This is a genomic window from Zobellia nedashkovskayae (assembly GCF_015330125.1).
Taxonomy (GTDB): Bacteria; Bacteroidota; Bacteroidia; order Flavobacteriales; family Flavobacteriaceae; genus Zobellia; species Zobellia nedashkovskayae.
In genome coordinates this window covers 3287278-3344948 of the sequence record NZ_JADDXR010000002.1, presented here as the reverse complement: position 1 = coordinate 3344948, position 57671 = coordinate 3287278, and the positions used below count along the sequence as shown (strand labels likewise).

General features: G+C 37.6%; 51 protein-coding genes (1 of these 51 running past the window's edge). 27 read left to right on the top strand and 24 right to left on the bottom strand.

The genetic code is table 11. The features are described 5' to 3' along the window. Window positions 1-189, top strand: the 3' end of a protein-coding gene (locus IWB64_RS13775) for an FG-GAP-like repeat-containing protein (RefSeq protein ID WP_194534542.1). The gene continues 1338 nt to the left of window position 1, outside the view; 189 of the gene's 1527 nt are visible here — the last part of the coding sequence; the start codon falls outside the window, past its left edge; its stop codon occupies window positions 187-189. Window positions 190-238: 49 nt separating this feature from the next. On the opposite strand, the gene IWB64_RS13770 is transcribed toward IWB64_RS13775, so the two are convergent. Further along, window positions 239-955, bottom strand: a complete 717-nt coding sequence (locus tag IWB64_RS13770; protein WP_194534541.1) for a carboxylesterase family protein — start codon at window positions 953-955, stop codon at window positions 239-241. Window positions 956-1083: 128 nt separating this feature from the next. Continuing rightward, complete coding sequence (locus tag IWB64_RS13765; RefSeq protein ID WP_194534540.1) at window positions 1084-9861, bottom strand: T9SS type B sorting domain-containing protein; 8778 nt, start codon at window positions 9859-9861, stop codon at window positions 1084-1086. Window positions 9862-9997: 136 nt separating this feature from the next. Between IWB64_RS13765 and IWB64_RS13760 the strand changes: the two genes are divergently transcribed. Continuing rightward, window positions 9998-11119 carry a PQQ-dependent sugar dehydrogenase gene (locus tag IWB64_RS13760; RefSeq protein WP_194534539.1) on the top strand — a complete coding sequence of 374 codons (1122 nt, stop codon included), beginning with the start codon at window positions 9998-10000 and terminating at the stop codon, window positions 11117-11119. A gap of 51 nt (window positions 11120-11170) precedes the next feature. Then, a complete protein-coding gene (locus tag IWB64_RS13755) occupies window positions 11171-11599 on the top strand; it encodes a c-type cytochrome (protein ID WP_226975893.1) in 429 nt (142 codons plus the stop codon). Here IWB64_RS13755 and murQ read toward each other — a convergent pair. Both murQ and IWB64_RS13745 read right to left on the bottom strand, forming a co-directional pair. Then, window positions 11580-12389 carry an N-acetylmuramic acid 6-phosphate etherase gene (gene murQ, locus IWB64_RS13750; RefSeq protein ID WP_194534538.1) on the bottom strand — a complete coding sequence of 270 codons (810 nt, stop codon included), beginning with the start codon at window positions 12387-12389 and terminating at the stop codon, window positions 11580-11582. The two genes, IWB64_RS13755 and murQ, sit on opposite strands and share 20 nt — an antisense overlap. A gap of 5 nt (window positions 12390-12394) precedes the next feature. Beyond that, complete coding sequence (locus tag IWB64_RS13745) at window positions 12395-13144, bottom strand: DeoR/GlpR family DNA-binding transcription regulator (protein WP_194534537.1); 750 nt, start codon at window positions 13142-13144, stop codon at window positions 12395-12397. 193 nt (window positions 13145-13337) lie between these two features. On the opposite strand from IWB64_RS13745, the gene nagB reads away from it, so the two are divergent. The 5 genes from nagB to acs all read left to right on the top strand — a co-directional run bounded on the left by nagB (window position 13338) and on the right by acs (window position 21469). After that, window positions 13338-15266 (top strand): glucosamine-6-phosphate deaminase, encoded by a 1929-nt coding sequence (gene nagB, locus IWB64_RS13740; RefSeq protein ID WP_194534536.1) that lies wholly within the window; start codon window positions 13338-13340, stop codon window positions 15264-15266. A 193-nt stretch (window positions 15267-15459) separates the two neighbouring features. After that, window positions 15460-16734, top strand: a complete 1275-nt coding sequence (locus tag IWB64_RS13735) for an MFS transporter (protein WP_194534535.1) — start codon at window positions 15460-15462, stop codon at window positions 16732-16734. After that, window positions 16727-18301 carry a glycoside hydrolase family 3 protein gene (locus IWB64_RS13730; protein ID WP_194534534.1) on the top strand — a complete coding sequence of 525 codons (1575 nt, stop codon included), beginning with the start codon at window positions 16727-16729 and terminating at the stop codon, window positions 18299-18301. Before IWB64_RS13735 ends, IWB64_RS13730 begins: the two co-directional genes overlap by 8 nt. Window positions 18302-18305: 4 nt before the next feature. Further along, window positions 18306-19382 (top strand): anhydro-N-acetylmuramic acid kinase, encoded by a 1077-nt coding sequence (locus tag IWB64_RS13725; protein ID WP_194534533.1) that lies wholly within the window; start codon window positions 18306-18308, stop codon window positions 19380-19382. A 179-nt stretch (window positions 19383-19561) separates the two neighbouring features. After that, window positions 19562-21469, top strand: coding sequence for an acetate--CoA ligase (gene acs / locus IWB64_RS13720; protein WP_194534532.1), 1908 nt, complete (start codon window positions 19562-19564; stop codon window positions 21467-21469). Window positions 21470-21544: 75 nt separating this feature from the next. Here acs and IWB64_RS13715 read toward each other — a convergent pair whose 3' ends face one another. Continuing rightward, window positions 21545-22768, bottom strand: coding sequence for a multidrug effflux MFS transporter (locus tag IWB64_RS13715; RefSeq protein WP_194534531.1), 1224 nt, complete (start codon window positions 22766-22768; stop codon window positions 21545-21547). Window positions 22769-22877: 109 nt separating this feature from the next. On the opposite strand from IWB64_RS13715, the gene udk reads away from it, so the two are divergent. The 8 genes from udk to IWB64_RS13675 all read left to right on the top strand — a co-directional run bounded on the left by udk (window position 22878) and on the right by IWB64_RS13675 (window position 30299). Further along, on the top strand, window positions 22878-23486 hold the full coding sequence (gene udk / locus IWB64_RS13710) for a uridine kinase (RefSeq protein WP_194534530.1): 609 nt from the start codon (window positions 22878-22880) through the stop codon (window positions 23484-23486). Window positions 23487-23491: 5 nt separating this feature from the next. Continuing rightward, complete coding sequence (locus IWB64_RS13705; protein WP_194534529.1) at window positions 23492-23818, top strand: FtsB family cell division protein; 327 nt, start codon at window positions 23492-23494, stop codon at window positions 23816-23818. Window positions 23819-24235: 417 nt separating this feature from the next. Further along, on the top strand, window positions 24236-25009 hold the full coding sequence (locus IWB64_RS13700; protein ID WP_194534528.1) for a ParA family protein: 774 nt from the start codon (window positions 24236-24238) through the stop codon (window positions 25007-25009). Next, on the top strand, window positions 25009-25911 hold the full coding sequence (locus tag IWB64_RS13695) for a ParB/RepB/Spo0J family partition protein (protein ID WP_194534527.1): 903 nt from the start codon (window positions 25009-25011) through the stop codon (window positions 25909-25911). Before IWB64_RS13700 ends, IWB64_RS13695 begins: the two co-directional genes overlap by 1 nt. After that, complete coding sequence (locus IWB64_RS13690) at window positions 25904-26518, top strand: DUF5683 domain-containing protein (RefSeq protein ID WP_317171978.1); 615 nt, start codon at window positions 25904-25906, stop codon at window positions 26516-26518. Before IWB64_RS13695 ends, IWB64_RS13690 begins: the two co-directional genes overlap by 8 nt. Window positions 26519-26564: 46 nt before the next feature. Next, complete coding sequence (dapB, locus tag IWB64_RS13685; RefSeq protein ID WP_194534526.1) at window positions 26565-27266, top strand: 4-hydroxy-tetrahydrodipicolinate reductase; 702 nt, start codon at window positions 26565-26567, stop codon at window positions 27264-27266. Window positions 27267-27364: 98 nt separating this feature from the next. Next, complete coding sequence (lepB, locus tag IWB64_RS13680) at window positions 27365-29065, top strand: signal peptidase I (RefSeq protein ID WP_194534525.1); 1701 nt, start codon at window positions 27365-27367, stop codon at window positions 29063-29065. Between the two features lie 43 nt (window positions 29066-29108). Next, window positions 29109-30299, top strand: a complete 1191-nt coding sequence (locus IWB64_RS13675; protein WP_194534524.1) for a molybdopterin molybdotransferase MoeA — start codon at window positions 29109-29111, stop codon at window positions 30297-30299. 27 nt (window positions 30300-30326) lie between these two features. Here IWB64_RS13675 and IWB64_RS13670 read toward each other — a convergent pair whose 3' ends face one another. The 3 genes from IWB64_RS13670 to IWB64_RS13660 all read right to left on the bottom strand — a co-directional run bounded on the left by IWB64_RS13670 (window position 30327) and on the right by IWB64_RS13660 (window position 35876). After that, on the bottom strand, window positions 30327-31631 hold the full coding sequence (locus IWB64_RS13670) for an amidohydrolase family protein (RefSeq protein ID WP_194534523.1): 1305 nt from the start codon (window positions 31629-31631) through the stop codon (window positions 30327-30329). A 31-nt stretch (window positions 31632-31662) separates the two neighbouring features. Then, window positions 31663-34632, bottom strand: a complete 2970-nt coding sequence (locus IWB64_RS13665; RefSeq protein ID WP_194535901.1) for an amidohydrolase family protein — start codon at window positions 34630-34632, stop codon at window positions 31663-31665. 176 nt (window positions 34633-34808) lie between these two features. Beyond that, window positions 34809-35876, bottom strand: coding sequence for a DUF3810 domain-containing protein (locus IWB64_RS13660; protein WP_194534522.1), 1068 nt, complete (start codon window positions 35874-35876; stop codon window positions 34809-34811). 143 nt (window positions 35877-36019) lie between these two features. On the opposite strand from IWB64_RS13660, the gene IWB64_RS13655 reads away from it, so the two are divergent. Continuing rightward, window positions 36020-37480, top strand: a complete 1461-nt coding sequence (locus IWB64_RS13655) for an aminoacyl-histidine dipeptidase (RefSeq protein WP_194534521.1) — start codon at window positions 36020-36022, stop codon at window positions 37478-37480. Window positions 37481-37540: 60 nt separating this feature from the next. Here IWB64_RS13655 and IWB64_RS13650 read toward each other — a convergent pair whose 3' ends face one another. The 5 genes from IWB64_RS13650 to IWB64_RS13630 form a co-directional block, all read right to left on the bottom strand. Continuing rightward, window positions 37541-37897: a DUF805 domain-containing protein gene (locus tag IWB64_RS13650; protein WP_194534520.1), complete on the bottom strand. Its 357-nt coding sequence runs from the start codon at window positions 37895-37897 to the stop codon at window positions 37541-37543. A gap of 141 nt (window positions 37898-38038) precedes the next feature. Continuing rightward, window positions 38039-39085, bottom strand: a complete 1047-nt coding sequence (locus IWB64_RS13645) for a glycoside hydrolase family 5 protein (RefSeq protein WP_194534519.1) — start codon at window positions 39083-39085, stop codon at window positions 38039-38041. A 152-nt stretch (window positions 39086-39237) separates the two neighbouring features. After that, a complete protein-coding gene (locus IWB64_RS13640) occupies window positions 39238-40350 on the bottom strand; it encodes a peptidylprolyl isomerase (RefSeq protein ID WP_194534518.1) in 1113 nt (370 codons plus the stop codon). Window positions 40351-40399: 49 nt separating this feature from the next. Beyond that, the gene (gene gldI, locus IWB64_RS13635; protein WP_194534517.1) at window positions 40400-40945 is read right to left on the bottom strand and encodes a gliding motility-associated peptidyl-prolyl isomerase GldI; all 546 of its coding nucleotides are present in this window, start codon (window positions 40943-40945) and stop codon (window positions 40400-40402) included. Then, complete coding sequence (locus IWB64_RS13630) at window positions 40942-41958, bottom strand: DHH family phosphoesterase (RefSeq protein WP_194534516.1); 1017 nt, start codon at window positions 41956-41958, stop codon at window positions 40942-40944. Before IWB64_RS13630 ends, gldI begins: the two co-directional genes overlap by 4 nt. 78 nt (window positions 41959-42036) lie before the next feature. Here IWB64_RS13630 and IWB64_RS13625 point away from each other — a divergent pair, with 78 nt between their 5' ends. Then, the gene (locus tag IWB64_RS13625; protein ID WP_194534515.1) at window positions 42037-43086 is read left to right on the top strand and encodes an alkaline phosphatase D family protein; all 1050 of its coding nucleotides are present in this window, start codon (window positions 42037-42039) and stop codon (window positions 43084-43086) included. A gap of 48 nt (window positions 43087-43134) precedes the next feature. After that, window positions 43135-43554 carry a nucleoside-diphosphate kinase gene (locus IWB64_RS13620; protein WP_194534514.1) on the top strand — a complete coding sequence of 140 codons (420 nt, stop codon included), beginning with the start codon at window positions 43135-43137 and terminating at the stop codon, window positions 43552-43554. A 57-nt stretch (window positions 43555-43611) separates the two neighbouring features. Here IWB64_RS13620 and IWB64_RS13615 read toward each other — a convergent pair whose 3' ends face one another. Genes IWB64_RS13615 through recF form a run of 3 tightly spaced genes read right to left on the bottom strand, consistent with a single transcriptional unit; the run spans window position 43612 to window position 45425 of the window. Continuing rightward, window positions 43612-43908, bottom strand: coding sequence for a DUF721 domain-containing protein (locus IWB64_RS13615; protein ID WP_194534513.1), 297 nt, complete (start codon window positions 43906-43908; stop codon window positions 43612-43614). Continuing rightward, window positions 43889-44329: a hypothetical protein gene (locus IWB64_RS13610; protein WP_226975892.1), complete on the bottom strand. Its 441-nt coding sequence runs from the start codon at window positions 44327-44329 to the stop codon at window positions 43889-43891. Before IWB64_RS13610 ends, IWB64_RS13615 begins: the two co-directional genes overlap by 20 nt. A 16-nt stretch (window positions 44330-44345) precedes the next feature. Next, window positions 44346-45425 carry a DNA replication/repair protein RecF gene (gene recF / locus IWB64_RS13605; RefSeq protein ID WP_194534512.1) on the bottom strand — a complete coding sequence of 360 codons (1080 nt, stop codon included), beginning with the start codon at window positions 45423-45425 and terminating at the stop codon, window positions 44346-44348. A 115-nt stretch (window positions 45426-45540) separates the two neighbouring features. Between recF and IWB64_RS13600 the strand changes: the two genes are divergently transcribed. From IWB64_RS13600 to IWB64_RS13570, 7 genes are all read left to right on the top strand, one after another. Further along, window positions 45541-46308, top strand: a complete 768-nt coding sequence (locus IWB64_RS13600; protein WP_194534511.1) for a tetratricopeptide repeat protein — start codon at window positions 45541-45543, stop codon at window positions 46306-46308. Next, the gene (gene ribH, locus IWB64_RS13595) at window positions 46308-46790 is read left to right on the top strand and encodes a 6,7-dimethyl-8-ribityllumazine synthase (protein ID WP_194534510.1); all 483 of its coding nucleotides are present in this window, start codon (window positions 46308-46310) and stop codon (window positions 46788-46790) included. Before IWB64_RS13600 ends, ribH begins: the two co-directional genes overlap by 1 nt. 202 nt (window positions 46791-46992) lie before the next feature. Next, entirely contained in the window at window positions 46993-47292 is a 300-nt protein-coding gene (locus tag IWB64_RS13590; RefSeq protein ID WP_194534509.1) for a riboflavin synthase subunit beta, read from the top strand. Next, window positions 47292-49142: a DNA mismatch repair endonuclease MutL gene (mutL, locus tag IWB64_RS13585; RefSeq protein WP_194534508.1), complete on the top strand. Its 1851-nt coding sequence runs from the start codon at window positions 47292-47294 to the stop codon at window positions 49140-49142. Before IWB64_RS13590 ends, mutL begins: the two co-directional genes overlap by 1 nt. Beyond that, window positions 49143-49886 carry a rhomboid family intramembrane serine protease gene (locus tag IWB64_RS13580; RefSeq protein ID WP_194534507.1) on the top strand — a complete coding sequence of 248 codons (744 nt, stop codon included), beginning with the start codon at window positions 49143-49145 and terminating at the stop codon, window positions 49884-49886. Between the two features lies 1 nt (window position 49887). After that, the gene (locus IWB64_RS13575) at window positions 49888-50754 is read left to right on the top strand and encodes a rhomboid family intramembrane serine protease (protein ID WP_194534506.1); all 867 of its coding nucleotides are present in this window, start codon (window positions 49888-49890) and stop codon (window positions 50752-50754) included. Between the two features lie 3 nt (window positions 50755-50757). After that, complete coding sequence (locus IWB64_RS13570) at window positions 50758-51780, top strand: endonuclease/exonuclease/phosphatase family protein (RefSeq protein ID WP_194534505.1); 1023 nt, start codon at window positions 50758-50760, stop codon at window positions 51778-51780. Here IWB64_RS13570 and IWB64_RS13565 read toward each other — a convergent pair. Genes IWB64_RS13565 through IWB64_RS13530 form a run of 8 tightly spaced genes read right to left on the bottom strand, consistent with a single transcriptional unit; the run spans window position 51763 to window position 56763 of the window. Continuing rightward, window positions 51763-52083 (bottom strand): DUF6122 family protein, encoded by a 321-nt coding sequence (locus tag IWB64_RS13565; RefSeq protein ID WP_194534504.1) that lies wholly within the window; start codon window positions 52081-52083, stop codon window positions 51763-51765. The genes IWB64_RS13570 and IWB64_RS13565 overlap by 18 nt on opposite strands. Further along, on the bottom strand, window positions 52076-52705 hold the full coding sequence (locus tag IWB64_RS13560; protein WP_194534503.1) for a WbqC family protein: 630 nt from the start codon (window positions 52703-52705) through the stop codon (window positions 52076-52078). Before IWB64_RS13560 ends, IWB64_RS13565 begins: the two co-directional genes overlap by 8 nt. Before the next feature lie 26 nt (window positions 52706-52731). Further along, complete coding sequence (locus IWB64_RS13555; RefSeq protein WP_194534502.1) at window positions 52732-53508, bottom strand: sulfite exporter TauE/SafE family protein; 777 nt, start codon at window positions 53506-53508, stop codon at window positions 52732-52734. Then, window positions 53492-54565: a HesA/MoeB/ThiF family protein gene (gene moeB, locus IWB64_RS13550; RefSeq protein WP_194534501.1), complete on the bottom strand. Its 1074-nt coding sequence runs from the start codon at window positions 54563-54565 to the stop codon at window positions 53492-53494. Before moeB ends, IWB64_RS13555 begins: the two co-directional genes overlap by 17 nt. Continuing rightward, window positions 54562-55179 carry an NTP transferase domain-containing protein gene (locus IWB64_RS13545; protein ID WP_226975891.1) on the bottom strand — a complete coding sequence of 206 codons (618 nt, stop codon included), beginning with the start codon at window positions 55177-55179 and terminating at the stop codon, window positions 54562-54564. The genes moeB and IWB64_RS13545 overlap by 4 nt, the downstream gene beginning before the upstream one ends. Continuing rightward, a complete protein-coding gene (moaC, locus tag IWB64_RS13540) occupies window positions 55142-55615 on the bottom strand; it encodes a cyclic pyranopterin monophosphate synthase MoaC (protein ID WP_194534500.1) in 474 nt (157 codons plus the stop codon). The genes IWB64_RS13545 and moaC overlap by 38 nt, the downstream gene beginning before the upstream one ends. A 57-nt stretch (window positions 55616-55672) precedes the next feature. Further along, a complete protein-coding gene (locus tag IWB64_RS13535) occupies window positions 55673-55915 on the bottom strand; it encodes a MoaD/ThiS family protein (RefSeq protein ID WP_155596922.1) in 243 nt (80 codons plus the stop codon). Window positions 55916-55962: 47 nt separating this feature from the next. Further along, window positions 55963-56763: a DUF6503 family protein gene (locus IWB64_RS13530; RefSeq protein ID WP_194534499.1), complete on the bottom strand. Its 801-nt coding sequence runs from the start codon at window positions 56761-56763 to the stop codon at window positions 55963-55965. A 62-nt stretch (window positions 56764-56825) separates the two neighbouring features. On the opposite strand from IWB64_RS13530, the gene IWB64_RS13525 reads away from it, so the two are divergent. Next, entirely contained in the window at window positions 56826-57638 is an 813-nt protein-coding gene (locus tag IWB64_RS13525; protein ID WP_194534498.1) for a TrmH family RNA methyltransferase, read from the top strand. Window positions 57639-57671: the final 33 nt, after the last annotated feature.

Below are 57671 nucleotides of genomic sequence, written 5' to 3'. Positions count from 1 at the left end.
TTTACGTTTCCTGAGTCTAAACTAGGAAGATGGTTGTTAATGGACAAAGGTGATGTTGATGATGACGGTGATCAAGATATTATCCTAAGTTCATTTACATATAGCTTTACTCCTGTTCCAAAAAATATTTCTTCACTTTGGAAAGAATCTAAAGTTGATTTAATGGTGCTTGAAAACAAACTGAAATAGTCCTTTATTAGCTTTATTCCACTTAAAAAGTACTGCCCAGCATTTTATACTACGGCCGCTCCTGCTCCATAAACCATTCATACAACTCCTCGTTATCATAAGCTTGTATCCACGAATCGTGACCTACACCTGGGTATCTTGTAAAACGGATATCGTAATTCATACTTTTTAATTTTGCCACCATGGTTTCTGATTCTGAAATTGGAATAGACTCATCTTCTTCCCCATGAAAGACCCAAATAGGCATTTTTTTATCTATCCAAGAAGCATACGGCAATGGTGTCATACCACAGACCACAGCCATTGCGGCAAATTTTTCTGGATACTGGACGGCTATTTCCCAAGCTGCTCCTCCGCCTCTACTAAGTCCGGTTAGATAAATTCTGTTTTTATCAACTCGGTTATTCTCTACAATAGTGTCCAGTAACTGCATTACAGAGCGTGTATTCCACCACATTTTTTTCTGTGGATTTTGGGGAGCTAATATCAAGAAAGGGAATTTCTTTCCTCTTTGAATCAATTTTGGTGGGCCATTTCTTTTTACGTACACCAAACTATCGCCAGATTCTCCTCCTCCGTGAAGAAATAATAAAAGGGGGTACTTTTCTTCCGTGTTTTCTTCGTAACCTTCCGGATAATACAAGTAATAGCTATAGTTCTCTTTGATTACCGTTTCTTGCTCTGCATCAACCAATTTATATTTAGATTGGGCAGCACAACTTTGTAATACGAAACAAAGCAAAATGAAATATAATCTTTGAAGCATTTATGTATTCTTCTCCGTAAATAGATATAACGGAATTCAACGGTTAAAATACAATTTAAAAAACAGCGCAAAAAAGAAACGGATGCCTAAATAGGCATCCGTTTTTCATTTTATTATTTATTTAAGATTTAACGGTAAAGGGTAAAATGCCCAACATAACGTATATCTCTATCATCATTTTGATTCACTACATACCAGTAATCGCCAGTTGGTAGCTCCTTGCCTTCATAAAGACCGTCCCATTTATTTACTTGGTCCAGCTCAGCAACTACCCTACCATAACGGTCGTAGATAATTACTTCAATATTCGGGAAGAACTCTCGGTTGCCCGGTGCCCAGAAATCATTTTCATTATCACCATTAGGCGTAAAGAAATTTGGTATCTCTAGCATTCCAGTAAACTCAAACGGAATGACGGCAACTGCCACACAACCATTTTCATCAACTACGCGAATTTCAACTTCACCACTTTCTGTTGTTGTATACAATCCTTCGCTTCCGTAAGACTCTCCGTCAAAGAAGAACTCATAGCCACCAAAACCACCTTCAGCTGTTGCTGTAATCTCGTTTGGTCCAGTTTTTTCAGCTATTAGGGTTAATGGGTCATATGCCTCAATGGAAAACTCAACAAATTCTGTACAACCATTTTCATGATAGATGTATACCGTATGGTCTCCCGCTGGTAAATCACCCCAAGAACGTTCTGTCGTTGCTAAAGCAGTAATGGCATCAGTTGGGTCAATTGGATCTAATGCGAATAACAAGTCAGGAATTAAACTTTCCTCTTGCATCTGAACCGAAGCCGTACTATTAGGGAAAATACCCTCACAACCATACTGCACCAAAGGAGATGCTGTTAAATCAACTCCTATTTCTATAGGAATTAGAACATTGGTATCACATCCATTAGCATCTTGAACGAAAACTAAATAACCTTCTCCACCTATCAAATCATCAAAAGATAAATTATCGTTTCTCAAGAAAACCTCAGTTCCGTCTGAATTAGGACCAACTAAACGGGTCTCATAATATTCATCCATAGTTACAGGATCTACAAATGGCGTACCACCGGTTACTGTTATTTGCGCAGTACCATCTTCAAAACCTATACAGGTCTCTGGCGTCGTATCAAAATCTGTGATTTCTAGTTCTTCAGGTTCACTTACAATAATCTCAAAAGTTTGCGGACAACCTTCTGCATCTTGTGCCAATACCGTATATGATGGATTGCTAGGCGTATTAGCCTGTAAATCCGTAAACGTATACGTTGTTGGGTTATCTGGATCACTAAAGAACTCACTTAAATGAGGTTCAATAGCAAACTGCACCAATCCTCCCGTTGCACTGGTTACCTCCATTGTAATGGTACCATCCGTTTCACCAAAACAGGTAGTGGGTGTACTATTACCTATAATGTCTACTGGAATTGCCGGATCAATAACAAATGGACCCTGAACAACTCCACAATTAGCACGGCTAATAACCGATATCCAGTAACTACCTGCATCTAGGTTTTCGAACGTTCCGAAATCTTGAAATGCACGGTTTTCATAAGTCGGCATTGTCTCAGCAGCAAATGCATCTGTACCCGGGTCTGAGTTATAAACTCTAAACTCGTAAATACCGGTACCTCCATTAGCAATCGCTTCTATTCTACCATCTACTTCATAGGCACACGAAACATCAAAAGTAGGAGAGTTTATATCTATACTCAACGCTTCTGCATCTGTAATAGTAATACCGTTGGTCTTCACTGCCAAACAAGAACTTAAACTACCAACCTTACGAACTTCATAACGATATGAAGAACCAATGGTTCCCGGTATGTTTGCTGCTACTGGCAAACCATTTGCATCTGTTCCACTAATAAGAGTCCAAGGTCCACCTGATCCATTCACGCTATACTCATAAGTTCCGCCTTGTGGATTATTCACACGAATCATCATAGTTGCCGCATTACCACATGCAGGAACAGATGTTTGAATTAATGCCGGGTTAATTGGTGGTGGCGGAATTACCTGAATAGGTGCGGAAACCACACCACAATTTAATGTAGATACTACCTCAACAGCATACCAACCACCAGGAATAACTCCCGTTGTACCAGAAAACTCTGGACTGCTCTGGTAACCAGTCGTAGATACTATATTAGTATTATCATTATCTGCTAAGTGTAATAACCTGTACTGGTATCCAGCACCGGGCACGCCACCAATTGCTCCTGGTGTTGCACTATCTGTTGGATCAACGGCTAATATTATGGCATCATTACCTGTTGGGCATTCAAGTTCTCTAGTAATAATAGCTTCTACCTCAATTTGTGGCACTTCTACAAGCTCTCGCTCAAAAGTATCCGTACAGCCCTCAATATCTCTTACCGTTACTCTATAGTTTCCACTAGATAGCCCGGTAAAAGTATTATTACTTCCATTGGTTGCAAAATCAGCATAAGCGGGATTCGAATGTGGTGCAAAACCACTACCCACAGTAGCTTCATATTCTAACATGTATTCATAAGGGGAAGCATCCCATCCACCTTCCGTGGTGGCTACAATTTCACCTAAGTCATTACTACAACCTACTCTGCCAATTTCATCTAAAGTAGTGATAGCTAACGCAGTGCTGGGCGTACTTAATACCGTTACATTGCTGAACACTTTACATCCATCAACCGTTTTATTGCTTTCGCGAATTACAACACGGTGATTACCTCCTTCTAGTCCTGTAATGATAAAAGGATTTCCATCAGTAGCGATATCTACAATTCCATTTGAGTTACCATTAACAGGTGTACCAAAAGTTCCACCAGTAAAGCCTGGGTCAGTAGAATCGTAAACCCAATATTCATAGATTCCTGTAAAACTGCTTACATCAATACTTAATTCCCCATCAAGTGCTCCAAAGCAACCTACAGCTTCTGATTCTGTAATTACTACCGTTGGCAATACAGGTTCATCTACAACATAAGCAGCAATTGGATACGTACAACCTCCAATATCATTTACTCGTAAATTATATTCGCCAGCTACCATCGGAAGGTCAAATTCTATAAAACTACCGCTTGGTTGCGTCTCATCACCTACTGGTGATACTGAAAAACCTTGATCTTCAATAATAAAGTTGGTGCTGCCCGTAACGGTTACACGAACTCGTTCAGGATTTTCACAATCCATTGGAGACACCTGAGTAATTGTTGCTGTTACATTATTAGGAGGGTCAATGACCACATCTGCACTAATGTACTCACAGCCATTACTATCAATCGCATAGACGTTAAACGTTTGCTGCACCCCAGTATCCACTATTACAAAATCCATAGTGTTACTGCTCGTAGTTTGGTAACTATCTGTAGCATTAATCTTAAATCCGTAGTCCGCTCCATTACCTACACCATTAACGGTCGCAGTTAGTATTGTTGTGCTATATCTATTAGCTCCAACCTCACATAATAAGGTACCGGCAGAAGCATCAACCGTAAAAGCAGGTGGATCAATAATTACCACTTCTTCTCTATCAAAACAATTTCTATCGGTTACCACCTCCAATACATAAGTACCTGGATCTAGACCTGTAAAAGAACCTGAAATTTCTGTTCTAAAACGAGAAGTAACGTCATAGTTTCCTGGCATAGAAGCCAAATCACTTATATACAAGTTGTATTCTTTAATACCATCTACATCAGTACCTGCAACAATTGATGCAGAAATACTTCCGTCACCTAATCCATTACAACTTACATCTGTTTCTCCTGTTTCAAAAATCTCTGGAGATATTGGTGCTGATCGAATTATACTGTTCACCGAAGTAGAACATTGACCTACTCCATCACGGACAATTTGATCTTCAATTATTACATCATAAGTTCCCGGAGGTACACTTGTAAAATCAACAACATCATTAAATATAGCATCATCACCATCATCAAGAATGGTCATACTTACAGGGTTTCCATCAAAATCAGTTCCTGTTAGTGTATAATTAAAGTTACCACTACCACCGTCAGAAGTAATTGTTATAGTACCATCCTCTTCTTCACAATTAGGTTCTATGGTGAAGTCACCAGATGCAGTTAACACCTGATATACTTCGGCAACTCCATCAACTTCACAACCATTTGCGTCTATAATATTATAGGCATAAGATCCAACACTGTTTACTGTAAATGTAGCTGTTGTATTAATAGCTGGATCACCGGAATGTGCAACGGTCTGACTAATACCATTAAGTGTAAAAGTAGGTGTCTCAAAATCTCCTGGTAAACTTAATGTTATATCAAATCCACCTGCAGCAGTTGCTGTTACATCACATTGATTATCAACTACAGGGTCTAATAACGGCAAGTCAGGGTTTAATTGAATTATTGCCGCTGATGTACTTGCCGGACAACCACCTGCATCCCTTACCCAAATATCATAAGTAACACCCGTTAAAGAACCCGCCAATTCTTTGGTTGGCGAACTATCAAATTCTGATGGCGCTGGTGCAACACCAGGAGCTAATGTACCTTGTACTACAAAAGCAAACTCATAAGGCGCAGTTCCGCCATTAGCTCTAACTGTAATTTGTCCTAGAGCATTACAATTCGCATTTTGATTGTCAATAACATCTACACGTGGTAGGTTTAAAATTGCTTCGTCTTCAGCTCCTCCACTACAAAATGTGGTTGTATCCTCAACAGAAATGCCATAATGTCCAGCAGGTACCTGAATAAGATCATTCGTTACTACTGAATTTGACAGGTTAACCTCTTCAACCCCAGTATCAAGATCTGTAATGATTACATTGTATGGTCCAGTACCTGATGTAATCGTATATTCTAGTCCAACATTACCATTGTAGCACGTGGCGTTATCAATGGTCAAGGTTACATTTAAACCTGGTCCATCTGGTAAAGTAATGACTTCTTCATATGTACAATTTGTTACCGTATCCCTTACTTCTACAGTATAAGAAGCCCCCCAAAGTAGACCACTAAAACAATGCTGGTCTGGTAAAGCTGGTGCTCCATTTGGAGTTTCCCAAGCTAAAGCCGGATTTTCCAACAAACGAACTTCATAGCTACCGGAAGTACCTCCTGTAATATCAACACATACTGTAGTCCCACCAGGGCTACAGGTAGGTGGTGGTGTTGGATATATTGGGGTAATGTCTAAACTAGCCGAATCAATAATGAAAGGCTCAATATCATTACATCCTCTGGAATCTAAAACTATTACCTGGTAATTCCCAGGGATAAGGCTTGTGTCATTAATTGTAAGCGGAAAATCTGTATCTGTAACATCATTTTGCGTGTAGAAAGGATTTCCGAAATTATCTTCGATTACAACAGTATAGTTCTCAACTCCTGTTGTTGGAAGGTCAACTATTACGCCTCCTGACAAATCTCCTGTTGTACAAGTAGCATCAATAGGAGTTACCGTTGCGTCTGGTGCACCTATAGGATCTGTTACTACCGAAACTACAGTTACAGCAGTAACACAATTTCTTGCATCCCTAACTACATACTCGTAATCTCCTGCTGCCAATCCGGAATATACAGTTTGATCTGAATAATTATAGGTAATAGCATCACCTGTTGGACTATTTGGATCTAAAGGATTAGACTGTAACTCACCTACTGGAGCAAATACTACCTCAAATGGTGGCACTCCTGAAGATACTGTTGGGATTACCTCAACAAAACCGCTATTTGCATCACCACAACTTGGACCTACTACTCTTTCTGTAGCTGCTATATTAGTAGGTTCTGCGAACGTTAGAGGTTCGGATAAAATGCTACAACTATTATTATCAGATACCTCAACCGTATAATCTCCAAACTCCGTAAAAGTCATAGTATAGTCGAAAGTATTGGATGGGAGTGGAAGTGCCGTATGGGCAGGAACCGCAACTCCATCTCTGAAAATTGTATATGAGGTAGAAGCTAAATTAGAAATATCTCCACCAGAAACCGTAATCTGCATTTCTCCATCACCTCCACAATCTATCTCACGGTTCAAGTCAAGACTAACTTGAATTTGTGGCGGTATTCTTATTGCTGAGGTAGAAGCCGTACATCCGTTAGCATCAACCACTTCAATAGTATAGTTACCAGGAACTAAGCCTGTAAAAGTATGTGAGCCTGCTACACCAGGAACCAATGTTCCGCCATTGATTCTATATTCATGTGTTGTCAAGGCAGCTGTACCCGCAGTCGAAGAAACCGTAATTTCTCCATCATTTGTAGCTGAATAACAGTAATCTATTGCACCTGTTGTAATAGTTGGCGCATCAACACTAGTAAGAACAAAAGTTGTTGAAGCTGAACATCCTTCAGAATCGGTTACTGTTAAGGTATAGGTTCCTTCCTCTGTTAAATTACCGAATGTACGTCCTGTTTTTGGTCCTTGTACCGTAGTTGGAGTAGGCCATTGTAATTCATAGTTATATCCACCAAAACCACCAGTAGCGGTTCCGGTTACCCTACCAATATTATTATTCTGACAACTCATTGCGGTTTCTGCCGCAGTAATACTCAATGGAGTTGCCGCTTCTTCTACATCAAAAGAAGTTGTAGAAGTACAATTGGTTTCATTATCGGTTACCGTAATTTCATAGGTACCAGCACCTAAACCTGTAATAGGAATTTCTAAATCAGTACTCGTTCCTGTAGTAATAACCGCAGCAGTAGGAGCTGTTCTATTTACAGTATAATCATAATCAACACCATAACCATCTACTAAGAAAGCACCGGTACCATCTGTAGCTCCAGGACATACGCGTCTGTCTCCACCTGATTTTACACGTGCTCTAATGGTACTAAAGCCACCCGTTGTAAAACTTGCAGGATACGTACAGCCATTGGCATCAGTAATTTCAAACTGATAAGATGTATCCAAAGCTAAACCTGGAAAAACATTACTAGCCTGTGCAGCAGGAAGTGTTGTTGTAGGAGTAGAAGAAATAATTTCATATTGTGTAACCGCAAAAGTTGCTGGTAACACATCTATAGTAACTCTACTTGTTCCTGTAGAACAGTCAAGATCATCTTGGGCAAAAGTAATGGACGTTGGAGGTATTGGTTCCGAAATATCAATTGGTGTCAATGCTTGGAAACAACCGGCATCATCCTTAATATAAGGAATATAATTTCCTGGTGCCAACCCGGTAAAAGAGGTTCCTGGTTGATACGTGGTATTATTAATACTGTATTCGTAACCCGTTCCAGAACCGCCCGTAGCAACTGCAAAATCAATTATACCACCTGCATTTGCACAGGTGTAATCTTGTGTTAACGAAGCAGAACCGCTAAGACCACCAGCTGAAGTAACCGTAACGTCAGGTAATGCCAATACACAAGTAAAAGCACCTTGAGAATATTGAACTTCAACTCCCGTATACGTTCCATCTACAACAGGTATTGTAGAAGAACTTGTAAATGAGTCACCTACATTAACTCTATATTCTAAGTTAAAACCTTTGGGGTCGGTAACTGTAAATTCAACTTTTCCACCACCATTGGTACAGGTACCAACAATATCTGCTGCAGTAACATCCGGGGGAGTTAATTCAGCAACATATTCAGATTTCTCGGCTGTACAGCCTTGATCATCTGTAATGAAAAAAGTGTAGGTACCAGGGCTGGTAACCGTATAAGAACTAGTGCCCGTGAAATTACCGCCAGAATCTCCGCCATCACTAACCGTATAACTATATGTACCCGAACCTCCTGAAGGGGTTACATCTATATCTATACTAGATATGGTAGAACATCCAAAACTCATACCGTTGGTATCTGTAGCTACTGTAATTGGGCTTAAACCCGTACCTACCGTAATTGGGTCACCACTGGTATCTGAATATTCTATAGGAGCTGCAATACCATTAGGAATGTCTTCTTTACAATCATTGGTTTCTACCTTTACGGCATAAGTACCTTCACTTACCGCTCCAAAAGTATAGGTGTTACTAGAAATGGTAGAGGTAAACTCAATTTCTGCACCACTATCATCTAAAAGAGTATATACATAAGGACCAGGAACTTCAGGGTTAATCGAAACATCAATAGTACCTGTCTCTCCGCTACAAACGGGATTTGTAAAAGTTACATCAATGTCAATATCTACTTGTTCTATCTCTATAGGACCAATTAAATACTCACAAAGCTCTCCTGTAATGTTCAACCTTGCCTGAACTGTATAAGTACCAGCGTCTAAAGTAGAAAAAATAGAGGAAGATTGATAAGGTCTAACAATAGCTCCCCCTTCAAGAAGTTGAAATTGATAGCTATTAGGAAGTCCCGTAATTTCAATTCTACCTGGGTTATTACAAACATAATCTTTTGATGAAATACCATATGATATGGTACTTTTCTTAACCTTAAAGAAGTATTGTTGCCCATCTGCTACTACACGATATTCTGCACCTGTTGAAGCTGAGATTGCACTAGCATCTAATTGAAACGTGTCAGTGGTAGCAACCTCTGTATAACATGATATATTTGTATTGGGACAATCTTGGTTTATATTAGGACTACAACTACCACCTAAAACTTGCCATGAGACATCACTATATGAACCAGAAAGCGAAATAATCTGGTCATCAGAATCACCACAAAGATTAAATCGTGCCACCGTAGAACCATCTGCAGTACAACCTACTTCTTCATCCGCATTCTGAATGATGGTTGCAAACATTGGTGGAGCGGCAGCAACCTTTTTGGCTGTGCTACTCGTTAACGACGTGTTAGAAATTGTTTTTGCATTGTCAGTGGCTTTACTTTTTACAGTGACCACTTCCTTTACGGCAGAGGCTACTTCATCGTAAATTTTGAAAGCCGTCTTGCCTGCAATTGCAGAAGTACAGACTACTGAAAAGGTCATCAACAGTAGAGCGTACAGAATACGCTGTTTTTTTTTTGGGAGCATAGGTTAAGTCATTTTAAAAAGAAAATGAGCGATTTGGGTTGCATCACTTTCTCTCGGGTAATTCTTTTAAACTTGTAAATTCTCGCTATCTTTAACCATAACGAGACACCTTAATATTATCATTTAACGTCAAATTATGCGAAATAGTGTATTAACGATAGCGTTAGCTGCGATAACTCTCAGTTATTCTTGCGCACAAGACACTGAAAACAAAGTAGATACACCTACAAACCCTCCATTCACCGCCCAACTACTGATCGATGAAATGCAGTCTCCTTGGGGTCTAGTGTTTTTATCCGAAAAAGAACTGCTCATTACTGAAAAATTCGGGGAACTCATCCATTTTAAAAATGGAGAAAAAACGGTAGTCAAAAATACTCCGGAAGTTTACACCAGAGGACAAGGCGGATTGTTGGATATTGAACTACATCCTGATTATGAAAATACAGGATGGATTTACATCTCCTATGCTTCAGAAGAAGGCGAAGAAAAAGGTGGCCACACAGCATTAATGCGTTGTAAATTAAATGATAATACTCTAACAAGCAAAGAGTTACTATACAAAGCAACTCCAAACACAACCAAAGGCCAACATTTTGGTTCACGTATTGAATTTGACAATGACGGTTACCTCTATTTATCTATTGGTGAACGCGGGGCCAGAGATGAGAACCCACAGGATATTACACGAGATGGGGGTAAAATTTATCGGTTTTATGACGATGGAAGAATTCCGGAAGACAATCCGTTCGTAGGTAAGGAAGGTGCAAAAACCGCAATTTATAGCTACGGACACCGAAATCCACAGGGTTTAGCTAAACATCCAGAAACTGGTGAAATATGGGACAACGAACATGGACCCAAAGGTGGTGATGAAATTAATATTATTAAAGCAGGTGCCAATTACGGATGGCCCTTGGTTACTTATGGCGTTAATTATAGCGGCACACCAATTACAGACAAAACAGAGATGGAAGGCATGACCCAACCTATACATTATTGGGTGCCAAGTATAGCTCCAAGTGGTATGGCTTTTGTTACTACAGATAACTATAAAGGTTGGAAAGGGAGCATTCTAGTTGGTTCTTTAAAATTTCAATATATGGAGCGTCTCCAAATGGAAGGTACCAAAGTGGTAAAAAGAGAAAAGCTATTGACCGATTTAGGTAGAGTTCGCGATATAAAAGAAGGTCCTGATGGATTAATTTATGTTGCCATTGAAGGAAAAGGAATATATACGTTAGTACCCAAAGCCTAAATAACTACCATTGCCTTATAGATATTTGACTAGTTAAAAGAAACAATCCGCATGAAAAACTATTACAGTTCCCTTATTTTTTTAATTTTTACTGGTTGCTTTGCCCATGCACAAGAATCCGTACTCGCAGAAAGTATGATGCGAGGCAGTGAAATTTATGCTGATTTTTGTGTTACCTGTCACCTAGAGGAAGGTGAAGGAATAATAGGTTCTTTTCCTCCATTAGCCAAATCGGACTACTTAAGTCAAAACCGTAAAGCAAGTATACAGGGCGTTAAATACGGTTTACGAGGTGAGATAATCGTAAACGGGGTAACTTATAATAATATCATGACCCGAATGGGCCTTGACGATGAAGAAATAGCAGACGTTATGAATTACATTATGAATTCATGGGGCAATACCTCAGATGAAATAGTAACAGTCAAAGAAGTGGAAGCTATTGAAAAAAAAAGTAAATCTAAACGCCAGCGTCAATAGCCGCTTTTACAGAACCGTACTTTTTAAGCATTTTTTCAGCTTTATCATAATCAATACCCAAACCTTCGGCCACATAACGCGCTCCCCTATCTACAAGTTTGCTATTACTTAGCTGCATGTTAACCATCTTATTTCCTTTCACTCTGCCTATCTTTATCATTAAAGCAGTAGAAATCATATTAAGTGCCAGTTTTTGAGAAGTTCCGCTTTTCATACGTGTACTACCAGTTAAAAATTCCGGCCCTACATTCAATTCAATTGCAATATCTGCTGCAATAGCCAACGGAGATCCAGGGTTATTTGTAATCCCAGCGGTAAGTAGTCCTTTTTTCTTAGCCTCGGCAATACCTCCTAAAACATAAGGTGTAGTTCCAGAAGCTGCAATACCAACCACCACATCATTATCGGTAATGTTATGCTCCATCATATCTTTCCAAGCCTGTACACCGTCATCTTCAGCATTTTCAACTGCTTTTCGTATAGCAGTATCACCACCTGCGATCAAACCAATTACCCTAGTATGAGGCATTCCAAAAGTTGGGGGAATCTCAGAAGCGTCTAGAATCCCTAATCTTCCACTTGTACCCGCGCCAATGTAAAATAAGCGACCTCCTTTTTCAAAACGTTCCGCTAGGCCATCTACCAATTTGGTGATTTCTGGAATAGTTGCCGCTACGGCATCAGCTACCTTTTGGTCCTCTTCGTTCATTTTGTGAAGAAGGGACATTGTATCCATCTTCTCTAAATCATCATGATTAGATGATGTTTCGGTTATCTTAGTATAGTGCATAATGCTTATAAAATTCTAATGTCGTGGTTTCTAAATGAGCTTAAAAGATCGTCCTCTGGCTTTAACTCGGTAATAAGCGTATTAATTGCATTGATATCGCATGTTTTATAGCGATGCTGCGAATTCAATTTCTCAGAGATGGACAAAAGTACCGTTTTTTTCGAGCATTTAATTACTGCTTTTTTCACCTGTACAATATCCCAATCAAATTCTGTAAGCCCATAGTTGGAATCTACATATCCCGTACCTATAAAGCTGAAGTCTACCCTTATCTCTGCTAAATTATGAATTGCATTAGCCCCAATGGTCGTTTGCGAATCTGTAGAAACTTGTCCACCTACCATAATAACGGTTACATTTGGCTTTGTTAGCAGCGCCATAGCAACAGGAAGGCTATGGGTAAAACAGGTCAAATTTAAATTAGACGGTATTAAATGCGCCAGCTCCATACATGTAGTACCTCCATCTATGAAAATTACGCTTCCATCTTTTAAAAGCCCTAAAGCTTTTTCAGCAATTATTAACTTATCCTTTTGCCTATAAATATTACTATTCTTAGCACTATTGGTGGTAAAACCTAATGATATTGCTCCACCGTGTACACGGCGTAACTTATTCTCGGCATCCAGCTCCTTAACATCACGCCTTATGGTATCAATAGAAACATCTAGATTTTCGGCTACATCAGTTAATAAAATCCGGTTGTGTATCTCAACTTGACTTAGAATTGTCTGATGCCGTTCTTCTTTTAACATTGCATTTTAAATTATATTCTCAACAAAGATAGCAAAAATTGAGAATTGCCGTTTTATACTAACTTAAAGTTAAACAATCATTAAAAATGCATAAAACAGCATTATAAAAAAGCAAAAAACAGCAAATACATTTTGTTTTGCATATATTTGCATGGTTATTACGACACACAACAAACACAAAAGAGCAGCTTCTATGAAAACAATTTTAGAAAAAAATGGTGCAAATATCAGGTACAAACCTGTTGGACAATTTGAAGAAACCCGTTTTGAAAAAATTCATAATGTAATTTTTGCCGATTCAAATCAAGCTTCTATAAAAGTGGCCGAAGAAATTGCGGCGCTTATTAGAAAAAAACAAGATGCCAATAAAAATTGTGTTTTAGGTCTTGCCACAGGTTCTTCGCCTATTAGAGTTTACGAAGAATTGGTAAGAATGCATAAAGAAGAAGAACTAAGTTTTCACAACGTAGTTACCTTTAACTTAGATGAGTACCTTCCTATGGAAAAGGATAATCGTCAGAGTTACTGGTATTTTATGCACGAGCACCTTTTTAATCATGTGGACATAGCTCCTGAAAATATTCATGTTCCTGACGGGACGATTTCAAGTGACAAAGTAATTGATTACTGCATTGCTTATGATGAAAAAATCAAGAAAAACGGAGGTTTAGACTTTCAACTACTAGGTATTGGACGTACAGGCCACGTTGGTTTTAACGAACCTGGATCGCACTACAATTCTGGTACACGGGTTATCACCCTAGACCACATTACCTTGGTTGATGCAGCGCCTGCATTTTTAGGGATTGATAATGTGCCTAGAAAAGCAATAACCATGGGTATTGCAACAGTTATGAGCGCTAAGAGAATAGTGCTTTTAGGATGGGGGGAGAACAAGGCCAACATTATTAAAAAGACGATTGAAGGCGAGATATCCCCACAAGTTCCCGCAACCTATTTACAGAACCATAAAAACTGTACGTTCGTTTTGGATACTGGCGCAGGTAGCCAACTTACCCGAAATAAAACGCCATGGTTAGTAGATGAATCATTAGAATGGACGGAGAGCTTAACTTCTAAAGCTATTGTTTGGCTTTGTGATGAAACTAAAAAATCTATCCTTAGCCTAACAGACAAAGATTATAATGATAATGGTATGTCCGGTTTATTGACAACGGAAGACTCTTACGACTTAAACATAAAAATGTTTAATAAGTTACAGCATACGATTACCGGATGGCCTGGTGGAAAACCAAATGCCGATGATTCTAGCCGCCCTGAGCGTGCAGAACCAGCTAGAAAACGAGTTATTATTTTTAGCCCACATCCAGATGATGACGTAATTTCAATGGGTGGGACTTTTGATAGATTGATAGAGCAAGGCCATGAAGTTCACGTCGTATACCAAACCTCCGGAAATATTGCCGTGTCGGATACCGATGCACTTCGCTATGCAGAAATATCAAAACGAATAGGACCATCAGATGAGTCTCAGAAAATAATAGATTCCATTGAGGATAAAAGCGATAGTAGTTTTGATTCTCTTGAAGTAAGAAAGTTGAAAGGAAATATTAGACGAGGAGAATCCTATGCAGCAGTACGTTACTTAGGGTTAGAAGATTCTCATGTCCACTTTTTAGATCTTCCTTTTTATGAAACGGGAACCATTAAGAAAAATAATCTTTCGGAAAAAGATATTGAAATTGTACAATCTATAATTACAGAGATAAAACCTCACCAAATATATGCTGCAGGAGATTTAGCGGATCCTCATGGAACACACAAAGTATGTCTTGATGCTATTTTTGAGTCACTAGATAGATTAAAAGCAGAACCTTATATGGATGATTGTTGGGTTTGGCTTTATAGAGGTGCTTGGCACGAATGGGATGTAGATGAAATTGAAATGGCCGTACCTATGAGCCCTAGTCAGGTTCTTAAAAAACGTTACGCCATTTTCTGTCACCAATCTCAAAAAGATGGGGTTATGTTTCAAGGTGATGATTCCAGAGAGTTTTGGATGCGTGCCGAAGAACGTAACAAAAATACGGCAGAAAGATATCGTGCACTGGGCCTTTCTCATTATGCGGCGATGGAAGCTTTTGTACGGTACAAATTTTAGTTTTAAAAAATAAATTATAAAAGGCCTGTTGCTTCTAGCTAACAGGCCTTTTACTATTTTTTAATCTTTAAAAGATAGAATAAGTGGCGTTGTTTATAAGAACATTACACTTTGATAAGTATGCTATCCAAAATACCCACAAAAAATAGTAGCTTTAAACCACTTTTGAACTTCAAGCTACACATTTAACTTCATGATAGAAAAAGACAAAGGAGCATGGGTTTGGGTACCCATTTTATATTTTACCCAAGGATTGCCATACGTTTTAGTCGTAAGTGTATCCGTTATCATGTACAAACAATTAGGTGTTAGCAATGAAGACATTGGCTTATACACTAGCCTTTTGTATTTGCCATGGGTTTTAAAACCGTTATGGAGTCCGTTTGTGGACCTTAAAAGCACAAAACGAAAATGGTTTTTATCCATGCAGCTACTAATTGCATTGGCACTTTTCGGTGTTGCCCTTACTATCCCTACTAGCTTATTTTTAACCACTACCCTAGCCTGTTTTTGGATGGCCGCGTTTGCTTCTGCCACCAACGACATTGCTTCAGACGGTTATTATATGTTGGGTCTCACCGAGAAAAAACAATCGTTTTTTGTGGGTATGCGCAGTACATTTTACCGATTGGCCATGGTTACTGGCGAGGGACTTATTGTTGTTATGGCCGGATTTCTGGAAAACAAATACGGAGACAACTCAAAAGCATGGAGTATTACCATGACCGCAGCAGCTTTTCTTATGCTAGCACTTACAGTTTCAAACTTTTTTGCAGCTCCCAAATATGAGTCTTCATTAAACGTTACCAAAGACAAACCAACTGGTTTTTTTGAAGTGTTCGCTTCCTTTTTTAAGAAACCGGGAATTGGTATTGCATTGGCTTTTATTCTAACCTACCGTCTAGGGGAATCACAATTGGTGAAAATGGCAGCACCTTTTCTCTTGGACGCTCCAGACAAGGGAGGTTTAGGCTATTCTACAGAACAACTGGGAACAATTTTTGGTACGGCAGGCGTTATTTTTCTTTCCATTGGAGGCATTTTAGGAGGTATTTTAATATCAAAAGATGGACTTAAGAAATGGATGCTTCCTATGGTTATTTCCTTAAATCTTCCGAATGTCCTTTATGCTATTTTAGCCATGACCAAAACAACCAGTGTGTATGCTGTTACAGGCACAGTAATTTTAGAAAAATTCGGTTATGGTTTTGGGTTTGCCGCCTTCTTAATGTACCTCATCTATATTTCTGAAGGAAAGTCAAAAACCTCTCACTATGCTATCGCAACTGGCTTTATGGCTTTAGGAATGATGCTTCCGGGTATGGTTAGTGGCTATATGCAACAATGGCTGGGTTACGGCGGATTCTTTGTTTGGGTCGTAATTGCAGCTCTTCCTGCTTTATTTTTAGTGAATTTCATAAAATACCCCGCAGATTTCGGGAAAAAATCGACCAAATTAGATGCCTAATATATTACCATACAGCAAAGCCACAGAAACGCTGAATTTAGCCGAGAAAGTAGGTCAGTTATTCATGCCCGCAGCTTTTATAAACGATACCGAAGAGGAAATTCAACAGTTAGAAAAACTCATTAAAGAACATCATATTGGCTCATTATGCTTTTTCCATAGCAGAGCAAGTGCCGCAACCAATTTTGAAGGAAAGAAAAAAATAGTCTCCAATGAGAAGAGTTTTGAAACCTTGCAAAACCTAATCATCCGTTATCAAAAAGCTGCTAAATACCCCTTACTGATTGCAATTGATGCCGAATGGGGATTGGCCATGCGAATTGAAAAAACGCCGCAATACCCTTATGCCATAACCCTAGGCGCCATTCCAAAAAATTCAGAAAACTTGATTTATGAGGTAGGGAAAAACATTGCAAAAGACTGCAAAGCTGCGGGAATACACTGGAATCTTGCTCCTTGCGTAGACATCAACAACAATCCTAATAACCCTGTTATCGGGTACCGCTCTTTTGGAGAAGATAAAATTAAAGTCACCCAAAAAGCCTTAGCCTATATTAATGGGACCAGCTCAGAAGGCATACTAACTAGCATTAAACATTTTCCGGGACACGGAGATACCGCAACGGATTCACATTTAGGTCTACCCTTAATAAATAAGACAAAAGAAGATTTAGTAAACAACGAACTGTACCCCTTTCAAAAACTTATTCTAGAAGGAATAGATTCGGTTATGGCGGGGCATTTATCAGTTCCTGCTCTGGCTAATGGAAAAGACACGCCTTCAAGCATTTCAAAAGATATTATTAAAGGGGTTCTTAGAACAGAAATGGGATACGATGGTGTTGTAATTTCTGATGCATTAAATATGCATGCAGTTTCCAAAAACTTTCCTACAAAAGGGGATTTAGAATGGCTAGCTTTTGATGCCGGAAACGATGTACTTTGTTTTGCCGAGCACATAAAAGAAGGAATTGAAACCATCTTAAAAAATGCCACAGAAACAGCGATAGAAAATAGTTTCAACCGAATTTGGAAGCTAAAAACAAAGGCAATATCAACCTCGAAAAATGTAACTTCTGACTTAACTAATCCTTATGAGCTAAACAGTAAAATAGCAGAGCAAAGTCTTTCATTGATTAAAGGAACCAAAGAGATAATTGCCACATTCAAAGAAACTGAATTCAAAAGCCTTTCAATCTCATTAAACACTGACAATCAATTTTTTAAATCGATTTGTAAATACAAAAAATTCACTTTAATAAGTAAAACTAATGAAATAGATAAGGTTACTAAAAATATACTTTTAGCACTTTTCCCTCCCCAAGTAAAGCCCACCAATAACTTCGGTTTTACTGAAGAAGAACTTGTTCTAATAAATAGACTTATCAACACAAAAAATGTAATTCTTTACATCTTCGGAAATCCATACGTGCTTAATCACATCAATATAGAAAATGCAAAAGCTGTTGTGGTTGCATATCAAAATCAAAAATCATTTCAAGAAGTCGCAGCAAATCATTTTTTAGGTAATTTAGAAGCACGGGGCAAACTACCAATAACCGTTTAAAACTATGAAAACATATAAAATTCTGGGTCTCATGTCAGGCACGTCATTAGATGGCCTGGACCTTTCATATTGTACCATTTGGCAAGAGGGCCATACGTGGCAATTTGGCATCAAAAAAACCAAAAGTGTTTCCTATTCCACAGAAATGCAAACCCAATTAAAAGATGCCATTTATTTACCTGCCGATGCGCTTTTAAAGCTTCACAATAGCTACGGAACATGGCTAGGCGAACAGTGTGATTTGTTTATTAATGATCACGGCTTAGAAGTAGACTATATCTCTAGTCACGGGCATACCACACATCACCAACCAGAAAACGGCTTGACCTTTCAGATAGGGAACGGTCAACATTTGGCCAATGCCAGCAAACAAAAAGTAGTATGTGATTTTAGAACCAATGATGTGGCGCTTGGTGGTCAAGGAGCTCCTCTTGTTCCTATTGGTGACCGATTATTTTTCAATAAATATGATTACTGTTTGAATTTGGGAGGTATCAGTAATATCTCATTTGAATACAATGGTAGCCGCATTGCCTACGATATTGGGCTAGCCAACATGATTCTAAACCATATTACTAGAAAAAATGACCTAGATTATGACGCAGGAGGAAATCTGGCAAAAAACGGTAATATAAATACCAACATGCTTGAAAAACTCAACGGATTGGAGTTTTATAAACTTCCCTTTCCTAAATCAATCGGGTATGAATGGTTTGTAGACAAGGTGGTTCCAATTGTTGATAGCACAGAAGACAGTATGGAAAATCTGTTATGCACCAGTATTTATCATGTCTGCGAACAAGTAGCTATCCAAATAAAAGCAAATAGGAAAAAATCTGGAAGCACCTTATTTGTTACTGGTGGTGGCGCTCTAAATGACTTTCTTGTAGAGACGCTTCAACAAAAACTAGGTGATGCCGTAAAAGTAGTGGTCCCTTCCAAACAACTTTTAGAATTTAAAGAAGCATTGGTATTTGCTTTAATGGGCGTTTTAAGAATAGAGAAAAAAACGAATGTTTTATGCTCTGTAACCGGCGCTAAAAGAGACTCGTCTAGCGGAGTTTTATTTTTACCTAGTTAAAATCAGCTAACATTATTAGAGTGAAAAATTATTATTTTTAACACCATACTGTACGTTTCCGCAAATGTAAAAAAGAAAAACACGCCTCCCTTTGCTGATAAAAAAACATAGAATACCTCTCTATTTTATGTGATTTTGAAGGGTTTCTACACCATATCAATTAAAACAATCGAGACACAATGAGTAATTACCACATCAAACACCTAGAAGAATACTACCAAGTATATAGAAAATCCGTTAGGAACCCTGAAGCTTTTTGGGAAGAAATAGCGGAAGAACATTTTGTCTGGCGTAAAAAATGGAACAACGTATTAAGTTGGGATTTTTCTAAGCCTGAAATTAAATGGTTTGAGGGTGCAAAACTTAATATTACGGATAACTGTCTTGACAGACATCTCCCTACCCGAGGGGATAAAACAGCCATTATATTTGAGCCAAATGACCCAAATGAAGAAGCGCTCCACATCACTTATAGAGAACTACACGAAAGGGTTTGCCGCATGGCAAACGTTCTAAAAGACCACGGCGTTAAAAAGGGAGATCGTGTTTGTATTTACCTTCCTATGATTCCAGAACTTGCCGTTTCACTTTTGGCTTGTGCTAGAATTGGTGCGATACATTCCGTTGTTTTCGCCGGTTTTTCATCCAATGCTTTAGCTACCCGTATAAATGATTCCGATTGTAAAATAGTACTTACCTCAGATGGCTCCTTTCGTGGTTCAAAATCCATAGACCTTAAAGGTATTGTAGACAAGGCTCTTGAGGATTGTCCCGGAGTTAAAAATGTATTGGTAGCCAAACGCATAAACAGTGATATTCATATGGAAGAAGGGCGTGACAAATGGTTACAACCTTTACTTAATGAAGCTTATGCAGACTGTGTAGCCGAAATAATGGATGCAGAAGATCCATTGTTCATTCTTTACACCTCAGGCTCTACTGGAACACCAAAGGGAATGGTGCATACCACCGGAGGCTATATGGTGTATTCTGCTTATACTTTTAAAAACGTATTTCAATACAGAGAAGAAGACGTCTATTGGTGTACTGCGGATATTGGTTGGATAACCGGACATTCATACATTGTTTATGGACCATTGGCAAACGGAGCAACAACCGTTATGTTTGAGGGTGTCCCTTCTTACCCAGATTATGGTCGGTTTTGGGAGGTTGTAGAAAAACACAAAGTGAATCAATTCTATACTGCACCAACGGCAATTCGTGCCTTAGCCAAAGAGAATTTAGAATTTGTAGAAAAGCATGACCTTTCATCACTGAAAGTACTAGGTTCGGTAGGTGAGCCAATTAACGAAGAAGCTTGGCATTGGTACAATAATAATGTTGGTAAAAATAACAGTCCTATTGTAGATACGTGGTGGCAAACAGAAACGGGTGGTATTATGATTACCCCAATCCCATACGTTACCCCTACTGCGCCTACATATGCGACCCTGCCATTTATTGGAATACAACCCGCTTTGATGGATGAAGTAGGAAATGAGCTAAAAGGCAATCAAGTATCAGGAAGGTTGTGTATCAAATTTCCATGGCCCTCTATCGCTAGAACCATCTGGGGCAATCATGAACGATATAGAGACACTTACTTTACCGCGTATAAAGACATGTACTTTACGGGAGATGGCGCTTTACGAGATGCTGTAGGATACTACAGAATTACAGGACGCGTAGATGACGTTATTATTGTTTCGGGACATAATTTGGGAACCGCACCAATTGAAGATTCAATTAATGAGCATCCAGCAGTAGCTGAAAGTGCCATTGTTGGTTTCCCTCATGAAGTAAAAGGAAATGCCCTTTACGGCTATGTCATTCTAAAGGAATTTGGAGAAACCAGAGATCGAGATAATCTACGTAAAGAAATCAATCAACAGATTACTGAGCATATAGGGCCTATTGCTAAATTAGATAAGATTCAGTTTGTTTCCGGTTTACCAAAAACACGTAGCGGAAAAATCATGAGACGTATCCTTAGAAAAATAGCATCAAACGACACTTCTAACTTGGGAGACACAAGTACACTATTAAATCCAGAAGTGGTTAAAGAGATTATTGAAAATGTGCTTTAGAGTGATAAAAAAGCTGGCAAAAGATGGGTCTCACCTCATCTTTTGCCAATATATTTTATAAGTTCCACTGGGTTGCTAAAGCCCACTCCGCTCAGCAATAGCAAAAACTTTTCCTTTGGTTACCATTAGTATCGTAGTCAAAGCAAGTAATCCGCATACGGCAAGACCTACAAACATAGGCCAAACTGTTTCTTGTACGTGCCCACCTATATAATTAGCTATCGGTACAGAAAGAAGGGTAGAAATAAAACCATTTATGGCTGCTCCAATTCCGGCAATATGACCTATAGGCTCCATTGCTATAGACCTGAAATTTCCCCAAAGAAAACCCAAGCACAAAAACTGGACAAACAAGAATATCACTAAAATAGGCATACTTGGATTCGGTTTCCCCCAAAAGAGTACTACGTAGGATAATGCGATAACACAAAATGCGCCCATAGCCGTAACGGCCAATTTACGCATACCAAAATGCAATACCATAGTACCGTTTAAAAAAGTAGACAAGCCAACAGAACAAGCAAGACCGGCAAATATGTACGGAAAATTTTGCGCCATATCATATTGGTCTTCAAAAACATGCTGAGATGAACTTAAGTATACCAAAAATGCACCTGTAACAAATCCAGAAGCAAAAGTAAAAGCAACCGTTTCACGGTGTCTAAAAAACTCTTTGGAACCGTTTATGAAAACAGCTATTGAGAAAGGTATTTTAAACTGAGATTTTAAAGTTTCAGGTTGGCGTTTCCAGAACCAAATACTAACCACCAGTGCAAAGAACAACTGAACGTAGAATATATATTCCCATCCAAAAGCATCCATAATCCACTTTCCAATGGCTGGCGCTACTACGGGAACCAAAATAAAGAAGGCGGTAACGAATGACATAATTTTAGCCATATAATCGCCCTTATAGGTATCTCTAATAATAGCAATGGCAATGGTACGGGGTGCAGAAAGGCCAATACCTTGTAAAATACGTCCTACAATCATAACCTCCAATGAAGGTGCCAATACACAAATAACGCTTGCAATAGCAAAAATGGAGAAACCAATATAAACCACAGGTTTCCGACCATAACTATCCGACAACGGACCAAAAAACAACTGTCCAACACCAAGACCTAAAAAAATCATTGTTATCAACAGCTGATTTTCCAAGGGATCTAAGCTATTAATAGTAATTCCTATATGCGAAAGCGCAGGTAATAAGGCATCTATGGCTAAGGCTACAATAGACATTAAAGAAGCCATTAACGCTATAAATTCAAAATTCGGGCTTACATTATCATTCTGCATAGTACAAAAGTAAGTATTAGCTTAGGAAAGCGTATTACAAAAAGTTCCTTTTAGCTATAAACGCGTAATTGATTCACAAATATGTATTTTTGACAAAAATTTAAATAGCATGCTGATAATTGGAATAGCGGGTGGCACAGGTTGTGGCAAAACAACAGTTGTAAACCAGATTATAGACTCGCTGCCAGAAGGTGAAGTTGGAGTAATTTCGCAAGATTCTTATTATAATGACCTCTCCGAAATGCCTCTGGAGGAAAGGAGAAAAACCAATTTTGACCATCCGCAATCTATTGATTTTGCTTTGCTTGAAAAACACCTAAAGCGTTTAAAAGAAGGTCACTCGATCAAACAACCGGTGTATTCTTTTCTTGAATGTAACCGCACAGACAAAACCGTTCCCGTACACCCTACAAAAGTTCTCATTGTAGAAGGCATTCTTATTTTGACCAACTCTCTTTTGCGTAAAATGATGGACATCAAAATTTTTGTTCATGCAGATTCGGACGAAAGATTAATTAGAAGATTAAAAAGAGATGTTAATGAACGTGGTTGGAACCTAGACGAAACACTAGATAAATACCAGTCTAACATTAAACCCATGCATCTTCAGTTTATAGAACCTAGCAAAGAATACGCAGATATAATTATCCCAAACAATAAATATAACACAGTTGCAGTTGATATTGTACGTACAATCATCAACGAGAAACTAGCATAGTAAAAATGGGATTTAAAGATTTGAAAAAGAAAAAATGGTTTAACATCCTTACCAATATGTACGTATTGGTCCTAACCGTTTTTGTAATATGGATGCTATTTTTTGATACTAACTCCCTATTGATTCATCTAGAACTGAAAAAGGAAATTCAAAAACTCGAAAAGCAACAGGAGTTTTTAAAGGATGAGATTGCTAACGACAAAAAAATCCTAAAAAAATTATCGGACCCAGAAGAGTTAGAAAAATTTGCGCGAGAGCAATATTTTCTTAAAAAAAAGGATGAAGAAATTTACCTTATAGAGTATGAGGATAGCATGAACATTAAAGAATAAAGGTGAAATAAAAATCGCTTCAAAATTGGCCTCTTCCGGTTGCGACAATGGCAAAAGTAATTTTGAAAAGAGAGCCTGTCTTCTATTAATTTAAGTTTTAAAAGTCAAAATAAGATTATCTTTACACTGAATTAATCATTTACGAAATAGTTGTAAATAATTAAATATAAGATACTTAATCATACCTCAGCACTTAATATCAGTATTTAAATCAATTTAAACCTTTAAATAGGCAATTACCATAAGTTTCAAGTTTTTCATATTGAAACCCAACTCCAAAACCATATATCTAGCCAAAAGCCCCCTACAGTTAACTAACTTTAACGTAAAAGGTCATACTTATTCACTTTGTGTTAACAAAATGGTTTTAATTGCATGGTAAATAATTGTATTTTTACCCCCTAACTCAAACTAATAATGGGCAAGATTATTGCTATTGCGAATCAAAAGGGAGGAGTAGGTAAAACTACTACTGCAGTTAATCTAGCAGCCTCTCTAGGTGTTTTAGAGAAGAAGGTATTGCTAATAGATGCAGACCCGCAGGCGAATGCCACATCTGGTTTGGGCATTGATGTAGAAACTGTAGAATACGGTACATATCAGCTTCTTGAGCACACCATAAGTGCTAGAGATGCTATTATAAGTACAGACTCTCCCAATTTAGACCTTATTCCCGCACATATTGACTTGGTTGCCATTGAAATAGAATTGGTAGATAAGGATCAACGGGAGTACATGATGAAGCAGGCCATTTCTGACCTTAGGGACAGTTATGATTATATTTTAATTGATTGCGCACCTTCTTTGGGCTTACTTACTTTGAATGCTCTTACCGCCGCAGACTCTGTTATCATTCCTATACAATGTGAATATTTTGCTTTAGAAGGCCTTGGAAAACTTTTGAACACCATTAAAAGTGTTCAGAAAATACACAATGCCAACTTAGATATTGAAGGCATGTTATTAACCATGTACGATTCGCGTTTAAGACTTTCAAACCAGGTAGTAGAAGAAGTGCGTAAGCATTTTTCAGATATGGTTTTTGATACGATAATTCAGCGTAATGTACGATTGAGCGAAGCTCCTAGTTACGGAGAAAGTATCATAAAATATGACGCAAGCAGTAAAGGCGCAACTAATTACCTGAATCTGGCCAATGAAGTCGTCAAGAAAAATAAAGAGATAGCTTAATGGCGAAAGCAACAAAAAAACAAGCACTAGGTCGTGGACTCTCCGCTCTATTGAAAGATCCAGAAAATGATATCCAATCTGCAGCAGACAAGAATGCTGACAAAGTTGTTGGTAATATCGTAGAATTGGATATTGAGGCTATTGAAATGAATCCTTTTCAGCCTCGTTCAAATTTTAATGACGAGACGCTTAAGGAACTAGCAACCTCAATAGGTCAATTAGGTGTTATACAACCTATTACGGTTAGAAAATTAGATTTCAATAAATACCAGTTGGTTTCTGGTGAAAGAAGATGCCGAGCTTCAAAATTGGCAGGTCTTACCACTATCCCAGCATATATACGTATTGCCGATGATCAAGAATCGTTGGAAATGGCCTTGGTGGAGAATATTCAACGTCAAGACTTAGACCCTATAGAAATTGCTATTTCATACCAGAGGTTACTTGATGAAATTCAATTGACCCAAGAAAAATTAAGTGATCGTGTGGGTAAAAAACGCTCTACGATTACCAATTACTTACGTCTTTTACGCCTAGACCCTATTATTCAGACAGGTATTAGGGATGGTTTTTTAAGCATGGGACATGGCCGTGCGTTGGTAAACATAGAAAAAAAGGGAGATCAGATAGCCTTATACGAAAAAATCATAGGTCAGAACCTTTCTGTTCGCGAAACAGAGCGCGCCGTAAAAGCCTATCATGAAGGTGCTGCTCCGGAAAAACCTGCAAAAAAGGCTTCAAAAGCTCCAGAATTTGTTCAAGGAAACATTAAGCCGTTCACTGATCACCTTTCTGTTAAAGTAGATATTTCTGCCAGCGAAAAAGGAAATGGAAAAATAACTATTCCTTTTCATTCTCAGGAAGAATTCAATCGAATCAAAAAATTGATCCTAGGTGAGTAAATCCTTGCTAACCCTTATTTTTATTTCCCTTTTCACCTTAACCGTTGCTGCTCAAAAAGAAACGGTGGAAGATAAAGAGGTAGACTCACTTCAGACAAATTTAGCAGAAGAGGGTCTTATTGTAGTGGATACACTGGTAAAACAGAAAGTTGTTATAAATCCGCTAGCCCCTAGTAAAGCTGCCTTTTATTCAGCTGTTTTCCCTGGTCTAGGCCAGATTTACAATAAACGATATTGGAAAGTCCCCATTGTATACGGTGCCATAGGAGCTGCTGTTTATGGCTACACTTGGAATAATAACCAATACCAACGTGTACGAACCGCCTTTAAAAGAAGACAAGCTGGTTTTACCGATGATGAATTCTACGATATTTTAGGAGATGATGATCTACAGAACGAACAAGAAAATTTTCAAAGCCAACGAGATTTACTCTTACTAGTCTCCATTGCACTTTACGCTCTAAATATTGTGGACGCCAATGTAGATGCACATTTAAAACAATTTAATGTGGATGACGACCTTAGCTTTGACATGGAACCTTTTTTAGATTTAGACCCAGTGACCAATAACCCGAGTTATGGTATGGCACTTATAATAAAATTTTAAATACAAACAACTGTCTTTAAGTCAGTGATCGAAATAATTATACAAATTGAAAATAGCACTATTCGGGTACGGTAAAATGGGTAAGATGATTGAACAAGTCGCCCTAAGCAGAAATCACACCATTGTAGCAAAAGTAGATGTTGACACGGTTGATATTGATTTTTCAGAAATGGATGTCGCTATTGATTTTAGTATGCCAAGTGCGGCTTACGGTAACCTTACGAAATGTTTTGAACATGGTGTTCCGGTAATCTCGGGAACAACAGGATGGCTAGATAAATATGACGAAGCAGTAGCCTTGTGTAAAGAAAACAAAGGTGCGTTTATTTATGCTTCTAATTTTAGTTTGGGAGTAAATGTATTTTTTGAACTCAATGAATATTTAGCCAAGATGATGAAGAATTTAGACCAATATAAGGTGTCTATGGAAGAAATTCATCATACACAAAAATTGGATGAGCCTAGTGGAACCGCCATTACTTTAGCCGAAGGAATTATTAAAAACACCAATTATAGTGCTTGGAAACTTGAAAATGCTCCGGCAGGTGAAATTCCCATTGTATCAAAAAGGATTGGCACCACTCCAGGAACACACAGTATAGATTACAGTAGTGAGGTAGATTCCATAGAAATAAAGCATACGGCACACAATAGAGAAGGTTTTGCCCTTGGTGCTGTTATTGCTGCCGAGTGGATTGTGGGCAAAACAGGTGTTTTCACCATGAAAGATGTGTTAAACCTTGGTTAAGACATACAATAATTGAATAAAAATTAAGCTTACTTGCAATAGAGTCTCAGGAATTCAGTCATTTAAAAATTCCTTAGCTGCAATTAAAAAATACACAAATGGACGCAACACAGTGGTTACTTTTTATTCTGGTTATTCAGATTATCCATTTTGCAGGAACCTGGAAACTATACGTAAAAGCAGGTAGAAAAGCTTGGGAAGCAGCTATACCAGTATACAATGCTATCGTTTTAATGCAAATTATCAATAGACCAAAATGGTGGACAGTATTATTGTTCATTCCTATAATTAACCTATTGATGTTTCCTATTGTGTGGATTGAAACCATACGTAGTTTTGGGCGCAATAGCACAGCAGATACTTGGTTAGTTGTACTTACGTTTGGTTTTTACATCTTCTATGTAAATTATGCTTTAGACGTAAAATATATTGAAGACAGAAGCCTTCAGCCACAAACAGCAACTGGCGAATGGGTAAGCTCAATTGCCTTTGCAGTTATCGCTGCAACCCTTGTTCATACTTATTTCATTCAACCTTACGTAATTCCAACACCATCGTTAGAACGTACGTTACGTGTTGGTGATCTTTTGTTCGTGAGTAAGTTCAATTATGGAGCAAGAACCCCAATGACCACGGTTGCAGCTCCTATGGTTCACGATACATTACCAGTTATAGGTACAAAATCATATTTAACTAAACCTCAATTGCCATATTTTAGGTTACCAGGTTTCACCAAAGTAGACCGGAATGACATTGTAGTCTTCAGTTGGCCTGCAGATACAGTCCGTCAGTTTTTCAAAAGAGAAAAAGGAGTCATAAAGCCTATCGATAAAAAATCTAATTACGTAAAACGCTGTGTTGGTATTCCGGGAGATTCATTAGCTGTTATAGATGGTTATGTATTTATCAACGGAAAGCAATTACAACTTTCCGATAGAGCCAAACCGCAATATGACTATACATTATATTCTAGCAAGGGTGTTTCTTCTACATTATTAGAAAAAGTAGACGCAACAGGTTGGACTAGAAAATATATTATAAATTCACTGAACCAACAACAACTAAATGGCATACAGAAGTATGTTAAAGGCTACAGACAACGTGATGACGGTAAATTAGAGGTATATACTAATGAAAGAGGAATTCCTGTTGAAGTGGCACGAAAAAACGCTATTTCATTAGCGGAAGAAACCGGTCTTGAGCGCATTGCTCCATTAACAGATGAAATGGTGGAACAATTGAAAAAGGAATCCTCCTTGGATTCTATCGTAAGAATTGTGGATAAAAAAGGTGTTGCTGGCGGAAACATATTCCCACAAAGCAAGGATTACCCATGGAATTACGACCAAATGGGGCCTATATATATTCCTGAAAAAGGTGCTACGGTGGCATTGAATTTAAAGGTTCTACCACTTTATAAAAAGATAATAAGAGAGTATGAAGGCAATACCCTTAGTGTTTCTGGTAACCAGATAAAAATTAATGGAGAAATAGCTGATTCATACACATTTAAGCAAGATTACTACTGGATGATGGGTGATAACCGTGATCACTCTGAAGATAGTAGAGCTTGGGGTTATGTACCGGAGAACCATATTGTAGGTACGCCTATATTTATCTGGTTGAGTGTTGATAATTTCAACGACGGTATTTTTAGCTGGAGACCTAGATGGGATCGTATTTTTACAACCGTAAATGGTTCTGGAGAACCCGTTTCTTATTTTAAATACTTCCTAATAGCCCTGGTTGCTTATTTTGTGGGAAGTTGGTTATGGAACAAAAAGAAAGCAAAAGGATAGTATTTCGTTTTACGATTGCTTTATCTAAATATCAGATTATAGGATGATAACCTTTGAAAATGCTTTTGAACACGTATTGGAACATACGTTGGACTTTGGAGATGAAACCGTAACACTTTTGAAAAGTACCGGGAGAATCCTAAGTGAAGATATTAAAGCTGATAGGGATTTTCCGCCGTTTAATCGTTCTACCAAAGATGGTATTGTCATTGCTTTTTCGGCCATTGAAAAAGGGATTACCCGTTTTAAAGTAGAGGGTGTCCTTAGTGCAGGCATGCCTCAGCAAAAACTTTCCACGGACCATAATTGCCTTGAGATTATGACAGGTGCCGTGCTTCCTGAACAGGCTGATACCATTGTTATGTATGAAGAAACCGCAATTAAGGATGGTTGGGCTTCGATTACAAAAACTCCTAAAAAAGGTCAAAATATACATCGCCAGGGTACTGACGAACAAAAAGGTGCTATCCTTCTTAAGAAAGGAACAGAAATTACTGCTGCGGTTATTGGCGTATTGGCTTCTGTTGGAAAAAAGGATGTTTTAGTTAAAACACTTCCTAAAATTTGTGTGGTCTCCACCGGAAACGAACTTGTAGAAATACAAGAAACCCCGCTACCCCATCAGATTCGAAAATCCAACTCCCTTTCACTTGCATCTGCCCTCAAAAAAGTAAAAATTACACCTACCCTTTTGCATATAGCGGATGACAAGTCTATTATAGAAAAGGAACTTGAAAAAGCTATTTTAAAATACGATGTACTGATGCTTAGTGGTGGCGTATCTAAAGGAAAGTTCGATTTTATTCCCGATGCTCTTCATAATCTTGGCATTGAGAAAGTTTTTCACCGCGTGGCACAACGCCCCGGAAAACCTTTCTGGTTTGGAGTACAGAAAGAGAAACAAAAAGTTATATTTTCCTTTCCCGGAAACCCTGTTTCTACTTTTGCAAACTACCATGTGTATTTTTTACCATGGTTGAAAAAATCGCTCGGTACAGAAACTAAAAATCCGTCTGTTATTTTAGACGAACCCATACAACCTCACCCTTCGCTTACCCTGTTTGTTCAAGTTACCTGTCATTGGCATCAAGGCAAGCTAATTGCTAAAACTATAAAAGGTAATGGCTCTGGTGATTTAGTCAGTTTAGCGCTTGCAGATGGCTTTATTCGCGTTCCTCAAGGTGATAATGAAATTTTACAAGGAATGGTTTTTGATTATACCGAAGCTGGGTAAAGTAATCTATACAAACCATCAATACGCTTATTTTACTTCGTATTTTCCCTCATACCGCTTCCATAGTTCTGTTTGATGGGTTTCTAAAGAAATTTCCCTACCATCAATAAAAGCATTCATTAATCTATTACCCTTCATATCAAGTGCATCTCCTTCTGATACAAAAAGAGTTGCGCTCTTCCCTAATGCCAAAGTGCCATAATTATCGTCAATCCCAAGTATTTTTGCCGTATTACCAGTTATCAATTCTAACGCCTTTTCAACTTCCATTCCTTGAGATACCGTTTGACCTGCATAAAATGGCAGATTACGTATCTGAAAGTTTGAGGCTGTACCATTTTGAAGTCCTACTAATAACCCTCCATCCACTAAAAGATTAGGTAACTTATACGGCAAATCGTAATCATCTTCATCAAAAACAGGTAGATTATGAGTAGCACGTACCAAAACGGAGATATCATTTTCTTTTAGAAATGGGATTACTTTATGTGCATGATGCCCACCTACCAATACAATCTCTTTTACTCCCGTTGCTTTTATTTGTGTAACGGCATCAATGATTTCCTTTTCACCATCTGCATAAACAAATAGCTTCTGTTTACCTGTAAAAAGACCTGACATTGCGCTTAAAACAGGATTTTTAGTTACTGCAAGAGAATCGTAAACGGCTGCATTTCTTAGAAAAACAAGTGTTTCTTTAACCTCTTCCCCATACTTTTTGTTAGCTTGGTAGCCACGATCTTCACCTTTCCACCATTTGCCTTTACGAAACGTAGTAGGCCAATGTAAATGAATAGCATCATCTATTTTTATGGCAGCGTCTTCCCAATTCCAAGCATCAAACTGAACAATTGATGATGTACCTGAAATTCGTCCTCCTTGGGGTGTAATCTGTCCCAAAAGCACACCATTGGGGCGCATACTTTCTACTACCTTAGATTCCGCATTATAAGCAACCAGACTACGAATGTGGGGAATCATCTCCCCTATTTCATCTTGGTCTTTTGATGCCCTTACAGCATCTATCTCAATAAGTCCAAGAGATGTATTAGGGGCTATAAATCCAGGGTAAATGTGTTTACCCTTACCTATTATTTTTTCTCCTCGTCTTGCTATTCTAGACATTGCACTGCCAACAAAAGATAGCTTGCCATCTTCGAACATAATTAGTGAATTTTCAATTACCTCACCATTTCCCAAGTGTGCAGTTGCCCCTTCAATAGAAATGGCGACGCTCTGTTTTGGTGCAGGTGTTTGTTGAGCGTTTGCTTCTACACCTATGAATAAATAAGCAAGCAAAATGGCTATTGTATATTTTTTATTTACTATCATCGATTACTGATTTAATACCTTTTAAACTTTATTAATGTATCTCTGCGTATTCCGAAAGTGTATCACAATGCATGAGCTGCTTTTTACTTTGTTTGGGTTCTTGGGTTTTCTTCCCTTTTTCTTTTTCGCCCAACATCTGATTGACTAACTCATTTCTCTCCTTGCTTACTTTATTGCGTAACTCTTTATCTTTCTCTATATCAAAATAAATAGCGCCATCGATCATAGTCTTTTCGGCCTTGGCATAAATTGATAAAGGATTACCGCTCCATAAAACCAAATCAGCATCTTTTCCTTGCTTAATACTTCCCGTCCTATCGTCAATATGCAATAATTTAGCCGGGTTTATGGTAACCATTTTCCAAGCTTCCAACTCCGTCATTCCTCCGTATTTAATAGTCTTGGCAGCCTCTTGGTTCAGCCTACGAATCATTTCAGCATCATCGCTATTAATTGCAACTGTGATACCTTGATCATGCATAATTGCCGCATTATAAGGTATGGCGTCATTTACCTCAAATTTATACGCCCACCAATCACTGAACGTACCAGCTCCTGCACCATGTTCTTTCATTTTATCGGCCACTTTATACCCTTCTAAAATATGAGTGAATGTATTTACCCTAAAACCAAATTTTTCGGCCACCTTCATCATCATATTAATTTCACTCTGAACATAACTATGACAGCTAATAAATCGCTCACCGTTCATTATTTCTACAAGGGTTTCCATTTCCTCATCATATCTGTATGCTGCGCCGCTTTTTTTCGTAATCTCATATTCTTTTGCTCTTTGAAAATAATTCTCAAAAAGCTGTTCTACACCCATACGAGTCTGTGGGAAACGATTATAACTACCCCAGTTGCTTTGTTTTACATTTTCTCCTAACGCAAATTTTATGAATTTGGGTGAATTGTCATAAATCATCTTTTCAGCGCTTTCCCCCCACTTTAATTTCAAAATTGCCGAACGACCACCAATAGGGTTTGCCGATCCATGCAATAATTGTAGCGAGGTAACTCCACCAGCCAAAGCATGGTAAATACCTTTATCCTCATTATCTACCACATCTTCCATTTTCACCTCAGCCGATGAATTTTGTCCTGACTCGTTAACAGCTAAAGCAGCAATATGACTATGCTCATCTATAATTCCTGCTGTCAGATGTTTACCGGCAGCATCAACCACTTTGGCACCACTAGCAGATATATTTTGACCTACTTTTATAATTTTTCCGTTTTTAACTAGCACATCCGTGTTTTCAAGAATACCATCCTCTTCACTTGTCCAAACCGTTGCATTCTTAAAAAGTACGTTTTCAGATTTTGGAATCGCCTCATAACCATACCCAACATTAGGATAAGTTAGATTTGCTAGTTTTGGTAACACCTGTTTTGAATCTTTTTTCTTCTCTTTAAAAGGAGCTGCTTTAACCGCAGTAAAAGTGGTTTCATCCCCTGTGGGAAGTACAGCTTTACCATTCAATTTAGTATTAGTTTTCCCTACAAAACCTGTCATTCTATAACTACCCGCCTTCTTGGCATCTACAAATGAAAGTTCTAACCAATTATCTGAATACGCCAATTTTGATTTTAACGTAACCGTATCTTTTTTAACGGTTACTTTAGGCTTATCTACAGTACCTTTAATTGACACTTTAAATTCTTCGCTGGCAACAGAAAGAGTGTATTCTCCTCTAATATCCACTAAAGAAATATCAGAAATAACGTTTTTAGTGCCCTGTACCCAGTTCTCATATAGAATAGTGTTCTTATCAAAAATATCCCCAGAAGCAATTAAAAAATTAGCATAACTACCCTTAACCAGTGAACCAACTTGGCCTGATTTACCTAAAATCTGCGCAGGTACAGTTGTTAAAGCTTGTAAAGCGGTGGTCTTATCCAATCCATAAGCTATAGCCCTCATTATTTTTTCTTTAAATTCTGCTGGAGATTTTAGGTCGTGCAGGGTAAAAGAAAACGAGATATCATTATCTGCCAATATTTTGGGATTTGCAGGTGCTTGATTCCAATGACGCATATCTCCTAAAGAAACATATGCAGCAGCATATGAGTCGGATACATCATAAGCTTCTGGAAAATCCAACGGTAAAATTAACTGCGCATTAGAAGCCTTTATATCTGCCACTCGTTCATACTCATTTCCTCCTGCTAGAATTACATATTGAACCCCAAAAGCATCTCCTATACCATCTGCTCTTAAAACGTTGCCTTTATCTCCTGCCTCAAAAAACTGAACTAAATTCTTATTACGAGTTAACGCTTCTAGAGACATATCTTTACTTACCACACTACCTTGTGCATACCATTTTTCATCATGATACATTTGCCTTAAGAGCGCCATAGAGCCCATTAAAGAACTTGGGTACGATTGTTTCTTTGCGATACTCTTATTAAAGGAAAAGTATTGTCCCGAACGATCATCTAGTATACGATCAGCATTATTACCTGTACTGTTTAATGCTACCAATACACCGGTGCCACGGGCAATACCATCATGAATATGTGAATTTACTACACCAAAACCTACTTTTCGCAAAGTCTCAGCAACCGTATCATCGTAGTTAAATTTAGTAACTGCATCATTCTCAGGCATAATATGATCGTTCCAATAATAACCTGATCTAGATGGTTCATATTCGGCAGACCTACCTTCGCCTTTTGCTTTCTCTGGTTTTTCTATTCCAAAACCCGAATAAACATCAATAAAAGAAGGGTATATAGATTTCCCATTTAAATCAACTACTACCGTGTTCTTAGGTATATTTACTGTTTTACCTGCTTCAACTACTTTTCCATTTTGAATAAGAAGTGTTCCAGAAGGTATAACCTGATTTGGGGTAACAAAAATTTTAGCATTTGTAAAAGCTGTGTAGTTGGTGTTTTTTGCTTTTACCCCTTCATTAGTAGGAAAGTAATCTTGTGAAAATGCCGTTAATCCATAAAAAAGGATAACAGCTGTAATCAATCGTTTTTTCATCATTTCGTATGGTCTTCTAATCTTGTTTTTAAAAATAACTAAAACGTTTATGACCAAGAAATAATGTTACACTTACAAGCCTAATTATCTGAATATGATATTAATTTCTACAGTATAATGGGAAAAGTATTTTCTAATTCAAACTGAAAAAGAAAACCAAAACTGATGTATTTAAATTAAAGCGGATATTTCTCGTGATACCCCACCATTAATTCTACAATCTTACCATAACTCTTAATACCGTCTTTCTGCTGATTGGCTTTTAAAAAAGTACTGAAAATAGACTTGAAAATGGGCTCAAAAGGATTGACAAATTCTAGGTTATGCTCATAAAGCTCCCTGTAATTCTCTTGTACCCCAATATTTACTTTGGCGTACAGTTCATCAAATTTCTCCTTATCCGTACGTCTTATGGCGCTCAAGCAATGACTGAGTGCATAAGCAGAAGCCGAATACTGAAAATAATGGTCTTCATTTTTAATAGTCACCAAATACCCTATAAAATTAGTTTCATTTTCTTTTGAATACCCCACCTGGTGTCCTACCTCATGCCCACTTACCACAGGAAACCTAAACTCCGGAGTAAGCGCATTTACCTGAGCTTCATTGGTAAACGGATTTAAATAACCACCAATGCCCATATAACTGGCCAATTTACTGAACATAGACTTCTTTAGACTGCGATGGTCATATTCTAAAAACGGAAGTTGTTTTTCTAACTGCTTATAACCATCTACGGTTTTATCAAAGATTTCCTTGCGGCTATACGGTACCTGTACTCTTTTTGTACTGTCTGAAGTGAGTTCAAACTGAAGTTGGTTTGTTTTTACAATCAATCTTTCAGCTAAATCAATAACATCACTGGTTTGTACGCTATCCCGAATAGCAAAATTTTCGGCAATTGGTTTTCGGTAGTAATTTAAACCCCAAACCAAATTAAAAGTGAAGTAAAACACTGAGAGCACCACCACTACATTCCGCAAAAACTGAAAAGGAAATTGTCTGATTTTCAATCGGTTTACATAGAGATATCTCATGCCGAGCACAATAAGTAGCACATACATAATTTCGCCTACCGAAAAAGGAACCCACCCAAAGAGAATCCTAAAAAATTGACTGATTACAGGATAAATGCCATTACTATAATAGGTCTCTACGATCTCCGGATTACCACCTAACCAGCCTACCAAAAGAATTTGAGGAAGCAAACTTAAAGCGATACCGTTTCTTAACTTATTTTTCAAAAATCTGTTTTTAGTCTTAAAATCATCTCATTATAATAATGAGAATTTTAGCAACATTCATACGACCTATATAAAGCCAAAATTAACCAAATATCATCCATACCAATTTTTGACTGCGTATTTTTGCAAAAATATAACATCACATGAACGAAGCTATAAGAGAATTACAACCCAAGGAGGTCTGGAATAAATTTGTGGATCTAAATGCAGTTCCACGTCCATCAAAAAAAGAAGAGCGTGTCATACAATTCATGCTAGACTTTGGTGAGTCACTTGGTCTTGAAACTTTTAAAGATGCTGTAGGCAATGTTATCATAAGAAAACCCGCTAGTAAGGGTATGGAGAATAGAGTTACCGTTACCCTGCAATCGCATTTAGATATGGTACATCAAAAAAATAACGATACCATATTTGACTTTGACAAACAAGGTATTGAAATGTTCGTACAGGACGACTGGGTTAAAGCTAAGGGCACAACCCTTGGTGCAGATAACGGTATGGGGGTAGCGGCTATAATGGCCTTATTACAAAGCACAGAGATTACTCACCCACCATTAGAAGCTCTCTTTACCATTGATGAGGAAACGGGAATGACCGGTGCCATGGGTCTTGAAGGTGGTATTTTAAAAGGTGAGATATTATTGAACCTGGATACCGAGGAAGATGATGAGTTAGATATTGGCTGTGCTGGTGGAATTGACATTACCGCAACCAGAAAGTATAGTGAAAAATCAGCGCCTCGTGCTACGGTAGCTTATGAAATTACGGTTAACGGATTAACCGGAGGACACAGTGGTATTGAGATTCATAAAGGTCTTGGTAATGCTAACAAAATTATGAATCGTTTTCTTTACGGAGCTTCTAATTCTTTTATGTTACGTATTTCAGAAATAGATGGAGGTAGTCTTAGAAATGCAATTCCCAGAGAAAGTGTGGCAAAGATTGTTATTCTTAAAACGCAAAGCGAAGAATTTGAAAAGACTCTAAAAGAATATGAATCTATCATAAAAAAAGAACTGAACGTTTTAGAGCCCAACCTTAAAGTGTCTTTTAAATCTATAAAGTCGCCTGAGGGCGTTATGGGTATTGGAGCACAAGAACGTTTACTAAAGGGTATTTATGCTGCTCACAATGGTGTTTACGCTATGAGTGCCGCTATTCCTGATTTAGTGGAAACTTCTAATAATGTGGCCCGTGTTCTTGTAAAAAATGGAAAGGCAAAAATAGGATGCTTAACAAGATCTTCTGTAGATTCTGCGAAGATGGATTTGGCAAATGCCTTAAAATCGACCTTTGAATTGGCTCGTTTTGATGTTGAATTCAGTGGAACTTATCCTGGGTGGACACCAAATGCGGATTCCAAAATACTTAAAGTAGCAGAAGCAAAATATAAAACGCTTTTTGGCGAAAAACCAAAAGTAGCTGCTTGCCATGCCGGATTGGAATGCGGTATTCTAGGTCAAAACTATCCTGAGATGGATATGATTAGTTTTGGACCCACAATTTTAGGAGCCCACTCACCAGACGAACGGGTCAGCATTTCCTCAACACAGAAATTTTGGAAGTTTCTATTGAATATTTTAGAAGACATTCCTAAAAAATAAATCACAAAAAAAAAGGGTTTGCTATAATGGCAAACCCTTTTTTAGATATTTTAAATCCGACTATACTTTCTGCAAAGTCGCCTCTTCTTCTATTTTTGGATTAGCTCCATATTGGTTTTCTCCTTCTTCACTATCAGTACAAGCCAAAATAAAGTTGTAAATAGGCACAAGTAAAAACCATCCACTTTTACCAACATCATGCATTCTTCTTACACCAACGGCAATACCGGGTATTAACACTCCTAGTGAATAAATTAAAGACAAAAAGAGAAGTGCTGGAACATCAACCACAATGGATATAATTTGCAACCCATAAGAAATCAATATATTGAACAAGAAAAACATCCAATATTCTTTTCTTCTGGCACGACCTTCAAAGCCTGCATAGTTCTGTAAAACTTTTAAATACCAATTCATAGGTTTAAGATTTAGGGTTGTTTCAATTTATGAATGGTACAAACGCGCATCTTTACGAAGTATTATGATTTTTTAGATGAACTGCAGGATAAATGAATAAAATAGATTATCGGCAGAATTCCGTTCTATTTCAGGTAGGTTTTAGTTTTTCTGTTTAATTTCAGCTCGGACCATTTGTCCTGACGGAGTAATCTCACTTAAAGGCCACCCTCCCAAACCGCTTGCGCCGGGTTTAAGAGCGGCCGAGTTCTCTTCTTTATCCGCAACGGACCAATTGCACCATGAAATAGCGTTGGCATCTAAAAACGCCCACCACTCCTCCACCGAAACAATATCTATAAAACCGTCACCCGTATATTCCGTTACACCGTATTCGGTTACAAACAAAGGCACATCATTGTCTAATGCTGTTTGTGCATCAGTACGTAAATCTTCTTTGTGGGTTGATGCATAATAATGTAATGTGTACATAATATTGGAATCAGCTAACTTATTCCCTATAACTTCAGATACGCCTTGAGACCAATTACGGGTACCACACACCACTATATTATCAGAGTCGTATTTTCTTATTTCAGCCACAACTGCTTCGTGATAGGGTTTTAAGACAGCTTCCCATGAAACATCTAATGGCTCATTATACGTTTCATAAATTATATTGGGATAGTCTCCATATTTCTCAGCGACTTCGGCAAAAAACGATTTAGCGTCCTCTACATGGTCTTCCGCATGATGACTATGCCAATCTACCAAAACATAAATACCTTCTTCAATTGCAGCATCTATCACTTCAAACACCTTCGCTTTTTCAATAACTGCATTGGTAAGGTATCCTCCATCATCCTCAACACCCATTGAAGCACGAATAACCGTTATATTCCAATCGTCCTTTAACCATTTTACGGTTTCTTTGGTGTAGAATTCGCCCATCCACTGGCTCCAGAATAAAGACATTCCTCGCAATTGTACAGGGTCTCCATTTTCATCAACCATATTTTTTCCATCAACGCGCAACTGTCCGTATTCTTCCACTGCTGTATTAATTATTGATTCAGGAGCCTCACTTTCTTCCTTTTCTTCCTTTTGAGCTTCTAAGGTTTCCTCTGTCTCAAGAACAGCTTCCGCTTTTGAACTACATCCCAGAAAAACAATAAAAACGAATGTAAAAACAAACTTAAGTAGTTTCATATTTCTATATTTTTGAATTATTTTTCAGCCTTTATCCAGTTCTTTCGGTAATAATTGCCCATCCAATTTTCTCAATATAATCATATATTTTTAAAACTATTGGGCATAAAAAAACCCGCAATAAGCGGGTTTATATTTTACAAGTTGGTTTTTTACTCGACCTCTCCAGTTATTTCAAGATCAAATACTAAATCTGCACTAGGTGGTATTGGACCAGTACCTTGAGGACCGTAACCTAAATGCGAAGGAATAAAAATTCTAGCTTTATCCCCGATTTTCATATTCAAAAGACCTTCTTTAAAACCAGCAATTAAACTAGCATCTGGGCTGTAAATCATTGGAATAGGCTCATAACCGCCACCTTGCTTTCTTCTCTCATCAAATTTGTTGTATTTAGTAGCAATATCTTCATAGTTACTATCAAATAAAGTTCCATCTTCTAAATATCCCGCATAGTAAACAAGTACTTGACCACCAATAGTCGGCTTTTCTCCGCCACCTTCTTTCAATGTTAATATTTTAAGACCACTAGGTAATTCTTTAGCTTTTCCCTTTTCACCTTCAAGTGCTGCAACAAAATCGGTTTTCATCTTTTCAAATGCCGCTATTTTTGCTTCTTCCTCAGCAAAATAATCGGTCATAACCTGTACAGCATCAAATTTCTTAGCTGCTTTGCCATTACGAACAATCTCAACACTGTTCATAACAACATCTACTAAAGGTTTGTCCTGTGAGGCTGCATCTTTAGAAGTCTCTGTAGTTGCTATGGAATCAACAACACCTATACCTTCTACTACGTGACCAAATACCGTATGCCTCCCATTTAAAAACGGGGTTTCTTTATGCGTGATAAAGAATTGACTTCCGTTAGTAGCAACTCCAGAATTGGCCATAGATACGATTCCTTTTTTATCATGTACTAAAGAATCATTAAACTCATCCTTAAATTTATATCCTGGGTTTCCCGCACCTGTACCTGTTGGATCTCCTCCTTGAATCATAAAATCTTTAATAACCCTATGAAAAATAAGACCATCATAAAATTTCTTTTCTTTTAGGCTATCAGTAACAAACGGACTGTCGCCTTCCGCCAATGAAATAAAGTTTGCCACCGTAACAGGTGTTTTCTCATATTCCAACTTTATAATAATATCCCCTTTACTAGTATGGATATCTGCAAAAAGACCATCTCCTAACTCAGAATACTGACTTTTACAACTGGCTAGCAAAACCACTAGGGTAATTACGTAATAGATTTTTTTCATGTCTTAAACCTTTGTTTATATTTTACTTTTATTAATTATTAGATAAGCTCTACTCTACTAATTCTTGATTTTTTTCAATTTTAAACACCGATAAAGTAACCTTAAACGGTACATTTATTCCAATCTTATCATTATCGCCATGATAGCCATACCCCAAAGAAGAAGGAAACAGAAAAGTGCCTGTCTCACCTTCTTTTAACATTTTTACACTATTTCTCAAACCAGGAAATAAATCCTGTTTATCTACCTTATAAGTTAGTGTACCAATATCATCCATACTGTAAATAGTATCGTTCTTTAGGCTGATAATATTATAACTCATTATAACCAAATCATCTGGCTGTGCCGTATAGTCTGCCGACTCATTCTTAACATTATAGAAGAACCAAGACCCACTGGCGGAATGCGTATACTCATGCACCGTATCTTTGGCCATCAAGTCTTGCAATAATTTCTCTTCTTTAGCCAAAAGCTCTTTGCTCCGTTTTACCGATTGCTTAAAAAAGCTTCCTGATTTTACTTCAACGGGCCTTCTTGGTTCCGGTCCCCCACAACTAACTAGGGTTATTAAAAAAATAAGACTTAAGATTCTCATGCCTGTAATTGGTCTTGATGATTTTCTAAAAGTGATTCAAAATAAACAGCGGTTTCCTTGAGTGATCTATCGCTTTTTCCTCCCGCAGCATTATTATGACCGCCTCCTTCAAAATAGGTTCTTGCAAATTCGTTTACGTTGAAATCGCCTATGGATCTAAAAGAAATTTTTATAATCCCTTCTTCTTTATTCTCTATAAAAATAACGGCAAAGATAATACCTTCAAGGGTAAGTCCGTAATTAACGAAACCTTCCGTATCTCCTTTTTGATACTTATACATATCAAGCTCATCCTGACTTAACGTAATATAAGCTGTCCTGTATTTATCGTGAATAACCATATTCTTAAGGGCACAACCCAAAAGATGCAACCTTCCTGGCGTATTCGTATCATAAATTTTATGATGAATCTGTGTGTTTTCAGCACCTTTGTCAATTAAATCAGCAATAATACGATGCGTTCTACCCGTAGTGGATCTAAACTTAAAAGAGCCCGTATCTGTCATGATTCCAGTATAAAGGCAATCCGCCATTTCTGACGTTATTTTATCTACATCTCCCAAAAACTCAATGAAGTTGTATACCATTTCGCAGGTAGAACTCATTAACACATCTGAGTACATAATCTCTGCGTAGTCCGACGGTGCTTGATGATGGTCAATCATAACAAAAGGCACTGTCAAGTCCTCCAAAACAGATTGCATCTGCCCTATTCTACCCAAATGATTGAAGTCTAAAGTAAAAACTACCGTAGCTTCAGCTATTTTTTCTTTAGCTTGACTATTATGCTTTTCAAAATTTAAGATGTTCTCGTTTCCGGGCATCCATTTTAAAAACTTAGGATAGTCATTAGGTGCTACAACTACAGCTTCTTGCCCTCTATTAATAAGGTAATGACAAAGTGCCAAAGTTGAACCAATGGCATCGCCATCAGGGTTTTTATGCGGTACAATTACAATTTTTTGCGGTTGGGAAAGTAGTTGCTGAACCGCTTTTATAGACTCCAAATTCATGCGTGCAAAGATACAATTTAATAACGTAGTCTTTTAAGGCAAAGTCTTATTTTTGTAGTAAGATTTTAAAACCAATATATGTTTAATAAGTATATCACCATTTGTTTATTATGTATAGCTACGGCCTGTAAGACGCAAAACCAAGTAGAAGGGACTACAAATGACAAGATGATCGCCACGACCCCTAAAGCCGATTTTACCTTGGCATTTGGCTCTTGCAATAAGCAAAATGAAACCAATTTACTTTGGGACGATATTCTTAATACAAAACCGGATGTTTGGGTTTGGGGCGGTGATAATATTTATGCCGATACTGACAATATGAAACGCCTGCATACTATGTATGCCAAACAAAATGCCGTTGAAGGATACCAAAAACTTAAAAGTGAAGTACCCGTAATTGGTACTTGGGATGATCACGACTACGGACTGAACGATGGCGGTGTTGATTTTGACAAAAAGAAGGAAAGTCAGCAAGAGTTTTTAGATTTTATGGATGTAGGCAAAAATGACCCGCGAAGAACTCAAGAAGGTGTATACGCTGCGCATACGTACAATACACCGAAAGGAAGTATAAAAATATTGGTACTGGACACTCGGTATTTTAGAACTGACCTTACTATAGATACGGAAACTAAAAAACGTACCATACCTAACGACTATGGTGTGGGTACTATTCTTGGTACAACGCAATGGAATTGGCTAACCGAAGAACTCAAAAATTCAACAGCCGATTTTAATATCTTGGTAAGCAGTATTCAAATACTATCTAATGAACATGGGTTTGAGACCTGGGGCAACTTCCCGCATGAAGTAGATAAACTGGAGAAACTAATTGTTGATTCCAAAGCAAAAGGTGTTATTGTTCTCTCTGGAGACCGTCATATCTCTGAGTTCTCTAAGACCGAAATAGCTGGAGTAGATTACCCTTTAGTAGATTTTACAAGCAGTGGCCTTACACATACCTACACGAAATTCAATGGCGAGCCCAATCCGTTCAGGGTGGGCGACGTTGTTTTTACTAAAAGTTTTGGACTAATTAAATTCAATTTTAAAACTAAAGAAGCGCAAATGCAAATGATCGGAAACAACTTAAAAGTGATGGGTGAATTACATCAAACCTATTAAAAGTTGCCGATTGTTGAATAAAGCGTATTTTTGCAAAAAATTATTACAATGACTACGAACAGAACATTTACGATGATCAAACCCGATGCGGTTGAAAACGGACACATTGGTGGCATTCTGGAAAAAATAACTTCCGCAGGCTTCAAGATCGTCGCCATGAAATATACACAACTTAGCACAAGAGATGCGCAAGAGTTCTATGCCGTTCATAATGAACGTCCGTTTTACGGAGAATTGGTAGAATTCATGAGCCGTGGCCCTATTGTTGCCGCTATCTTGGAAAAAGACAATGCTGTTGATGATTTTCGCGCATTGATTGGAGCAACTAATCCTGCTGAAGCAGCTGAAGGTACTATTAGAAAATTATTTGCTTCAAATATCGCCGAAAATGCGGTACATGGATCAGATAGTGATGAGAATGCAGCTATTGAAGGTGCTTTCCATTTTTCTGGAAGAGAGATTTACTAAGATAGTATACTTTTATAAAAAGCCCGTAAACTTCAAATATTTGAAGTTTACGGGCTTTTATCTTAATACCAGTTTTTGCACCAATTCCTTGCCCAAATCTTCATTGAGCATCTTTACTATTTTTGATTTCCCCAAGCTTAATTCTTCACGAAGTACGGAAGATGATAAAGCTACAAAAAGCGTATCTCCCCTAAGCTCAATATCTGTTGTATAATTATTGACGCCGTTACCCATTAGATTACGCCATGCTTCACGCGCATCTACCTTATCCATACCTTTCTGAAGCCTATTTTCCTTTATGAATTCATTCAGGGCTTGGCTCATATTCAAATTCTCATTTCTTCTCTTCGCCATCTTTTTGGATTGAAATAGGTTCAAATCTTTTGTAATCGTAACGAATTCCTTCTTCGTTCAACACAGAGAAAGTAGTATCATCTAATTCCACTAACTTCTCAGACCATTCACTAAGCTCCGTTTTATAGTTAATTGAAAAATCGTTCTCTTTTCCAACAATTACAAATGCTTCTGCATCATCTGAGGTTCTATAAGTCCCATCCAGCCTAGGCTGCATTTTTTTACGGTATCCCTCATCTCCATCCATAGAAATATAATCTATGCTAGTATTCACTTTATATTCTTTAATATTTCCGTCAGGAAAGGTTACTTGCGTAATTTCCCAATATCCATCAAGTTTATTTAAATCCTCTTTTGAAATACCAGAAGAGCATGCCAAAAACAAACCTATGAACCCCATTAAAAATATCTTCTTCATCATTTTTAAAAATCTATTCCTATAATTTAAACAATTTATACGTTTGGTGTATTTGTTTTACCACTTCTTCTGTGCGTTCTGCATGGGTATCGCTAATAAAAATTTGACCAAAATTTTCATTGTTCACCAAAGCTACGATATGTGCCACCCGATGTTCATCTAATTTATCAAAAATATCATCCAGCAATAAAATAGGTGTTGTTTTAGATCGAGCTTTTATAAACTGAAACTGGGCGAATTTTAAAGCAATAAGAAACGATTTCTGCTGCCCCTGACTACCAAATTTTTTAATAGGATGACCTGAAATTTCAAAACCTAAATCATCTTTATGAACCCCAACCGAGGTATATTGCAAGGCTCTATCTTTTTCAATGGACCTCTCTAAAAGAGTTAATAAATCGTCATTAAGCAACTTACTGTCATAACTTAACGAAACTTCTTCCCGTCCTCCGGATATAGCTATGTATTGCTCTTTGAAAATAGGAATAAAAGTCTCTAAAAAAGCTAATCGCTTATCAAAAATTTTGGTTCCATAATCATTTAATTGTTCGTTATAAACCGCTAGGGTGTCTTTATTGAACGTATGGTTAATCGCAAAATATTTTAAAAGGGAATTTCTCTGCGCCAGTACCTTATTGTATTTTATAAGGTCTTGCAGATAGCTTTTATCAGATTGAGAAATAACTCCGTCTATAAACTTTCTTCTTGTGTCGCTGCCCTCTATGATAAGGTCACGATCTGCAGGAGAAATTATCACCAAAGGCAACAAACCTATATGATCAGACAACCGATCGTAGGCTTTACCGTTACGCTTAATGATTTTTTTTGCACCACGTTTTAAGCTACAAACTATCCTTTCTTCGCGATCATCTTTTTGAAACTCTCCATCAATTACAAAGAATTCTTCATCGTGTCTTATGTTCTGTGTAGAGACGGGATTAAAATAGCTTTTACCAAAGGAAAGGTGGTACACCGCATCTAAAATATTGGTTTTCCCAACACCGTTTGGACCCACCATACAATTGATTTTTTTATCGAATTCAATATCCTTTGAGTCAAAATTTTTGTAGTTGATGAGGGATAATTTCTTTAAAAACATGCGCTATAATTCCAGTTTTGACGGTACTTGGTTCACAAACCGCAAAAATAACGAATAAATACCCTTTCGGTTTTGGATAAAACCATTATTTTTGCGCGACCAATAAAATTATAAAATGGCTACATATAAGAAGCGGGGTTTTAAACCAAAAGACAAAGCAGAAGAGCAAGAGATTACAGAACAAGAAAGCGCAACTGCAGAAGTTTTTAGTACACTAGACGAAAGTGCCTCCAAAACCGAAGCTTGGGTAGCCGGTAACCAGAATTATATTCTAGGTATCATTGGTGTTATAGCTGTTGGTGTTCTTGGGTATTTGGCATACACACAATTTGTAGTAAAGCCAAAAGAGGCAAGTGCTGCTAATGAAATGTATTATCCTCAACAATATTTTGATCAAGCACTTAATAGTCCAACTGCAAAAGATTCTTTATTCAATCTTGCTTTGAACGGTGCCGAAGGAAAATATGGTTTTCTAGATATTATAGGTGAATATAGTGGTACAAAAGCTGCTAACTTAGCAAACTACTCTGCTGGTATGGCGTATTTGAACATGCAGAAGTATCAAGAGGCTATTTCTCATCTTGAAAACTTTAGCTCAGAAGATGATATTCTTGGCGCTTTGGCAAAAGGTGGTCTTGGTGATGCTTTTATGCAGTTGGGTCAGCCAGAAGATGCTTTAGGGTATTATGACAAAGCTATTGCTCATAGTAGCAATAACTATACAGCTCCTAAATTCTTATACAAAGCAGGTGTTACTGCTCTAGAATTAAAACAAAATGATAAGGCATTAGCATATTTTCAGAAAATCAAAGATGAGTATTCATCTTCTGATGAAGCACGTACAGTAGACGCATTTATAGGAATGGCTAAAACCAGCAACTAATGGCCACTGCAAACAAAAACTTATCTATCTACGATAAAGCAAAAATCCCAGACGCGAAGAATTTTCGGTTTGGGATTGTTGTTTCAGAATGGAATACCGAAATAACCGAAGGTTTATACTCAGGAGCTATTGATGCCCTTTTAGATTGTGGCGCCTTGGAATCTAACGTAATACGCTGGGATGTTCCAGGGAGTTTTGAATTAACCTATGGCTGTAAAAAAATGGCAACCACACAAGACGTGGATGCTGTTATTGCTATAGGAAGCGTTATACAAGGAGAAACCAAGCATTTTGATTTTGTTTGTAGCGCTACTGCACAAGGTATTAAAGATTTGAACGTACAATTAGATACGCCAGTTATTTTCTGTGTGCTGACTGATAACAACATACAGCAATCACGAGAACGTAGCGGGGGCAAACATGGCAACAAAGGTACCGAGGCTGCTATAGCTGCTATACAAATGGCTAGTTTAGGTAAATAGAAATAGTACAAACTTCATTTAAAAATCTTACTTTCTGGGTAAGGTCCATTCCCAAGAGAACAAGTAAATTGCCTGCTTATCCCTTTTTGAAACAGAGTGGGGAACAGTTTTATCCCTTACAAACCCATATCTCACGGTCTGTTAACAAATTTTGGCAGCTGTAACACGGCATATTTTTCGATTTTAAGTAACTTTGGAGTTCATGGGAATGCTAAGTAAATTCACGCGCTTAAAGCGAAGTAAAAAATTCGATTACGCCCCTCGTTATTATGACGATAAGGGTAAAGGCAATCCGTTTAAAATCGAACCAAAACTCGATCAATTTAGAAGTACACTAAACCCAGCAAGAGGTTTAAAAGGAAAATTTGGCAGCGCCATGTCCGATGTGAAGCGCCAAGGAGATAACAATATAAAAGTAAGAATGGCCATTATCATAGCCGTTTTAGTATTGATTGTACTTTATATCATCGATTTTGACATCTCTATATTCTTCCCTAAATAATGGCAGATATTATAAAACTTTTACCAGACCATGTTGCTAATCAGATAGCAGCGGGTGAAGTGGTTCAACGCCCTGCCTCTGTGGTGAAGGAGTTGCTTGAAAATGCCATTGATGCTGGTGCTAATAATATAAAACTAATTATTAAAGACGGCGGAAAAGTTCTTATTCAGGTGGTTGATGATGGTTTGGGTATGAGTGCCACAGATGCCAGACTGAGCTTTGAGCGGCATGCCACTTCCAAAATCCAAAAAGCAGAAGATCTTTTTAATTTAAGCACCAAAGGTTTTCGCGGTGAAGCTTTAGCATCCATTGCTGCTATTGCACATGTAGAAATGCAGACCAAGCCCGAAAATGAAGAACTAGGTACCCATCTAAAAATAGAAGGCAGTAAAATTATATTCCAAGAAGCAAGCGTTACCCCAAAGGGTACTTCTATGGCGGTCAAGAATTTATTTTTCAATATTCCTGCAAGACGTAATTTTCTAAAAAGCAATCAAGTAGAACTCCGCCATATTACAGATGAGTTTCATCGGGTAGCTTTGGCACATCCTACAATTGCCTTTCATTTTTATAATAACGGGAGTGAGCTCTTTAACCTTCCATCAGACAATTATCGGAAACGGATTGTGAATATTTTTGGAGCCCGAACGAACCAAAAATTGGTTCCTGTAGAGGAAGAAACGCCAATTGTAGTTATCAAAGGGTTTATAACAAAGCCTGAATTCGCTAAGAAGAGTCGTGGAGAACAGTTTTTCTTTATCAATAACCGATTTGTAAAAAGCCCTTATTTACACCATGCAATAGTAGCGGCGTTTGAAGGACTTATAAAATCTGATAGTTACCCTGGTTACTTTCTTTATTTGGAGGTTGACCCAGCGTCTATTGATATAAATATTCATCCCACTAAAACCGAAGTCAAGTTTGATGATGAACATAGTCTGTACGCTATTTTAAGGTCTACTGTTAAACATAGCTTAGGACAATTTAACGTTGCCCCTGCCCTAGATTTCGAACACGACCCTAATTTACAGACACCTTATGAATTCAAAAATAAGTCGGTCATACAGCCAAATGTAACCGTAAATTCAGGATTCAATCCTTTTCAGGAAACAAAGAATACACCCACTGCTTCTCGTAGCTATCAAAAACCAAATACACAGAGCTGGGAAAGCTTGTATGTTGGTCATGAATCAAAAATGGGAGCTGATGATAGTGCAGGAAGCATTAGTTTTGAGTCGGACATCATTACAGGTTCTATATTTGAAGGAGAAAAAGAATCAACAGAAGCCGTTACGACTACCTTCCAAATTAGAAGAAAATATATAGTAACTACCATAAAGTCAGGTATGGTTGTTATAGACCAGAGCAGAGCACACCAAAGAGTACTTTATGAGAAGTTTTTAAAGAACAGTACAGTACAACAAGCTGTTAGTCAACAATTATTGTTCCCATTAAACATTGCTTTCTCAAAATCAGAAATCATTGCACTTCAAGAAATTGAGGATATTTTGGTCTCCATTGGATTTCTCTTTGAAAAAATAGAAGGCGAATCCATTACCGTTACTGGTGTTCCATTATTGGTGGCAGAAAGCGAGGTTGGCATGATATTAGACCAATTGATTTCTGATTACCAACAGGAGATAACCGACGAAAGTTTTTCTCATACGGACATACTTTCAAAAACCTTGGCAAAGACTTTGGCAGTCAAAACTGGAGAAACATTGGACAACGCCTCTCAAATTGCCCTTGTAAACGACTTGTTCGCTTGTAAGGAAGCCATGGTTAGTCCGTTTAATAAACCGGTATACATCACTATTACCGAAAATGACATTGACAAAAAATTTATTTAGATGGGAAAACTAACCGAAGCCATAAAGCACCTACTCATAATTAACGTTCTGTTTTTTGTGGCAACCTCTATGTATGGTGATCAGATGTATCAGTGGTTTTCGTTATGGTTTCCAAAAAACGAAAATTTTGCTTTTTATCAGGTTATAACTCATATGTTCATGCATGGTGGTTTCATGCATATTGCCTTTAACATGTATGCTTTGTGGGCCTTTGGAACGCCACTAGAGAAAATGTGGGGACGTAATAAATTTTTATTTTTCTATTTCTCTGCAGGTTTGGGATCTGCATTACTCCATACAGGCGTCAATTATTACTATTTTAACGAGGGTATGCAAGCCCTGGTTAGTAGTGGAATGACCGAGAGTAACGTCCTGGATATCATCTCAGCAGGTCAATACAGTCCGGATTGGTATAACATCGCATCAAAAAGTACGATAGATAATTTCCTATCTGCTTACAACACTCCGGCCGTTGGAGCATCAGGAGCTATTTACGGAGTTTTAGTAGCCTTTGGCATGATGTTCCCTAATAGCGAGTTATTCTTGATTTTCCTTCCTATTCCTATAAAAGCAAAGTTTTTTATTCCAGTTTTAATCGGGTTGGATTTGTTTTCAGGGGTAACGGGATACGCTATTTTCGGTCAAGGTATAGCTCATTTTGCTCATATTGGAGGAGCCTTATTTGGCTTTCTGATGATGTGGTATTGGAAAAAAAATCAGTTTAACAACAACCGCTGGAACTAATATGACAAACGGAGACTTAAAATATCAATATGCACGATTGAGCGTTTCTGAAAAGCTCATAGCCATTAACGTTATTGTTTTTATCGTTATGGGCCTCATTACCGCACTAATTAGCCCGAATGTTGAAAATTGGTTTGCCCTACCCAAAGATTTTTTCGACTTTCTAATGCAGCCATGGTCTATTATAACTTACTCTTTTTTACATGGTGGTATATTCCATATTCTTTGGAACATGTATATACTTTATGTGGCCGGACGTATTTTACTGAACCTTTTTGACGGCAGACGATTTTTGAATATTTATTTTCTAGGTGTTATTTTAGGCGGACTATTATTCCTTTTAAGTTATAATATTTTTCCAACGCTAATAAGCGTAAACGCTTCCTTGATCGGAGCATCAGCAGGGGTAATGGCCGTACTTATTTTTGTGTGTACCTATATCCCAAACCAAGAGGTTCGTCTTTTCTTTTTTAATGTAAAACTCTGGCAAATAGGGTTATTCGTTGTTTTAATGGATTTGGTTCAGATTCCTATGGGAGGGAATATAGGTGGGCGAATAGCGCATTTAGGAGGTGCTTTATTAGGCTATATGTACGCCAGACAGCTTTATAATGGTAGAGACATTGGCGAAGGGTTTTCAAATTTTGTTGATGGTGTTGTCAACCTCTTCAAGAAAAGCGAAAAGAAAGCTCCAATGAAAACGGTTTTTAAAAACAATCAAAAAACAGCGGCCAAAAAGGCTAATTACGATAAAAAGACACACCAGAAAAAAATAGATGCTATTCTGGATAAAATCAGTAAATCTGGATACGAAAGCCTTTCGAAAGCAGAGAAAGACTTTTTATTCAAAGCTGGTAAGGAAGATTAATATATGAAAGGACTTTCATTTTTTAATAAAATACTTTTTTTCTTTAATGTAGTTTTTGCTTTTGCGCTTTTAATAGCTTGCATAGTTCCGTATCTATCCTTAGAGATTTTTCCTTTTTTATCTATATTAAGTATAGGCGTACCTGCTCTGGTTGTTGTTAACACACTATTTTTCTTATACTGGTTATTCAGCCTTAAAAGACAGGCTTTCACTTCTTTATTTATTCTCGTACTGGGCTATTTTATCCTAGGTACCTTTTTAAAATTCAGTTCTAAAGCTGTTGATTTTAAAGAAGATGAATTAAAAATCATGACTTACAATGTTCGTGGTTTTAATAGTAATGGAGTTATAGATAATGACAGTATACCTCAGCTTACAAAACGTTTAATTCGTAATGAAAATCCAGATATTCTCTGTTTTCAAGAAGTAGGCTACAATATGGATGTGAATTACTTAAACTATCCATATCACTTTTTCAAAAAAATACACTCGGGAGACAAAGTACATATGGCTATTTTTTCAAAATACCCGATAACGAAAGCAGAAATAATAAATTTCCCTGAAAGCATCAACAATGGTTCTTATGCTGATATCTTATACAAAGGAGACACCTTGCGACTCTACAATTTACACATGCAATCACTCGGCATAACACCTGGTACTGGTGTTTTGCGTTCCCAATCTTCAGAAAAACTTTTAAAGCGGGTTACAAGCAAATTTAAAAAGCAACAACAGCAAGCCGAGATTATAGCTGAACACAAAGCTAACAGTCCTTATAAGAATCTAGTTTGCGGTGACTTTAACAATACACAATTTTCTTCTGTCTATCACACCATAAAGGGTGATATGCAAGATTCTTTTATTGAAAAAGGCTCGGGTTATGGCCGCTCCTTTAATTTTTTAAAGATTCCTATTCGCATTGATTTTATCATGGCCGATTCTAATTTTGAAGTTATGGGTCACAAGAACTATGATGAAAAATATTCAGACCACTTCCCCGTTATGGCTTCATTTAGATTGAAATAGGAAGAAACAATCTGTGACATCCGCCAAAATATGAATCAAAAAGGCCAATCCGAAGATTCTTGTTTTTTTGAAGTATAACAATCCAAAGTAAATAGCAATAGCCCAATAACTGTGTAATGGATGAAAACCAATGCTACATCGGTTGGCATCAAAAACTGGACTAGCCAATAAATGGTCTAAATCTATTACAATACCCGCCAACAATATAAGAATAGCCTTTAACCGATATTCCTTATAAAAATACCACCCAACAAAGATGGGTACTAAAAAATGAATGCCGTAATGCATGAGAAATCTAAGCATTCAAGAAACTTATTTTTTGGTTCTTTAAGTAACTTAGTGCATTTGTACCTTCATTAAAAAGTAAATCCAATACACTGGTGTTCCCGGAAAACTCATTTCTATCGGAAAAAACTTGATTGTATTCTTCCTGATCAAAATTCAACTTACCCTTTGGGTTCACAAGAAATCTACCATCTAAAAAACCTTCTCGACTTACATCATATGTTACCGTTTTCTCAGTTGGCATATCCATCTGAAGACAATCACAAATAATTTCTATGGTTAGCAGGTTGTAATCTAACAAATACTCATATTGCTTCTCATAAAGCGGAGCTATCTCATCTTCGTAAAATTCAAAAAAAGGTGAAGTTCTATAAGCCGTTTTTAAGGTACGCCAGTGTTGGCGCTGCCATTCGTAGGTATTATCTAATTTAACATCTTTATTCAGCCTACCCTGCTTGTTACTCACATGTTGTATAGGTATGCTAAGCATATGTCTTCCACGGTCATTACAGACGTAAGCTCTGTTACGGTACGTTTGTTTCTGGAAGTTATCTTGAACTTCCCAACAAATCTCATTTTGAGCTATTACAGAAAAAGTTGCTATATCAGGAAAATAAGCTGGGTTTAAAAGAATTTTCAATGCTATTACTTTTTAAAATTGTTTTATTAAAATATCTCTGGGATATATTTGAGTAAAATACGAACCCCTACAATAAAAACCAATAAGGCCGTTACCCTCTTTATACCTTTGGGGGTAAATCTCTTTAAGCTCATACGAATACCCAGCTGCCCGCCAATTAGTACAGAAACAACTAGAGCCAACGTTTCCTTCCAAGGGAGATCTAACATTCCTCCTTGAATTAGGCCAGCTAAGCCTGAAATGGAATTCACTAATATAAAAAAACTGGCCAAAGCAGCTATTTTAATCGATTTGTCCCACCTAAGGTGATTTAGTATCGGTGCTAAAAATATACCGCCGCCAATACCTACAAGTCCAGATAAAAGACCAATTCCACCACCCAATATATAAGTTAAGAACTTGGGATATTTAGCAACCTTTTCAGAAAAATCTCTTTTTGAAAAAGTTTGTGAAGCCAAAAATATCGAAGAAGTTACAAGTGAAAATCCCAATAAAAGAAAGAAAACATTTTCTTCCAGTCGAAAAGAGGCTCCAAGAAACGCCAACGGTATACTGGCCAATACAAAGGGTAAAAAGTCTTTTAAATTCGCATGACCATTTTTAAAATATAAAAAAGTGCTACCCGAAACCACCACCAAGTTACAAACCAAAGCTATAGAACGTATGGCAAAAAAGCCTCCTAAAAATAAAGTCAATAAGGCTAGATAGCTAGACCCACCGCCAAATCCTACAGAAGAGTACAATGTAGCTACAATAAAGAAACCCAAACACAGGAGCACCAGGTTTTCAGTACTTAGCGGCATGTTTTGAAATTTGGTTCATCCCTCCTTCTACATTAATCAAACTGGCATTGGCATGTAATCCTTTGAGTTTCTCTACAGCTTTTCTACTGCGTACCCCAGACTGACAAACGACGTAAATTTTAGCGTCGTACAAAATCTCACCATACCGTTCATCAAGTTCGGAAAGTGGAATATTCTTAGCAAAAGATAAATGGTTTCTATTGAACTCCTTAGCAGTGCGAACATCTATAAGTTGCACCTCATTCTTATCTATAATTTGTTGAAAAGCATCCGAAGCAATAGAATTTATAGGCACTTCACAATCAAAATCATAATTCTTTTGAAGTGCCTTTCTCTTTAGGTTTTCAGGATTCAACAAAAAACGGATTTTTTGAAAATTGTTTGAAAGTCCATCAAAAAGCAACAATTTTCCTGAAAGGGTCTCCCCTATTCCTGTAATCACTTTCACGGCCTCCAAAGCCTGAAAATTACCAATGATTCCCGGTACAATACCCAAAACTCCATTTTCATTACAATTAGGCATTTCGTCTGCTTTTGGCATTTCAGGAAAAAGACAACGGTATGTAGGTCCTCCTTCAAAATTAAAAACACTTACTTGCCCTTCAAAACTGTGTAATGCTCCGTAAACAAAAGGTTTATTCAAAATCACACAAGCATCGTTAACCAAATATCGGGTAGGAAAATTATCAGAAGCATCAACTACCACATCATAATCAGAAATAATTTCAAGCGCATTTTCTCGTGTCAAAAATGTTTCGTGAGAAATGATTTTAGTTTCTGAATTCTGTTCTTTCAATTTTAAAACAGCGGTAGCTACCTTGGGCTTATTTATGTCTTTTTCAGAATATAGTACTTGCCTGTGTAAGTTAGATAGCGACACCACATCATTATCTACAATACCCAAAACTCCCACACCCATAGCATTCAGATAGGTAAGAACGGGAACCCCAAGCCCACCAGCTCCTACCACCAGTACTTTGGCCGACTGTAACTTTCGTTGAGCCTCCATACCAAACTCTTTTAGAATCGTTTGTCGGTCGTAGCGTTCTACGTTCATTCTACTGATAATTTCACGATGGCTTCCTTATACTCTTCCTCAGAATTTGCATTCAGAAGTACATTAGGGTTGGTAGGAAAAACCAATTTCACCTCGCTATTAATTAAATATTTTCTTGGGCAAGTTCCGTTACCGTTTTCCAAATAGGCTAAACTTTCTTCAAAAGCTTTTGGCTCCCAAATAGCACAGAGGGGTTCGGGCAAAGGGTCCTCTTTTTGGGCGAACGAAGTGGCTACTTTATTCGGGTCGCGAGCAGCTATTAATTCTTGCAGCGCTAGAAGGTCCATTAATGGAAGGTCACACGCCAAAACCAACCAAGCCACATCAGGCTGTTTTAAATGAGCAGATAGGAGTCCGTTGTAAGGCCCTCTATACTTGTTCTCATCAACAATTACTTCTATTTCATCCGCAATCTCATTCTGCTGCTCCGGTCTAATGCTCAAAAAAGTCTTTTCACAAACCCTTCCCAATAGATTATAAAGATAATCGCGTTGTGGCATACCGTGGTACGGAATTAAACCTTTGTCTTTTCCCATTCGGGTGCTTTTTCCTCCGGCTAGCACCAAACCGTATATTTCAGGACCTATAATCATTCTTTCCTCCTGTTTTTTCATCCAACTGAACGTTAGTTATTTGTATATCGTGAGACAACGCCTTACACATATCGTAAATAGTTAATGCACTAACCGATACTCCTGTCAACGCTTCCATCTCAACTCCCGTTTTCTCCGTACATTTTACGGTACAACTAATTTCTAAAGCTTGCCCATTGGGAACAATATCAATTTGTACTTTGGATAAGTTGATTTGATGACAAAGCGGAATCAGTTCTGATGTTTTCTTAACTGCCTGAATACCTGCAATTACTGCCGTTTGTATTATACTTCCTTTTTTACCCAAAAAATCTTGGGCTGCCAAGGTATCAAAAACCTCTTTTGGAAATTCTACTCGACCAGAAGCCACAGCTGTCCTGGATGTTACTTTTTTCTCGGATACATCTACCATTGCCGCGTTTCCCGAAGCATCAATATGTGAGAGTTTTTTTTCCATGAATCTACACTCTTATTACAATTTTTGAATTGACGAAGATGCCTTTATAGTTCTATATTACCCACCACTTACGGGAGGGATTATGGCAATTTCATCACCTTTACTTAAAATCCTAGCATCTTCGGCATACTCGCTGTTTACAGCTACCGCTAAAGAAGAAAGCTTCCCGAAATCCGGAAAGCTATTATTCAATTTCTGTTTCAATTCCGAAACCGATTTGGGCATTTCATCACCCTCCTCGAAACGAAACGATGACCTACCTACTATATCTTTGGCTATGCCGAATAACAAGACCTCCATATTCAAATAAAATTTAAAGATACAAGGTACTTAAAAAATAAGAAAAATTAAGGCTTTAAGATGACATTAGCATTTTCCGGAACAGCATAAAATGCATCAGGTTTTGAGGTTTCCTCTAGAACAATATTATCAAAAGTTACCGTTTTTTTAACCTCCTTTATTGATTTACCTTCATTTAAGTACCAAGTAATAGATTTAGGTAATTTTGCCCCATTAACATCTGCCCCATCGTTATAACGAATAAAGCTCAATTTGTCAGATTTCTCATCCGTTCCATAGGTAAATGTATATGCTAACCAAGCCATTTCGTAGGTTTCAGAGTCATAATACAAATAGTAATCATCTTTTGATGAAGCTCCAACGCCGTCATTATAACTTATGTGAATCCCAGGGTAATTTTTACCATCATAAACTAAATCTTCGGCAACTTTATAATTGATTCCAGAATCTGCCAAAACAAAAGGCATAGCATAGAAATAGAACATAAGATTATGATATAGTTCAGCATTACCTTTATAGGTCTTTGCTTCATCTAATAACCAAACATCTTTACCGTCAAAACCAATTTCAACCGGAGGGGTTTCAACTTTATCTTTTCTTGAATGCAAATCTATGGTGTGCTTTTCATTACCATCTGGCTTCACAATTTCAAAGCTCAGTGTGCGTTTACCTCTCCAGTTCTTTAAGCTACCATGGGCTGCAAAAACTTTGTTCAGTGCTTCAGGATAATTATCGTTCTCCTCATTTACCCCTGTTTTCAATTCCTTTTGATCAGATTTGCTTTGCTTAGGTGCTTCTTTACAGTTGGTTAGAACTAAAACCAGTAAAATTGTAAAAATTTGTTTCATGTGTTTATTTTTAGTTTTAGGTACATAGGTCGCGCAATTACACTTTTATTTACATTTGCGGTATGCATGAAATTAAGCAAATCTCTAGCGTTCAAAATGCGTTGGTAAAGAAAATACTGCTTTTAAAGGAAAAGTCTAGAGAACGAAAGAAAACCGGACTTTTTATTATAGAAGGCCAACGGGAAATTGAATTAGCACTCAAAGGTGGTTATGAAATTGAAACTGTGCTTTTTCAACCGGACTTGATTGACTTGAACACAACTAATGCACTTTTTGGAAACAGTAAATTAACCCCTGATTATATTGAAGTTACGAAGGATGTTTACCAAAAACTGGCCTATAGACAAACTACTGAAGGTGTTTTGGCCATTGCCATAAGCAAACCCACATTGCTGGAAGAATTGGAATTAAAAAATAAAAATCCGTTAATTCTCGTTGCCGAAGCTCCCGAAAAACCAGGAAACATAGGAGCATTATTACGTACCGCCGATGCCGCAAACCTTGACGCAGTTATCATTACCAACCCAAGAACAGACCTCTACAACCCTAATATAATACGCTCTAGCGTGGGCTGCGTTTTTACAAACAAGATAGCCATTGGTAGTACCTCTGAAGTTATTGAGTTTCTGAAAGCTAAAAATATCAATATTTACTGCGCAGCACTTTCTGCTTCTGAAAATTATATTAAAACCGATTTCATTCCTGCTTCGGCAATTGTGGTTGGGACGGAAGCGGACGGACTTTCGCAAGAATGGCTGGATAACTCAACCCAGAACATTATAATTCCTATGCAAGGAGAGATAGATTCCATGAATGTATCCGTCTCAGCGGCTATTGTTATCTTTGAAGCGAAAAGACAGCGGAATTTTGAATAAATAAAGCCTCAATTCTCAACATACCAACTCCCA

Excerpts from the sequence above, each read along its gene's own strand:
- IWB64_RS13535 (WP_155596922.1), bottom strand. The coding sequence starts at position 55,915 with ATGGAGGTCTTGTTATTCGGCATAGCCAAAGATATAGTAGGTAGGTCA.
- mutL (WP_194534508.1), top strand. The coding sequence starts at position 47,292 with ATGGCAGATATTATAAAACTTTTACCAGACCATGTTGCTAATCAGATA.
- IWB64_RS13640 (WP_194534518.1), bottom strand. The coding sequence starts at position 40,350 with ATGAAAAAAATCTATTACGTAATTACCCTAGTGGTTTTGCTAGCCAGT.
- IWB64_RS13545 (WP_226975891.1), bottom strand. The coding sequence starts at position 55,179 with ATGAAAAAACAGGAGGAAAGAATGATTATAGGTCCTGAAATATACGGT.
- IWB64_RS13715 (WP_194534531.1), bottom strand. The coding sequence starts at position 22,768 with ATGCAGAATGATAATGTAAGCCCGAATTTTGAATTTATAGCGTTAATG.
- IWB64_RS13730 (WP_194534534.1), top strand. The coding sequence starts at position 16,727 with ATGCCTAATATATTACCATACAGCAAAGCCACAGAAACGCTGAATTTA.
- IWB64_RS13570 (WP_194534505.1), top strand. The coding sequence starts at position 50,758 with ATGAAAGGACTTTCATTTTTTAATAAAATACTTTTTTTCTTTAATGTA.
- IWB64_RS13530 (WP_194534499.1), bottom strand. The coding sequence starts at position 56,763 with ATGAAACAAATTTTTACAATTTTACTGGTTTTAGTTCTAACCAACTGT.
- IWB64_RS13655 (WP_194534521.1), top strand. The coding sequence starts at position 36,020 with ATGAACGAAGCTATAAGAGAATTACAACCCAAGGAGGTCTGGAATAAA.
- IWB64_RS13590 (WP_194534509.1), top strand. The coding sequence starts at position 46,993 with ATGGGAATGCTAAGTAAATTCACGCGCTTAAAGCGAAGTAAAAAATTC.
- IWB64_RS13765 (WP_194534540.1), bottom strand. The coding sequence starts at position 9,861 with ATGCTCCCAAAAAAAAAACAGCGTATTCTGTACGCTCTACTGTTGATG.
- IWB64_RS13645 (WP_194534519.1), bottom strand. The coding sequence starts at position 39,085 with ATGAAACTACTTAAGTTTGTTTTTACATTCGTTTTTATTGTTTTTCTG.
- udk (WP_194534530.1), top strand. The coding sequence starts at position 22,878 with ATGCTGATAATTGGAATAGCGGGTGGCACAGGTTGTGGCAAAACAACA.
- IWB64_RS13665 (WP_194535901.1), bottom strand. The coding sequence starts at position 34,632 with ATGAAAAAACGATTGATTACAGCTGTTATCCTTTTTTATGGATTAACG.
- acs (WP_194534532.1), top strand. The coding sequence starts at position 19,562 with ATGAGTAATTACCACATCAAACACCTAGAAGAATACTACCAAGTATAT.
- IWB64_RS13630 (WP_194534516.1), bottom strand. The coding sequence starts at position 41,958 with ATGAATTTGGAGTCTATAAAAGCGGTTCAGCAACTACTTTCCCAACCG.
- ribH (WP_194534510.1), top strand. The coding sequence starts at position 46,308 with ATGGCCACTGCAAACAAAAACTTATCTATCTACGATAAAGCAAAAATC.
- IWB64_RS13770 (WP_194534541.1), bottom strand. The coding sequence starts at position 955 with ATGCTTCAAAGATTATATTTCATTTTGCTTTGTTTCGTATTACAAAGT.
- IWB64_RS13610 (WP_226975892.1), bottom strand. The coding sequence starts at position 44,329 with ATGATGAAGAAGATATTTTTAATGGGGTTCATAGGTTTGTTTTTGGCA.
- moaC (WP_194534500.1), bottom strand. The coding sequence starts at position 55,615 with ATGGAAAAAAAACTCTCACATATTGATGCTTCGGGAAACGCGGCAATG.
- IWB64_RS13725 (WP_194534533.1), top strand. The coding sequence starts at position 18,306 with ATGAAAACATATAAAATTCTGGGTCTCATGTCAGGCACGTCATTAGAT.
- nagB (WP_194534536.1), top strand. The coding sequence starts at position 13,338 with ATGAAAACAATTTTAGAAAAAAATGGTGCAAATATCAGGTACAAACCT.
- lepB (WP_194534525.1), top strand. The coding sequence starts at position 27,365 with ATGGACGCAACACAGTGGTTACTTTTTATTCTGGTTATTCAGATTATC.
- IWB64_RS13670 (WP_194534523.1), bottom strand. The coding sequence starts at position 31,631 with ATGATAGTAAATAAAAAATATACAATAGCCATTTTGCTTGCTTATTTA.
- IWB64_RS13580 (WP_194534507.1), top strand. The coding sequence starts at position 49,143 with ATGGGAAAACTAACCGAAGCCATAAAGCACCTACTCATAATTAACGTT.
- IWB64_RS13565 (WP_194534504.1), bottom strand. The coding sequence starts at position 52,083 with ATGCTTAGATTTCTCATGCATTACGGCATTCATTTTTTAGTACCCATC.
- IWB64_RS13760 (WP_194534539.1), top strand. The coding sequence starts at position 9,998 with ATGCGAAATAGTGTATTAACGATAGCGTTAGCTGCGATAACTCTCAGT.
- IWB64_RS13620 (WP_194534514.1), top strand. The coding sequence starts at position 43,135 with ATGACTACGAACAGAACATTTACGATGATCAAACCCGATGCGGTTGAA.
- IWB64_RS13695 (WP_194534527.1), top strand. The coding sequence starts at position 25,009 with ATGGCGAAAGCAACAAAAAAACAAGCACTAGGTCGTGGACTCTCCGCT.
- IWB64_RS13600 (WP_194534511.1), top strand. The coding sequence starts at position 45,541 with ATGGCTACATATAAGAAGCGGGGTTTTAAACCAAAAGACAAAGCAGAA.
- IWB64_RS13745 (WP_194534537.1), bottom strand. The coding sequence starts at position 13,144 with ATGTTAAAAGAAGAACGGCATCAGACAATTCTAAGTCAAGTTGAGATA.
- recF (WP_194534512.1), bottom strand. The coding sequence starts at position 45,425 with ATGTTTTTAAAGAAATTATCCCTCATCAACTACAAAAATTTTGACTCA.
- IWB64_RS13555 (WP_194534502.1), bottom strand. The coding sequence starts at position 53,508 with ATGCCGCTAAGTACTGAAAACCTGGTGCTCCTGTGTTTGGGTTTCTTT.
- IWB64_RS13575 (WP_194534506.1), top strand. The coding sequence starts at position 49,888 with ATGACAAACGGAGACTTAAAATATCAATATGCACGATTGAGCGTTTCT.
- murQ (WP_194534538.1), bottom strand. The coding sequence starts at position 12,389 with ATGCACTATACTAAGATAACCGAAACATCATCTAATCATGATGATTTA.
- IWB64_RS13755 (WP_226975893.1), top strand. The coding sequence starts at position 11,171 with ATGAAAAACTATTACAGTTCCCTTATTTTTTTAATTTTTACTGGTTGC.
- IWB64_RS13735 (WP_194534535.1), top strand. The coding sequence starts at position 15,460 with ATGATAGAAAAAGACAAAGGAGCATGGGTTTGGGTACCCATTTTATAT.
- IWB64_RS13525 (WP_194534498.1), top strand. The coding sequence starts at position 56,826 with ATGCATGAAATTAAGCAAATCTCTAGCGTTCAAAATGCGTTGGTAAAG.
- moeB (WP_194534501.1), bottom strand. The coding sequence starts at position 54,565 with ATGAACGTAGAACGCTACGACCGACAAACGATTCTAAAAGAGTTTGGT.
- IWB64_RS13650 (WP_194534520.1), bottom strand. The coding sequence starts at position 37,897 with ATGAATTGGTATTTAAAAGTTTTACAGAACTATGCAGGCTTTGAAGGT.
- IWB64_RS13675 (WP_194534524.1), top strand. The coding sequence starts at position 29,109 with ATGATAACCTTTGAAAATGCTTTTGAACACGTATTGGAACATACGTTG.
- IWB64_RS13625 (WP_194534515.1), top strand. The coding sequence starts at position 42,037 with ATGTTTAATAAGTATATCACCATTTGTTTATTATGTATAGCTACGGCC.
- IWB64_RS13615 (WP_194534513.1), bottom strand. The coding sequence starts at position 43,908 with ATGGCGAAGAGAAGAAATGAGAATTTGAATATGAGCCAAGCCCTGAAT.
- IWB64_RS13700 (WP_194534528.1), top strand. The coding sequence starts at position 24,236 with ATGGGCAAGATTATTGCTATTGCGAATCAAAAGGGAGGAGTAGGTAAA.
- gldI (WP_194534517.1), bottom strand. The coding sequence starts at position 40,945 with ATGAGAATCTTAAGTCTTATTTTTTTAATAACCCTAGTTAGTTGTGGG.
- IWB64_RS13705 (WP_194534529.1), top strand. The coding sequence starts at position 23,492 with ATGGGATTTAAAGATTTGAAAAAGAAAAAATGGTTTAACATCCTTACC.